General features: G+C 56.9%; 33 protein-coding genes, 2 tRNA genes and 1 riboswitch (2 of these 36 cut by a window edge). Of the genes, 24 read left to right on the forward strand and 11 right to left on the reverse strand.

The genetic code is table 11. The features are described from left to right. The 3 genes from OHL14_RS05005 to OHL14_RS05015 form a co-directional block, all read left to right on the forward strand. Positions 1–769, forward strand: the 3' end of a protein-coding gene (locus OHL14_RS05005) for a xanthine dehydrogenase family protein molybdopterin-binding subunit (RefSeq protein ID WP_263378227.1). It extends 1,538 nt beyond the left edge of the window; only the last 769 of its 2,307 coding nucleotides appear in the window; its start codon lies beyond the left edge, outside the window; its stop codon occupies positions 767–769. 297 nt (positions 770–1,066) lie between these two features. Beyond that, on the forward strand, positions 1,067–7,762 hold the full coding sequence (locus tag OHL14_RS05010) for a protease pro-enzyme activation domain-containing protein (RefSeq protein ID WP_263378228.1): 6,696 nt from the start codon (positions 1,067–1,069) through the stop codon (positions 7,760–7,762). After that, positions 7,759–9,102, forward strand: a complete 1,344-nt coding sequence (locus OHL14_RS05015) for a hypothetical protein (protein WP_263378229.1) — start codon at positions 7,759–7,761, stop codon at positions 9,100–9,102. The genes OHL14_RS05010 and OHL14_RS05015 overlap by 4 nt, the downstream gene beginning before the upstream one ends. Here the strand turns inward: OHL14_RS05015 and OHL14_RS05020 are convergent. Genes OHL14_RS05020 through OHL14_RS05030 form a run of 3 tightly spaced genes read right to left on the reverse strand, consistent with a single transcriptional unit; the run spans position 9,083 to position 16,936 of the window. Continuing rightward, positions 9,083–12,517 carry a hypothetical protein gene (locus tag OHL14_RS05020; RefSeq protein ID WP_263378230.1) on the reverse strand — a complete coding sequence of 1,145 codons (3,435 nt, stop codon included), beginning with the start codon at positions 12,515–12,517 and terminating at the stop codon, positions 9,083–9,085. The two genes, OHL14_RS05015 and OHL14_RS05020, sit on opposite strands and share 20 nt — an antisense overlap. Before the next feature lie 19 nt (positions 12,518–12,536). Continuing rightward, positions 12,537–15,065 carry a hypothetical protein gene (locus tag OHL14_RS05025; protein WP_263378231.1) on the reverse strand — a complete coding sequence of 843 codons (2,529 nt, stop codon included), beginning with the start codon at positions 15,063–15,065 and terminating at the stop codon, positions 12,537–12,539. Then, positions 15,062–16,936 carry a GMC family oxidoreductase gene (locus OHL14_RS05030; protein ID WP_263378232.1) on the reverse strand — a complete coding sequence of 625 codons (1,875 nt, stop codon included), beginning with the start codon at positions 16,934–16,936 and terminating at the stop codon, positions 15,062–15,064. Before OHL14_RS05030 ends, OHL14_RS05025 begins: the two co-directional genes overlap by 4 nt. 215 nt (positions 16,937–17,151) lie before the next feature. Here OHL14_RS05030 and OHL14_RS05035 point away from each other — a divergent pair, with 215 nt between their 5' ends. From OHL14_RS05035 to OHL14_RS05060, 6 genes are all read left to right on the forward strand, one after another. After that, on the forward strand, positions 17,152–18,432 hold the full coding sequence (locus tag OHL14_RS05035; protein ID WP_263378233.1) for a hypothetical protein: 1,281 nt from the start codon (positions 17,152–17,154) through the stop codon (positions 18,430–18,432). A gap of 243 nt (positions 18,433–18,675) precedes the next feature. Further along, the gene (locus tag OHL14_RS05040) at positions 18,676–19,767 is read left to right on the forward strand and encodes a homocysteine S-methyltransferase family protein (protein WP_263378234.1); all 1,092 of its coding nucleotides are present in this window, start codon (positions 18,676–18,678) and stop codon (positions 19,765–19,767) included. After that, positions 19,764–22,472 (forward strand): methionine synthase, encoded by a 2,709-nt coding sequence (gene metH, locus OHL14_RS05045; protein WP_263378235.1) that lies wholly within the window; start codon positions 19,764–19,766, stop codon positions 22,470–22,472. The genes OHL14_RS05040 and metH overlap by 4 nt, the downstream gene beginning before the upstream one ends. A 50-nt stretch (positions 22,473–22,522) precedes the next feature. Then, the gene (locus OHL14_RS05050; protein WP_263378236.1) at positions 22,523–24,328 is read left to right on the forward strand and encodes an amidohydrolase family protein; all 1,806 of its coding nucleotides are present in this window, start codon (positions 22,523–22,525) and stop codon (positions 24,326–24,328) included. Between the two features lie 96 nt (positions 24,329–24,424). Next, positions 24,425–25,099: a hypothetical protein gene (locus OHL14_RS05055; protein WP_263378237.1), complete on the forward strand. Its 675-nt coding sequence runs from the start codon at positions 24,425–24,427 to the stop codon at positions 25,097–25,099. A gap of 41 nt (positions 25,100–25,140) precedes the next feature. Next, positions 25,141–25,245, forward strand: a riboswitch (SAM-I-IV-variant riboswitch). A 54-nt stretch (positions 25,246–25,299) separates the two neighbouring features. Then, complete coding sequence (locus OHL14_RS05060) at positions 25,300–26,358, forward strand: threonine aldolase family protein (protein ID WP_263378238.1); 1,059 nt, start codon at positions 25,300–25,302, stop codon at positions 26,356–26,358. A 383-nt stretch (positions 26,359–26,741) separates the two neighbouring features. On the opposite strand, the gene OHL14_RS05065 is transcribed toward OHL14_RS05060, so the two are convergent. Next, a tRNA-Asp gene (locus OHL14_RS05065) sits at positions 26,742–26,818 on the reverse strand. A 410-nt stretch (positions 26,819–27,228) separates the two neighbouring features. Between OHL14_RS05065 and OHL14_RS05070 the strand changes: the two genes are divergently transcribed. The 11 genes from OHL14_RS05070 (at position 27,229) to OHL14_RS05115 (ending at position 39,210) form a co-directional block, all read left to right on the forward strand. Further along, positions 27,229–28,560 (forward strand): rhamnogalacturonan acetylesterase, encoded by a 1,332-nt coding sequence (locus tag OHL14_RS05070; protein WP_263378239.1) that lies wholly within the window; start codon positions 27,229–27,231, stop codon positions 28,558–28,560. Between the two features lie 112 nt (positions 28,561–28,672). Then, positions 28,673–28,749 (forward strand) — tRNA-Val (locus tag OHL14_RS05075). A gap of 969 nt (positions 28,750–29,718) precedes the next feature. Next, positions 29,719–30,870: an acyltransferase family protein gene (locus tag OHL14_RS05080; RefSeq protein ID WP_263378240.1), complete on the forward strand. Its 1,152-nt coding sequence runs from the start codon at positions 29,719–29,721 to the stop codon at positions 30,868–30,870. A 148-nt stretch (positions 30,871–31,018) separates the two neighbouring features. Beyond that, entirely contained in the window at positions 31,019–32,215 is a 1,197-nt protein-coding gene (locus OHL14_RS05085; protein WP_263378241.1) for a sugar-transfer associated ATP-grasp domain-containing protein, read from the forward strand. A gap of 205 nt (positions 32,216–32,420) precedes the next feature. Beyond that, on the forward strand, positions 32,421–34,187 hold the full coding sequence (locus OHL14_RS05090; protein WP_263378242.1) for an asparagine synthetase B family protein: 1,767 nt from the start codon (positions 32,421–32,423) through the stop codon (positions 34,185–34,187). 199 nt (positions 34,188–34,386) lie between these two features. Beyond that, positions 34,387–34,554 carry a hypothetical protein gene (locus OHL14_RS05095; protein WP_263378243.1) on the forward strand — a complete coding sequence of 56 codons (168 nt, stop codon included), beginning with the start codon at positions 34,387–34,389 and terminating at the stop codon, positions 34,552–34,554. 199 nt (positions 34,555–34,753) lie between these two features. Then, complete coding sequence (locus OHL14_RS05100) at positions 34,754–35,062, forward strand: PqqD family protein (protein WP_263378244.1); 309 nt, start codon at positions 34,754–34,756, stop codon at positions 35,060–35,062. Positions 35,063–35,217: 155 nt separating this feature from the next. Continuing rightward, positions 35,218–36,012: a phosphoenolpyruvate carboxykinase (ATP) gene (locus OHL14_RS05105; protein ID WP_263378245.1), complete on the forward strand. Its 795-nt coding sequence runs from the start codon at positions 35,218–35,220 to the stop codon at positions 36,010–36,012. Between the two features lie 13 nt (positions 36,013–36,025). Further along, entirely contained in the window at positions 36,026–36,517 is a 492-nt protein-coding gene (locus tag OHL14_RS20190; RefSeq protein ID WP_396270920.1) for a lasso peptide biosynthesis B2 protein, read from the forward strand. 155 nt (positions 36,518–36,672) lie between these two features. Then, positions 36,673–37,839 carry a nucleotidyltransferase domain-containing protein gene (locus tag OHL14_RS05110; protein WP_263378246.1) on the forward strand — a complete coding sequence of 389 codons (1,167 nt, stop codon included), beginning with the start codon at positions 36,673–36,675 and terminating at the stop codon, positions 37,837–37,839. Between the two features lie 402 nt (positions 37,840–38,241). Continuing rightward, entirely contained in the window at positions 38,242–39,210 is a 969-nt protein-coding gene (locus OHL14_RS05115) for a glycosyltransferase (RefSeq protein WP_263378247.1), read from the forward strand. Positions 39,211–41,066: 1,856 nt separating this feature from the next. Here OHL14_RS05115 and OHL14_RS05120 read toward each other — a convergent pair. Continuing rightward, positions 41,067–42,152, reverse strand: coding sequence for a glycosyltransferase family 4 protein (locus OHL14_RS05120; RefSeq protein WP_263378248.1), 1,086 nt, complete (start codon positions 42,150–42,152; stop codon positions 41,067–41,069). 60 nt (positions 42,153–42,212) lie between these two features. Beyond that, positions 42,213–43,331 carry a glycosyltransferase family 2 protein gene (locus OHL14_RS05125; RefSeq protein WP_263378249.1) on the reverse strand — a complete coding sequence of 373 codons (1,119 nt, stop codon included), beginning with the start codon at positions 43,329–43,331 and terminating at the stop codon, positions 42,213–42,215. On the opposite strand from OHL14_RS05125, the gene OHL14_RS05130 reads away from it, so the two are divergent. Beyond that, entirely contained in the window at positions 43,289–44,455 is a 1,167-nt protein-coding gene (locus OHL14_RS05130) for an acyltransferase family protein (RefSeq protein WP_263378250.1), read from the forward strand. The two genes, OHL14_RS05125 and OHL14_RS05130, sit on opposite strands and share 43 nt — an antisense overlap. 14 nt (positions 44,456–44,469) lie before the next feature. On the opposite strand, the gene OHL14_RS05135 is transcribed toward OHL14_RS05130, so the two are convergent. From OHL14_RS05135 to OHL14_RS05145, 3 genes are all read right to left on the reverse strand, one after another. Next, positions 44,470–46,476: an acyltransferase family protein gene (locus OHL14_RS05135; RefSeq protein WP_263378251.1), complete on the reverse strand. Its 2,007-nt coding sequence runs from the start codon at positions 46,474–46,476 to the stop codon at positions 44,470–44,472. Between the two features lie 115 nt (positions 46,477–46,591). After that, the gene (locus tag OHL14_RS05140) at positions 46,592–49,075 is read right to left on the reverse strand and encodes a glycosyltransferase (protein ID WP_263378252.1); all 2,484 of its coding nucleotides are present in this window, start codon (positions 49,073–49,075) and stop codon (positions 46,592–46,594) included. 112 nt (positions 49,076–49,187) lie between these two features. Next, entirely contained in the window at positions 49,188–50,054 is an 867-nt protein-coding gene (locus tag OHL14_RS05145) for a glycosyltransferase family 2 protein (protein WP_263378253.1), read from the reverse strand. Between the two features lie 191 nt (positions 50,055–50,245). Between OHL14_RS05145 and OHL14_RS05150 the strand changes: the two genes are divergently transcribed. From OHL14_RS05150 to OHL14_RS05160, 3 genes are all read left to right on the forward strand, one after another. Next, a complete protein-coding gene (locus tag OHL14_RS05150; protein WP_263378254.1) occupies positions 50,246–51,394 on the forward strand; it encodes an acyltransferase family protein in 1,149 nt (382 codons plus the stop codon). A gap of 70 nt (positions 51,395–51,464) precedes the next feature. After that, positions 51,465–52,613 carry an acyltransferase family protein gene (locus OHL14_RS05155; protein WP_263378255.1) on the forward strand — a complete coding sequence of 383 codons (1,149 nt, stop codon included), beginning with the start codon at positions 51,465–51,467 and terminating at the stop codon, positions 52,611–52,613. Then, the gene (locus OHL14_RS05160; RefSeq protein ID WP_263378256.1) at positions 52,613–54,106 is read left to right on the forward strand and encodes a hypothetical protein; all 1,494 of its coding nucleotides are present in this window, start codon (positions 52,613–52,615) and stop codon (positions 54,104–54,106) included. The genes OHL14_RS05155 and OHL14_RS05160 overlap by 1 nt, the downstream gene beginning before the upstream one ends. Positions 54,107–54,434: 328 nt before the next feature. Here the strand turns inward: OHL14_RS05160 and OHL14_RS05165 are convergent, their stop codons facing one another. Together OHL14_RS05165 and OHL14_RS05170 are read right to left on the reverse strand one after the other, a co-directional pair. Then, complete coding sequence (locus tag OHL14_RS05165) at positions 54,435–56,585, reverse strand: GumC family protein (RefSeq protein ID WP_263378440.1); 2,151 nt, start codon at positions 56,583–56,585, stop codon at positions 54,435–54,437. A gap of 206 nt (positions 56,586–56,791) precedes the next feature. Further along, positions 56,792–57,671: the 3' portion of a glycosyltransferase family 4 protein gene (locus tag OHL14_RS05170; protein ID WP_263378257.1), read on the reverse strand. The gene runs 257 nt beyond the window's last position; only the last 880 of its 1,137 coding nucleotides appear in the window; its start codon lies beyond the right edge, outside the window; its stop codon occupies positions 56,792–56,794.

Here is a 57,671-nt window from a genome sequence, read left to right on the forward strand (position 1 = left end):
CGGCAACAGTTCCTATGTGCCGGGGCCGATGTCGGGTGGCTCGACCGCGACTGCTTCGGTGGTGCCGTCGGTGGCTGACGCGGCGAAGGCAGCGATCAAGACGATGCTGCAGATCGCTGCTGCTTCCAAGGATTCCCCCTTCTCTGGCAAGGATGCGGCGACGCTGGCGTTCAGCGGCGGCCGAATCTATGAGAAGGGTAAGGATGCGGCGACCGGCGTGCCCTTCGAAACTGTGCTGAAGTCTGCGAACATGGCGAGCGCGGATGGCGAGGGCAAGTCGGGTGGCCAGGGCTCGGACACGGATGCCAAGAACTACTCGATGCATTCGTTTGGAGCGCAGTTTGTTGAGGTGGAGTGGGACCCAGGGATTGCGAAGCTGCGCGTGAGCCGCGTGGTGAGCGTAATCGATGGCGGCCGGATCATCAATAAAAAGACAGCGACGAACCAGATTGCCGGAGCGGTGGTGATGGGTGTCGGGATGGGGCTGCTGGAGGAGACGATCTACGATCCTCGGAACGGTCACGCCATCAACGACAACTTTGCGGACTATGTGGTACCGACGAGCGCGGATTCGCCGGAGATCGACGTGCATTTCCTGGACATTCCTGACCCACAGATCGGCGAGTATGGAGCGCGCGGGATCGGCGAGATTGGGCTGGCGGGGATCGCTCCGGCGATTACGGCGGCGGTGTATCACGCAACCGGGGTTCGGGTACGGGCGCTGCCCGTGCGGGTTGAAGACCTGCTGACCTCGAAGGTTCTGATTTAGGGGGCGCAGGTAGCCTAAACGTTATATCGCAATACGGTACGTTACTCTCGTTTGCCGCATCGAACGCCCCAATTGGGCTGTTCGGGCGGCAAGCTTTTTTTTGGGGTCGCGGGGAGTTTCTTGATAGCGGAACTACGGTTATAGTCCGAAGAGAATCTCAATTCCTTTGGATGCGAAGCAGGCGACGATGTATCGCCCTTGCTCGGTGTGGGATTGAGCCTGCGGAGTTTTGCCATGCGTATGCTTTCGAGGGTAGCGGTCTGCGCCCTCCTTGGATCTCTCACCCTGTCACTAACGATGTCTGCACAGAGCCTGGCGAAGCCGACGCCTTCGCGCATCGTCAGTGCGATCGACAACAATCGAGTGGTGCAGTTGCCGGGAAACACGGCACCGATGGCGCGGGCGGAGTTCGATAAGGGGGCGGTCGAGGACAGCCTTCCGATGGCTCACATGATGCTGCTGTTGCAGCGCAGTGCGACGCAGGAGAGCGAACTGGAGACGCTGCTGGCGCAGCAGAGCGATCCGAGCTCGGCAAGCTATCATCACTGGCTGACGCCGACAGAGTTTGGGCAGCGGTTCGGGCCGTCGGACGCGGACGTGGCGCAGGTGACGGGCTGGCTCCAGTCACAAGGCCTGACGGTCGACAAGGTGAGTCACGGGCGTGTGACTATCCAGTTCTCCGGCACAGCGGCACAGGTGCAGACGGCGTTCCATACGGCGATTCACCGTTATGTGGTGGAGGGCGAGACGCACTATGCGAATGTGAGCGACCCGCAGATTCCAGAGGCACTGGCACCGGTTGTGGCGGGTGTGACGTCGCTGCATAACTTTCTTCCGAGGCCGATGTCGGTGGAAGGCCAACGGGTGAAGCGGGACGCGAAGAGCGGCCGGTTTGTTGCGGCGGACGGTGAGAGCGGCGGAGCTTCGGCAGAGTTTACGCGAACGAACTCAAGCGGGAACACAAAGGAAGACGTAACGCCGACGGATTTTGCGACGATTTACAACGTGCTTCCGCTGTGGAACAGCGGGATCAACGGCGCAGGACAGACGATTGCGATCGCCGGCGAGAGCGACATCAATCTGTCGGACATTGCGACGTTCCAATCGAGCTTCGGGCTGGCCAACAATGTGCCGAACGTCATTCATAACGGAACAGCGCCGGGGTATACGAGCTCGCAGGAGGAGCAGGAGCTGGACGTAGAATGGTCGGGCGCCGTCGCGCCGGGAGCAACGATTACGCTGGTGGTGAGTGCGAATACGAATACTACGGGTGGATTTCTGCTGTCGTCGGAATACGTGATCGACAACCAGGTGGCGACGATCCTGAGCGAAAGCTACGGCAACTGCGAGCAGACGCTTGGCACCTCGGGTAATGCGACCTTCAATTCTTTGTGGCAGCAGGGCTCGGCGGAGGGGATCTCGATCTTCGGTGCGGCCGGCGATCAGGGTTCGGCAGGATGCGAGAACTCGGGCACTCACACGTTGAACCCGGTGACGACGGGGCTAGCGGTGAACGGCATCGCATCCAGCCCGTACATCACGGCGGTGGGCGGCACGGACTTTCTGTGGCAGGAGAGCCCCGCGGGAACGTACTGGAGCGCGGCGAACGGAACGAATGGAGTTACGGCGCTGGGATATATCCCGGAGATTCCGTGGAACGCGACCTGCGTAAACCCCTACGTGGTGCAGCTCTATGGAGCTGCAAGCGCAGAGGCCAATTGCAATACACTGGCGGGCAATTCGGCGACGAGCAACCTAGTGTTCACAACGGGCGGATCGGGTGGAGTCAGCGCGTGTACAACGTACAGCGGTAATAAGTGTTCCGGGGGCTACACAAAGCCGTCGTGGCAGACGGGCGTGGGCGTGCCAGCGGACGGCAAGCGCGACCTGCCGGACGTGTCTCTGTTTGCAGGCTCGGGCATACCCTATGGAGCGGCGAGCACGTCGTACCTGATCTGTTATTCGGGGAGCTATCCGTGCAGCTATAGCAACAGCACGGACGTGGTGTATCAGGAGATCGGCGGAACATCGGTGTCGTCGCCTGCGATGGCGGGCGTGATGGCGCTGGTGCAGCAGAAAATTGGAAGCGCACAAGGCCTGGCGAACCCCATTCTGTATCAGCTGGCAGCGGCGGAGAGTTCGCTGGCAGCGTGCAACAGCAACACGGTCGGCAGTGGCAACAGCTGCGTGTTTTACGACACGACGACTGGTTCGAACTCGATGGCGTGCAAGAGCGGGTCTCCGAACTGCACCGTGGCGACAACGGGCGATTCACTGGGACTGCTAAGCGGCTACAACGCTGGGACCGGCTATGACCAGGCGACGGGGCTGGGATCCGTGAATGTGGCGAACCTGGTGGCGGCATGGGCAGCGGTACCTTCTGCGCCGATCACGTTCACGATCCCGAATAAGACGTACGGCACGGCTGCGTTTACGGTGAGCGCGACGTCGGCTTCGACAGGAGCGTTTTCCTACTCGATCGTGTCGGGACCAGCGACGATCAGCGGGTCGACGATCACGCTAACCGGGGCGGGAACGGTGGTGGCGAAGGCGTTCCAGGCGGCAGCGACAGGATATGCTGCCGGATCGGCGACCGCGACATTTACTGTGGCGCAGGCGACGCCGACGCTGACCCTGAGCATTCCGAACAAGACGTACGGCGTGGCTCCGTTCACGGTCGCGGCGACCACGAACTCGACAGGAACGCTGACCTACTCGATCCTGTCAGGACCGGCGACGGTCAGTGGATCGACGGTGACGGTAACGGGTGCAGGTACGGTGCAGGTGCAGGTATCGCAGGCGGCCTCGACGAACTACACGGCAGCGACGGCGACGGCAACATTTACGGTGTCGGCGGCAGCTCCGACGATCACGTTCAGCATCGCGAACCAGATCTATGGAGCAGCTCCGTTTACAGTGAGCGCAAGTTCGAACTCGACGGGGGCGTTTACGTACTCGATTGTGTCCGGGCCGGCGACGATCTCGGGTGCGACGATTACGCTGACCGGGACCGGCACCGTAAAGGTGCAGGCGTCCGAGGCGGCGACGACGAACTACACTGCGGGGACGGCGACAGCGACGTTCACGGTGTCAGCAGCGGCCCCAACGATCACATTCAGCATCGCGAACCAGACCTATGGCGCAGCTCCGTTTACGGTCGGCGCGAGTTCTAACTCGGCAGGAACGTTCACCTACACCATCCAATCGGGCCCAGCGACGATCAGTGGGTCGACGGTGACTTTGACCGGTGCGGGTACGGTAACGGTGTTGGCCTCGCAGGCGGCCTCGGGGAACTACGCGGCAGGGTCCGCGACGGCGACGTTCACCGTGGCACAGGCGACCGCAGCGATCACCTTCAACGTGGCGAACCAGACCTATGGCGCAGCTCCATTTACGGTCAGCGCGAGCTCGGCTTCAACCGGGGCGTTTACGTACTCCGTGGTGTCGGGACCGGCGACCATGAGTGGATCGACGGTGACGCTGACCGGTGTGGGTACGGTCGTGCTGCAGGTCTCGCAGGCGGCGACGACGAACTACACGGCGGCGACGAAGAATGCCACTTTCACTGTGACGCAGGGTACACCGACGATCACATTCACTGTGTCGAACCAGACTTACGGGGCGGCTCCGTTTGCAGTGAGCGCGAGTTCGGCTTCGGCGGGAGCGTTTACGTACTCGGTGGTATCTGGGCCCGCTACGATCAGCGGATCGACGGTTACGGTGACGGGGACAGGCACGGTCGTGCTGATGGCGTCCCAGGCGGCAACGACCAACTACGCAGCGGCGACGCAGAACGCCAGCTTCACGGTGTCAGCAGCGACCCCCACGATCTCCTTCGCCATCTCCAACCAGGTCTATGGGGTGGCGCCGTTCAGCGTGAGCGCGAGTTCAAATTCGGGCGGAGCATTTACGTATTCAATCGTGTCCGGACCGGCTACGATTAGCGGATCGACGGTCACGGTGACGGGCGCAGGGACAGTAGTGGTGATGGCTTCGCAGGCAGCGACGACGAACTATACGGCCGCGACGCAGAGTGCCAGCTTTACAGTCTCTGCGGCGACGCCAGCGATCTCGTTTGCGATCTCCAACCAGGTTTACGGAGCGGCACCCTTTACTGTAAGTGCCAGCTCGAACTCGACAGGCGCGTTTACGTACTCGATTGTTTCCGGGCCGGCGACCGTGAGTGGATCGACAGTCACCGTGACCGGTGCGGGAACGGTGGTGGTGAAGGCGTCGCAAGCGGCGACGACAAACTATGCAGCAGGATCAACGAATGCGAGCTTTACGGTATCGACCGCGACGCCGACCATTACCTTCTCCATCCCGAATCAGAGCTATGGTGCGGCGCCGTTCAGCGTGAGCGCCAGCTCGAACTCCAATGGAGCGTTTACGTATGCGATTGTGTCAGGTCCGGCGACCATCAGCGGATCGACGATCACGCTCACCGGTTCTGGCACCGTGACGGTGCAGGCATCGCAGGCGGCCACAGTGAACTATGCGGCTGGAACTGCGAATGCGAGCTTTACGGTGGCGCAGGCGAATGCGCCCACCATTCAGTTTGCGATTGCGAACCAGAGCTACGGCGCGGCACCGTTCAACGTGAGTGCGACATCGAACTCCAGCGGGGCGTTTACGTATTCCATCGTGTCCGGACCGGCGACCATCAGCGGGTCGACCGTAACGGTGACAGGGTCAGGAACGGTAACCGTGCAGGCCGCGCAGGCGGCTTCGGGCACCTATGCAGCCGGAACCGCGAATGCAAGCTTTACGGTGGCGCAGCCGAATGCACCCACGATTCAGTTTGCGATTGCAAACCAGAGCTACGGCGCAGCACCGTTCAGTGTGAGCGCAAGTTCAAACTCGACGGGAGCGTTCACCTACTCCATCGTGTCCGGGCCAGCGACCCTTAGCGGGTCGACCGTAACCGTGAACGGAGCGGGAACAGTCGTCGTGATGGCATCGCAGGCAGCTGCGGGCAGCTATGCGGCGGGGTCAGCGACGGCGAGCTTCACCGTGGCACAGCCGAATGCGCCCACGATTCAGTTTGCGATTGCGAATCAGAGCTACGGCGCAGCGCCGTTCAATGTGAGCGCGACGTCCAACTCAAGCGGAGCGTTTACTTACTCCATCGTGTCCGGGCCGGCGACCATCTCGGGATCGACGGTCACGGTGAACGGATCAGGAACAGTGACGGTGCAGGCCGCGCAGGCGGCCTCTGGCAGCTATACCGCGGGCTCTGTGACAGCCAGCTTTACAGTGGCACAGGCTCCGGCGCCGACGATCTCCTTTGCGATCGCGAATCAGGCTTACGGCGCGGCTCCGTTCAACATCAGCGCAACATCGAACTCGAGCGGAGCATTTACGTACTCCATCGTCTCTGGGCCAGCGACCATCAGCGGCTCGACCGTGACGGTGAGCGGGTCGGGAACGGTAACGGTCCAGGCCTCGCAAGCGGCGACAGCGAGCTACGCGGCGGGATCGGCGACGGCCAGCTTCACAGTGGCTCAAGCTCCGGCACCGACGATCTCCTTTGCGATTGCGAACCAGGCTTATGGCGCGGCTCCGTTCAACGTGAGTGCTACTTCTAACTCAACCGGAGCCTTTACGTATGCGATCGTTTCAGGGCCAGCGACCATCAGCGGCTCGACCGTGACGGTGAATGGCTCAGGCACAGTAACGGTCCAGGCCTCGCAGGCGGCCAGCGCAAGCTATGCTGCGGGATCAGCGACGGCCAGCTTCACGGTCGCGCAGGCACCGTCTCCGACGATCTCGTTTGCGATTGCGAACCAGACGTACGGCGCGGCTCCGTTCAATGTGAGCGCGACGTCGAATTCAACCGGGGCATTTACCTACGCGATCGCGTCAGGACCGGCCACGATTTCGGGATCGACGGTGACGTTGACAGGGACAGGCACGGTGACGGTGACGGCGTCGCAAGCGGCCAGCGCGAATTATGCAGCGGCAACAGCGACCGCGAGCTTTACCGTATCCCAGGCACCTGCCCCGACGATCTCCTTTGCGATTGCGAACCAGAGCGCGGGAGCAGACCCGTTTACGGTAAGCGCAAGTTCGAATTCTACAGGCGCCTTCACCTATACGATCGTGTCGGGACCGGCGACGATCTCGGGGTCGACGATTACGCTGACGGGCGCAGGCACAGTGGTGGTGATGGCCTCGCAGGCTGCCAGCGCAACCTATGCTGCCGGGTCGGCAAACGCCAGCTTCACGGTGACGTCGCTGGCGGCAAGCATCACTTGGACACCTTCAGCGACCTCTCTGTTTGCAGGCAATGCGCTGGGTTCAGGGATACTGGATGCGATGGGTAGCGTTGCCGGCTCATTGACGTATACGGCCACGCTGGGCAATGGAACAGCGACAGCGATCACGTCAAGCTCGACCCTGTTGACGCCCGGCAACTACATGTTGACGGCCACCTTGGTGCCCGCGAGCAGCAGCTATAGCACGGTGTCGCAATCGATTACGCTGACGGTGACGGGCTCGTATATATGGGTGGTGAACCCGTCGGGCTCGGTGACGGAGTTCCATGGCGCAGCGGCGGTCAATCCTGCGGCGACGGTGGGTGGAGGCGTTGGCGCTACGGTGGATGCTGCGGGTGATCTGTGGACCTTGAACGCCGGAGGCGGCAGCCTGGCAGAGTTCAACGCGAGCGGCACAGCCGTGCAGAATGGGCTGACAGGCGGAGGTCTGACGGCGGCGACTGCGCTGGCGATCGACGGCAACGGCACGGTGTGGGTGACGAACGGCAACAGCAGCGTCAGCGTCTTTGCGAAAAATGGCGCTGCGATATCACCGGCCACGGGATACACCGGCGGTGGGCTGAACGCACCGAGCGGTGTGGCGATCGACACGTCCGGCAATGTATGGATTACGAATGCGGGTAACAGCAGTGTGACGGAAATACTCGGCGGAGCAGCCCCGGTGGCACCGACGACGACAGCTGTCCAGAACAAGACCCTTGGAGTACGCCCATGATTGTTCACTCGACAAGACTCGTAGCGGCGGTTGCCGCTGCTTCCCTGCTGACGCTGGTGGGTTGTGGGGGAGCTTCCGTGAACCCTGGCACGACGACGACGCCTCCCATAACCACCACGCCCACCGTGGCGCAGGGGCACGTGTTTAGCGGGTCGCTGGCGGTGAGTGGAGCGACGGTGAAGCTGTACACCGCAAGCGCGACGGGCTATGGCACGGCTTCGACCTCGCTGCTGCAAACGGCCGTGACGACGGCCAGCGATGGTGGCTTTACGCTCTATGGGGACTTCACCTGTCCTACGAATGCGCTCGTCTACGTGACGGCAACAGGTGGGAACCCAGGCATTACGGGATCGCAGACGAACAGCGCACTGGCGATGATGGCAGGGCTAGGGACATGCAGCAGCATTACGAGCTCGACGACGATCCAGGTAAATGAGCTGACGACGGTGGCATCGGTGTGGGCTCTGCAGGCGTTTATGAAGTCTGCGTCGGCGGTGGGGACCTCGTCGACAAACGTGCAGGGACTGACGAATGCGTTTGCGGCGATCAACAAGATTGTGAGCGTGAGTGCAGGCACGCTGCCGGGCGCTGCGCTGCCGACGGGGGCTTCCCTGCCGACGACGAACATCAACACATTGGCGAATATTCTAGCGTCGTGCGTGAACAGCGTTAACCAGACGAGTGGAGCACTCAGCGCCAACTGCGGCACGTTGTTCACCGATACGACGGTCGGCGGCGTGGCGCCGACGGATACGATTCAGGCGGCGGTGAATATGGCCCAGCAGCCGTCGCTGAACCTGGCGGCGTTAAATGCATTGGCGGTCGCTGCGGGCAGTCCGTATACGCCTTCGCTGGGCGCGAGTGCGCCGAGTTCCTGGCAGATCGCGATCAACTATACCGGGGGCGGCCTGAGTTCGCCGAGCGCTATAGCGACCGATGCCAGCGGCAATGTGTGGATTGCGAATACGAGCAGCAGCAGCGTGACGGAGTTGAGCAACAACGGCGCAGCACTTTCAGGAACGACCGGCTTTACAGCAGGCGGCATTAGCGGACCTACGGCGATCACCCTCGACACCAGCAACACGGCGTGGGTGGCAAACGGCGGCAACAATACGCTGACGCATTTGAGCGCGACGGGTGCGACCGGGACTTCGATCACTGGCGGCGGGCTGAGCAAGCCTTCCAGCATTGCTATCGATCCGAACGGCGATGTGTGGGTGAGCAATGCAGGCAATGCGAGCCTGAGCGAATTTACCGCGGCAGGTGTTGCGCTCTCTGGCGCGAGCGGCTTTACCGGCGGCGGACTGAACCAGCCGGGAGCTATTGCGATTCAGCAGTAGGGGCGGTACGTTTGGCGGAGACGAGGTGTTTGGCGAGCCAGGCCTTCACCTCCACATCCTCCGCGACGAACTGACCCAGGCGGCGATAGCTTTCAAACTGCGATTCCGTGAACCATTGGTCGAGGGTGCTGTCGCTGGGGAACGAGGGATGCTGGCGCTTGTAGTTGCGCAGGTCCGCTGGCTCCTTGCCGGTGAGCGTGGACTTGAGATATAGCACGTTGCCGACGACAGGAACGGGCGTCGGGTCTTTAGCCGTAGGCTGGGCTGCGTAGAAGATTTGTCCTGTGGCGTAGGCGCATTTGCTGAAGCCGTCTCTACCAGGGATGATGTGCTTGATGTCGTGCAGCTTCGGCTTGCAGGTCTTCGCATCATTGTCTGGCTGGGCTGATTTGGCCGCGTCTGTCGAGGCCGACGCTTCGGTTGTTGCGGCCTCCGGGCTCTTCTCGGTGCCGTCCTCTGAGTCGGAGAGTCCAAACTTAATCTCTGCGCCGAAGTCGATGCGGCATTTGCGGATGGCCATACCGAGACCTTCGAAGACGAAGTCCGGATCTTCTTCCGCGTCGCAGATGACGATGGTGGTGCAGCGGCGGCGCACCAGCTCATACAGGCCCATGTTTTCGAAGTGGCCACCGTCGGATATGGAGACGTAGCGCGAGTCATCCGACACCTGACCGAAGAGTTCGCCAAGAAGGTACGGCAGACCGAAGGTGGGTGTGGCTCCAAGGACGCGTTTGTCGCGATCGGAGCGCTGATTGCGCGGGTTGGGCAGCCACCAGCCGAGGCGCAAGTTGAAGACGGTGAGCAGAAAAGACATTGCTGGCGAGGAATGAAAACCGTCGTCGGGACTGAGAGCAGCTCCTGAGGCCGCGACGACAGTGGCGAGATGCGGGCCACCGTCCTGATAGGCGTATGTGTTGGTAGGAACGAAGCCATTGAGGTGGATGCGCTTGCTGGTGCCTTCGGTCCAGCCGATGTCGTAGCCGCAGTAGAGCGGGGTGAAGGCGAAGGCGGCGGCCTTGCGTTCCTGCGTGGCGAGGTCGGCACCGAAGGTTAGGTTGAGTGTCGCACCAAAGATAGGAAACGGTCCTTGATAGCGAGGTGGCTGGCCTTCGGGCCACAGGGAGCTGGAGCCGTTACTGAACTTCGTAGGGAGCAGGTCAGAGAGGTGGAGGTGTGTGTCGCTACGCGCGAGGCCAGTGAAGGCATTGGGATACCGATCGGGGTTGGAGGCGCCGCCGTAGCAACGCGCGATGCGATCGCGGTAGAAGGCGTGCAATGAGAACTCGTTGATGTCGACGCGCCAACTGAGGAAGAGAGCCAAGGTGAAGGTGGAGAAGAGCAGGATGGGAAGCGCGATGTTATCGGGAAACAGAGACAGCGCGAACTGGGCGAGCCACGAGAGGCTGAGCATAAGACCCACGAGGAAGATGGGTGGGCCGAGGCTGGTGAGCCAGTCGAGTGGAGACTTTTTGCCGGAGGCGTCCTCGGCCCCGCCGTGCGTTGAGGTGCCCTTGCCGACGAGCAGGCTCGAGATGCTGGTGCCGAGCCAGCCGACAACCGCCGTGCTGAAGACGGCCCAGTGTATGTGGAAGAGCTTGGAAACAACGACGGGCCCCAGCAAGGAGCAGCCGACGATCGCGAGCCATGCAAAGCCCGCTAGAAAGCTAAGGGCACGAACGCGCGCGAGCCACTCTCGACCGGCGTCGCTCATGCAGCGGCCGATGGTGCCGATGGCAAGATCCATCGAGATGAAGACGACGCAGAGAAGCAGGATGGGAGTAAACGTCATCGCTATCCCGATGAGGGTTTCAAAGGAGAAGGCGATAGCGGAGAGCAGCAGCAGAACGCGCGCAACATGCAGCAGCAGAAGCGCTGTCCACACGCCAACGGCCATGGCAGCAGCTACGAAGGAGGCCCGATACCAGCGTGGAAGTTTGCGCGAAGTGCCCCAGAAGAGGCCGAAGATTAGCAGGCCCTGACCACTGAGGAAGGCTACCAGAATCCAGCGGTTGGCGGGCGGACGTCCGGCGGAGTTAAGAGGCGACCAAAGGGGATAGCAGAAGTCGCGGAACCAGAGACGGGTGTTTACGAAAAGATCCGAAGGAGGTTTGGGTGTGTCGGCTTTGCAGCAGGAGTCGCTGGCGCAGGAGGGATTGCACGATGTACCGGTTGTGGGTTTCTGGGGCTCGATAGGTTCTTTGGCGAGGTGGTGTAGCTGCCAGACAAGGCCCGCGATGCCGGGCTCTGGATTATGCGGGATGAAGACGTCTGTGTGTTTGGGCTGAAGTGCAGCAAAGGCGGATCGATACAGAAACGGAGATACGAGGAAGAGCGCGAGGAAGGTGGGCAGCAGAATGTCGAAGAAGACCCCGTTGCTGGTATAGCCGATACGTTTGCTTGAGGCGGCGCCGTCGCTGGATTTGGGCGCGCAGTGCTTCAGAAGATCGCTGGGATCTCCGGCTTGCTCCGTGCAGGGCAGCGCCGCGATCATGTGGAACAGCGCAACGAGGAAGAGCGCAACGATAATGGCTGCGGCTGGGAGCGGACCCGTGACGAGTGGGGACGGCTGCAGGTTGGCGTTGAACTTATGGGGGAAGTTCCAGAGGACAGGGATGTGCGGTAGCAGCAGCACGAAAAGTGTGGCCGCGACCAGCACGATCTGATTGAGAATGGTGTTCCGCAACCAGACGGAGACGGCGACCCAAGTGTCGGCAGCAAGCAGTCCACGTCTGGGGGTCAGGTAGTTGGAGTAGCGCCGCAGCCAGCGGATAGGTTCGGGCCAGTCCGTGCGGGTAGAGTCGCCTGGCAGCGGCTTGAGCTGCTCCTGCACCTTGTCGAGGTTCTCGCAGAGTATCCAGGAAGAGAGGAACTGGTGGATATAGCCGCCGCCTGAGATGGAGGAAAGATAATCGATCTCTCCGAGCTTGTTCTGTGCGGCGAGCCCTTGCAAGATGCCAAGGTTGAAGGTTGCGCTACGAATGCCTCCGCCGGAAAGACAAAGGCCGGTAAGCTTTCGGTCGCAGGCATAACGAAAGACATCGTCGGTAGGTTCGGCGGGGTGGGATGCGTACGTTGGATCGCCAGGACGCCAGCCGTCCATGGCATGCATCTCCTGCTCGAGTAGCCACTTACTTGGGGAGTACTGCACAAGCGAGGAGAAGCGTGCCTGGGCAGCGACGCTGGGCTTGAGATACGTACCGGCAATCTCCTCGATCCTGAGTGTGGAGGGATCGGGCGAGGTGGAGTCGAGGCCGAGAACGGCGCGCCAAGACGATAGCGTAAGTCGATCGGGGAAGGCGCGCTGAATGTGGCCTGCTAGCCCGAGGCAGTAGTGCCAGGATGGGTCGAGCGCAGGGTCTGTGTCTGCCTGCGCCTGCACCGCGGACGGCGTGGATTCAGAGCCTAGATCGGGCATGGAAATCGAGTGTTCCTCTCTAGAAGGTCTTGACGAACTCGATCAGGGCTTTCTTGTCCGAGTCATTGAGGCCAGGTTCATCGGGCAGCAAATCTGTGCCGAAGTAGTGTCCCTTGTTCACGATGAAGTCGGGGCATTTGTTGTACTTCATGAGCGAAGGCTCGACGTTCTTGAAGGTCTCGCGCACCTGCGCGTCGGTGGGGTTGGGTGGTAGGTGCTCGATGTCCTTCTTCAGCTGGTAGATCAGGTAGGCGACGGCGAAGTTGTGCTTGATGCGCTCCCAGCGGTCCGTACTGTCGCTGAGCAGGTTGATATTGGCGAGCAGATCGACGGGCGTGCCTGCGGGGATGGGCCCGAGCTGGATGCCATCGGCGCTAAAGAAGTTGGGAAAGAGCTTGTGCGCGAGATGCGTCATGCTGGCCAGCGGCTCCGGCAAGTAACCGGAGGAGACCCGGAGATAGCTCTGCTGCGTGGTGCGGTCGATAAGGCTGGGGCCGGGACCGCTCAGGAGATAGACGCCGTCCGGGAAGCTGGACTTCTGATCACTATCCTTCATGCGCTTTTCGGGCCACAGCATCTGCTCGATGGAGTCGTTGAAGCTGTTCATGCGGGCTTCGACAGACGGGCTGGATTCGAAGTGGCCGACGGTGTTATTGAGCAGGAAGGGTGCCGTGGACCAGACGCTGATGAGGCTGGGAGGCCGAGTATAACCGCGGCCCCCGTCGGGCATAACGTAGTCGGACACTTTGCTGGTGTAGGGGTCAGTGATGCGGATGGTGCCGACGGAGGGGAGATCTTTGTAGCTCTGCGAAGAGAAGTTGTCCCAGATGTTGCCAGCGAGGGCGTTGGTAGCCAGCGGGCTGCAGGCGTTGGTCTGCAGCAGCGTGACAGGGATGCGGGCATCGGTAGAGAGGAAGTTGTCCTGCAGGAAGTCGTCCTTGAGGACGATGTCGCGCATCTTGGCTTTGTAGTCTTCGGTCTGCGTGAGCTTCCAGTAGCGATTGAAGCAATCGAGGTAGCCTTTGCCGGCGCAGTTGGCGAGGCCTTCTCCGGGAGCCATGGCAGGCAGCTTGCTGGAGTGGCAGCGGGCGCAGCGTTCAGCGAAGACGATCTTGCCGCGAGTGAGAACGGCCTTGTCTTTGGTGAGGTACGCGGAACCGCCGGGAGCGTCGGCAAGATGCTGCGGGTCAGTGCTCTTCAACATGAAGAGAGCAAGGTCGACGGTCTGAAGCTCGTTGGCCTTCCAGTAGCTGGAGTTCTTTTCATTGACGGCGATCTCAATGGGGGTGACCTTCTTGCCGCCGACAAGCGCATTGAAGTGCTGCAGCCACTCTTCGCTGAAGAGCCCGATGTTGAGGTAGACCCGGTTGAGCGCGCCAAGAGCGCCTACGGAGTCCGAGCCATCTTTGAGGACGTGTGGCGTGTTCACCATGTCCGGCGCGGTAAAGAACTTAGCCAGGTAGTTATCGGGCGGGACGAACTGGTTGAACTGCTTGTTATCGAGGTTGCCGCCTGTGAGCTTTTCCTGTCCCCAGTTCAGCGCCATATCAAGGCGAGACTTGAGTCCGTAAACAGCATTCATGGTGCGAGGGTTGTTGATGTTATCGGTGGAGACGAGCGAGGTGTCGAGTGAACCGGGTCGTGAGGTATGGAAGAGCTGGAAGACGAAGCTGGACTTGTCGCCCTCCCAACCGAAGATACGGTCGATCCAGAAGTATTGCGCGCCGACCATGGAGCTGAGATTTTCGAGCTGCGGATTGTTGGGGTCGGTTGGCGGTTTGAGCGGGTTAGGCCCGACGTGGCAGAAGCCGCAGGACATACCGACGCGATAGGGCTTGATCAGGCTGCGATCGTTGTAATAGCTGGCGTCAGTGTAGTAGCGGACGGGATCCCACTTGGCCTTGGCGGCATCATCGAAAGCGGGGTTCGGGAAGAGTCGCAGACCAATGACGCCGGTACCTTCGCCGTAATAGGAGCCTACCTTGACGGTGGTACCGCGAGAGCCGATCTTGATGCCAGGATATTTCTGCTCGTTCTCGAATGGGTCCGCACCGCACTCGGGCTTGCGCTGGTCGAGCCAGAGACCGAAGTGATTGGGGTCGGGGCCTGTCGCTTTGACATAGCAAGGATCGTTTACGAGGCCAAGATAGTCCCAGCGATTATCGCGGCTGGCGGGCAGACCGGGGTGCGAGGAGAGTGTTTTTAGGAAGTCGAGCGTGCCGACACTCTTGACGGAGATTGTGTCCCAGAAGCGATCGTTGCCGCCGGTCCAGACGATCCAGTTATTGCGGCCTTTGACCTCTTCGGGCGAAAGCGCAATGCCGCCGTCCATGTCCTTGAAGTAATCTTCGTCTGCTCCGGGCATACTCTCGGCGCTGCGGCCTGCAAGGAGGGCCTCATCCTTGACGGTGCCTGCTTTGGAGAGTGGGAAGATGACTGCCAGCCCGAGCGCGACGATCAAAAGGACGACAAGGACAAGAAAAACCTTTGCCAGGCGGTAAAGCAGGCCATGCGGGCGGGCTTCAGTGTACATAGGTTGAGGGCTCATGCTTTGCCTCCTGCGCGTTCAGCTGCGCGGGTATCTTCGAGGATGACGTCGCTTGCTTTCTCGGCGATCATGTAGACCGCGCTGACGATGAAGTAGCCGGGGATACGCCGGAACACGGAGGCATCTACAACGCGGAGACCGGTTGTGCCTTGCACACGAAAGCGGCTGTCGAGCACGGCCTTCGGATCGCCGGACAGGCCGATGGGATTGGTGCAGGAGGCGTGGTGGCCCCAGGCCTCGCGCTGGATGAAGTCGGCGATCTCCGCATCGGAGCTAACATCGGGGCCGGGCCAGACCTCGGTCATACCGATGTGCTTGTGAATCTCCTGGTTCATCTCTCGTGCGAACTTGACACCCTGCACGACGGCGTTGAGGTCGTCACCTGAGGTATCGTTGCCCTCACTGAAGTAGTGAAAGTGGATGGATGGCGTGTCGCGCGGATCAGCACTGCGAAGCTTCACTTCGCCCGCGGTGTTGTTGGTGTGGGCTTTGAGAATGGCCCAGGTGAACATATCGCTGTAATGCTTGAGCGCGCCGGAGTAACCCGGGAAGTAGCCCTTGAAGTACGAAGGCAGGCCGAAGACGAAGAGGTCGGGATCAACCTTCGTGGGCACGGAGCGCTTGGTGACGGCGATGCAGGCGCCGTTCGTGGTGTAAATGCCCTTGCCCTGCTGCCATTGGAGGAAGCCCGGATCCGCTGGGCTCTCGGGAGTGGGCGGGGCCCAATTCAGGCCCTTGAGAATGGAGAACGGACGGCCCATCTCCGAGATGATGCCGACCTCATACCTGTCCTGCATGTTCTTGCCTACGGCAGGAAGGTTCACGACGGGCGAGATGCCGAAGCCACGCAGTTCATTAGGGTCGCCGATGCCGGAGAGCATGAGCAGTTGCGGACTATTAAAAGCACCGCCCGACAGAATAATTTCGTGGCGCGCGAGGACAATGGTCTTGACGGGCGTGACAGACTCGTCGGGGTTCCTTGAGGCTCTATAAAGCTTGCTGCCGGAGAGATATTCGACGCCGACGGCGTGGGTACCCTCGAAGACGACCCTCGAAGCGAGCGCGCCGGTGCGGATGGACAGCTTGCCATTCGAGGCTTTCACGGTATCCAGCAGGCGCTCGCGCGTACCGTTGCGGTTGCCTTTGTTTGTTGCGAGCGGCACCATGCCGACGCCTTCGCGGTTCTTGCTGGTGACAGTGCGCCAATCGTTCGAATCGAAGAGCGTTTCAAGATCGACGCGCAGGCAGCCGAGGTGGTTGGCGAGGCTGTTGAGGGCGGAGACAGCCACGATCTTGACGATCTCTTCGTCAGGCAGGATCACTTCGGGGTTCGCCGTCTGCGTGTGCAGCCAGCCGGAGAAGCCGTGCCTGCCGGGGTTGGTGCCTTTGCCTGTGAGGAAACCGACGATGGACTGCTTGAGGCGCTCGAAGACAGGGATGTAGTCGCAGTGTTCGAGACGCTCGAAGTAGCTGCGCATCTTTTCTGCGGACCAGGAAGGATCCCCTGTGAGTTTGGCCAGAGCTTCCCAATCGCTGTTCTGCGGGTAAACAGTGATCATGGCATTGTGTGCCGTGCAGCCACCGAGTGTGCCAGCACGAGGGTAGAGGATGCCGTCCTGCTGAGCGACGTACTTGGAATCGCGCTGCTGCATGGCCGTGCTGTCGTAGTGACGCACGAAGAAATCCCAGCTCATTTCTGGGTCTTCGCTGGCCAGGGTATGGAAGCAAGGCACTTTGTAGAAGTCGGTGTCGCAGTCGCCGCCTGCCTCCAGCACCAGCACGGTGTAGCCCGCAAGGGCGAGGTTGGAGGCGACAGGGCCGCCGCCCGCACCTGAACCGACCACTACGAAGTCGTAGATCTCATCTGTCACAAGATGCCTCGAAAAGTAAGAGTGATCACTTACGGGCCCGATGCATTACGAGGAGAAAGAAGAACTTCAGAAGAAAAAGAAATGCGTATGTGTAATTTCGACAAATGAAAACAGGTAGAGTGATCGGTGTCAAGCATTCATTTACAGCGCCAAACCCCCGGGCCATGCAGTGTTCGTTCGTATTCAGATTTTCTGACTCCGATAAGGATGATGCCATGCTGCGAGTTCGATCTCTTCCCTTCCTTGCCCTGCTCGTCTGCCTGACGGGATGCGTGCCGAATAAGCTTTATCGCCCGAAGAACCTGGCCTTGCAGAACCCACCGACGTTGCCTGGGCAGGTGGGGCCGACGCATTTCAAGCTAGGCATCGTCGAGTTCGACGACATGGGCGAGTCGTGGGAGAAGTGTACGGACCTGTCTGTGCCCACGAACTGTCAGCTCACGCGTGTGCTCGATCTGATCAAGACGGAGAAAGCGCGCACCCGCGACGTCGTCGTGGTGGTCTTTACGCATGGATGGAAGAACAATGCATCGCCAGAGAACGAGCGCGAGAAGAACCTCTATTCGTTCAAGGAACTGATGGAGAAACTGGGCAGGAACGAGCAAAATCGTTTCGGCGAAAATGCGCGCAGCTATATCGGCGTTTATCTGGGATGGCGTGGCGAATCGGTGCGCGGCTTTCTGGACGACACCACCTTCTGGAATCGGCGCGATGCGGCGGAGCGTGTGGGCAGCTCCGATTATGCTGAGGCGATCTTTCGCATTATGGGTGCGACCAAGCTGGGGAGCCAAAACTCGAAGATCGTAGTGGTGGGGCACTCCTTTGGTGCGCGCGTGCTGGAGACAGCGCTGACGAACACCTTCGTGAGCCTGCTGGTGCCGCAGCCGGATGGGAACGGTCAGATGGCACCTCCGACGATTCTTGCGCCAGCAGACCTGATTCTGTATGTGAACTCAGCCAACGACAGCCTGCGCACGAAGTCGATGATCGAGCTGATGAAGCGGTCGCAGTTCACGGTGGACCGAGGGACCGATCACTATGCAGGGCCGCTCTTTCTATCGGTAACCTCAACGGGAGATACGGCCACGGGCGTAGCGTTCCCACTAGGACAGAACCTGGATGCGGCAACGAAGTCGCTGAGCAATGGGTATATTCCGCAGACGATCCCACCCACACCATCGCAGAAGACATTTTTCACGCATACGCCGGGGCATACTCCTTATCTCTATAGCCACCAGGTACAGCCGGTGACGGGGTCGTGTATAAGCTCGACAGCTCTGTTCCGGTTTGTTGCAGGTGGGCAATGCTTCGAGATGACGCCAGTCGCGAACCGCTGGAACGACTCTCCCTACTGGGTAATAACGGTGCCGCCGGCAATCATCAAAAACCATACGGACATCTTCAATCCGTCGTTTTCCACGATGATGATCAAGCTAATGGAGCAGTATGAACTGCTGACCAGTCCTGCACCTACCAAGATGATCCGTAAGCAGTAACATCAGGGCGCTTCATGTTGACAGCCCCGTTATAATGAACAATGCACGCTGCGACTATACGTGGCGATGCCTAGTGGAAGTGTGCGATGGAGAGGGGCTGAATCACCTTAGCCTGACTCTCCGGCGGACGCCGCTTCTTTCGGATTCTCCACCCTCTCGACAGGCATTCGACGGCAGGGTCAGACGACGCAGTGCGGGCGAAACCGCGATTGCGGATGCAGCACTTTGGAAGCACGGTAAGTGATGACGACAGCTCAGCAACATCCTCTACAGGCCATTCTCAAAGAACGCATCGCAATTATCGATGGCGCAATGGGCACGACGATTCGCACGTACGGAATGAAGGAAGCCGACATCCGCGGCGAGCGTTTCAAGAACTCTACGAAGGACATGCTGAACAACGGCGATATCTTTTCGCTGACGCAGCCTGCGATGATTTGCGATATTCATCGCCGCTTTCTGGAGGCGGGTGCGGACATTATCGAGACGAACACCTTTGGCGCGACCAGTATCACCCAGAGCGAGTTCTTTGTGGACGACCCACGTGAGCATGGCGGTCGCAAAGACCCTGAGTTTTATCAAAAGATCATCGACGACAAGATGCTGAGCGGGTTGGCCTGGGAGATCAATGAGACCAGCGCGCGGCAATGCCGCGAGTGGGCCGACCGCGTGGCGAACGACACGGGACGGCAGCGGTTCGTTGCAGGCGCGATTGGGCCGTTGACGGTGTCGTTGTCGAACTCGCCGGACGCCGACGATGCAGGGTTTCGGGTGGTGACGTTTGATCAGGTGAAGCAGGCCTACATTGAGCAGACGCGCGCGCTGATCGCTGGTGGGTCAGACCTGCTGCTCGTGGAGACGATCTTCGACTCTCTGAATGCAAAGGCCGCTCTGGTTGCGATTCGCGAGGTCTTCGACGCGGACAAGATCGAATTGCCCGTGATGATATCGGCGGCTGTTGGACGTGGCGGCGAGACGCTGATCTCGGCGCAAACGACCGAGGCTTTTTGGAATGCGGTGAAGCATGTGAAGCCGCTATCGGTCGGTCTGAACTGCTCTCTCGGGCCGGACCTGATGTACCCGTTCCTGTCGGAGCTTTCGGAGAAGGCAGACGTGGCGATCTCGTGCTATCCGAATGCAGGACTTCCGAATCCACTGTCGGAGACGGGCTTCGATCTCGGGCCTCCAGATATGGCGCGCTACCTCGGCGACTTTGCCAAGGGTGGCTTGATCAATATTGCGGGAGGTTGCTGTGGCAACACACCGGAGCATATCGCTGCGATTGCGAAGGCCCTTGAAGGTAAAGCTCCGCGTGAGCTGAAGGCGGCACGATGATCGAGACTAAGCCTTTACGCCTGTCAGGATCGCAGCCCTTTACGCAACAGCCAGGCGTTTACATCATGCTGGGCGAACGCACGAACGTCGCGGGATCGCCAAAGTTCGCGAAACTGATCAAGGAAGGCAAGTACGAAGAGGCTGTCAGCGTAGCCCGGCAGCAGGTGGAGAACGGCGCGAACGTTATCGATATCTGCATGGATGAGGGCATGATCGATGGTGTTGCCGCGATGACGCGATACCTGCAGCTGCTCGCGAGTGAGCCTGAGGTGGCGAAGGTCCCGTTCATGGTGGACTCCTCCAAATGGGAGGTCATTGAGGCTGGCCTGAAATGCCTGCAGGGCAAAGGCATTGTGAACTCGATCTCTCTGAAGGAAGGCGAGGACAAGTTCCGCGAGAACGCTGCCAAGGTGCTGAAGTATGGAGCGGCGGTTGTGGTCATGGCCTTTGATGAAGACGGACAGGCCGCGACGTACGAGGACAAGATACGCATCTGCGAACGCGGCTATCGCATCCTTGTCGATGAGGTTGGGTTTCCGCCGGAAGACATCATCTTCGATCCGAACATCCTGACCGTTGCGACGGGCATGGAGGAACACAACAACTACGCGATGGACTTCATCAAAGCCACGCGCTGGATCAAAGAAAACCTCCCACACGCGAAGGTGAGCGGCGGTGTTTCGAATATTTCGTTCAGCTTTCGCGGCAACAATAAGGTCCGCGAGGCCATGCACTCCGCATTTCTGTATCACGCGATTGCTGCGGGCATGGACATGGGCATCGTCAACGCCGGCATGCTCGAGGTGTACGAAGAGATTGATCCTGAGTTGAAGGTGCTGGTCGAGGATGTGCTGCTGAATCGCCGCCCGGATGCGACGGAGCGACTGGTCGATTTTGGCGAAGCGCTGAAGGCTGCGGGAACCTCGGGCTCTGCTGAGATAGAGAAGAAGGCCGAAGAATGGCGCAACGGTACGGTCGAAGAGCGGCTTTCGCACGCGCTGGTCAAGGGTATCGACGCCTACATCGAGATCGATGCTGAAGAGGCCCGCGTGAAGTTGGGACGGCCGCTGCTGGTGATCGAGGGTCCGCTGATGGCGGGCATGAGCGTGGTCGGCGACCTGTTCGGCGCAGGCAAGATGTTCCTGCCGCAGGTCGTGAAATCAGCGCGCGTGATGAAGAAGGCTGTAGCTCACCTGACTCCATTTATGGAGGCCGAGAAGGCTGCTGCAGAGGCTGCCGGTGAGGTGGTGAAGGCGCAGGGAAAGATCATTCTCGCAACGGTCAAGGGCGACGTGCATGACATCGGAAAGAACATCGTCGGCGTCGTGCTGGCATGCAACAACTACGACGTGATCGACCTCGGTGTAATGGTGTCCTGCGAGAAGATCCTGGAACGCGCGAAGGCTGAGAAGGCGGACATGATCGGGCTGAGCGGCCTGATTACGCCGTCACTCGATGAGATGGTGCATGTGGCGCGCGAGATGGAGCGGCAGGGTTTCAAGCTGCCGTTGCTGATTGGCGGCGCTACGACCAGCCGCGCTCATACGGCCGTGAAGATCGCGCCACACTATAGCGAGCCGGTAATCCATGTGCTCGATGCCAGCCGCGCCGTGCCTGTTACGACAAGCCTGTTGAGCGAAGATGGCAAGGATGCATTCGTTGCGGAGTATCGCGCAGAGTACGATGCCGTTCGCAAAGCGCATACCGCTCCGAAGCAGAGTGCCGTCTCGCTGGAAGCTGCTCGGGCGCGACGCACGCCGATCACCTGGCGCGCCGAAGATGTGCCGACTCCTGAATTCACGGGTATTCGAGTGCTCGATAACTTTCCGTTGGAGACGCTGCGGGAGTTTATCGACTGGTCACCGTTCTTCCATACCTGGGGGCTGAAAGGGATCTATCCACGCATTCTCGAAGACGAACGACAAGGTGCCGAGGCAAAGAAGATCTTTGCCGATGGCAATGCCCTGCTTGACGTCATCATAGAAAATAAGCTCATCACAGCTCGTGGAGTGTATGGGTTCTTCCCTGCCAATGCGGTGGGTGACGACGTGGAACTGTACACCGACGAGACGCGCACCAAGGTGCTGACGAAGTTTCATTTCCTGCGGCAGCAGGCTAACCGCGAGGGAGCGGAGCCCTGTCGCTCGCTAGTGGACTTCATCGCTCCGAAGGAGACGGGACTCGCCGATCATCTTGGCGCCTTTGCAGTGACGAGTGGCATCCATCTGAAGGAGCTTTGCGAACAGTACAAGGCCGATAACGACGACTACAACGCGATCATGGCGGAGGCTCTTGCGGATCGCCTCGCGGAGGCGTTTGCAGAGTGCCTGCACAAAAAAGTGCGTGATGAATGGGGTTACGGCCGCAGCGAAGGTCTGAGCCCGGCCGAACTCATCCAAGAAGGTTATCGCGGAATTCGACCGGCAGCGGGCTATCCAGCCTGTCCGGATCACACGGAGAAAGGCATTTTGTGGAACCTGCTTGACGTGCATGCAAACACAGGCATGATCATCACCGAGTCGTTTGCGATGTGGCCCGGTTCGAGCGTCAGCGGGTTGTACTTTGCGCACCCTGAATCGCGCTACTTCAGCCTGGGCAAGATCGATCGCGACCAGGTGGTGGATTATCACGAGCGCAAAGGCATGAGCGTCGAAGAGGTCGAGCGTTGGCTTGGGCAGAATCTTAACTACGATCCATCGAACTAGAGTTACTTGTCGCGAGCGCTGTGTGTCGACACCTGATCTACAATCCAACGATGACCCCGTTCAGTCGCTGGCAAAGTAAAAACAAGGTATTCACACGAGCGCTCGTACTTCTTTCGAGCTTTGCAGCCGGCACCGTCGCGACCTCAGCAGCGACTCCGGCACAGAGTGGACTGGCGATCATGGGCGCCACGGTGTTCAGCGCGACCGGGGCTGCGCCACTCAGCGAAACGGTATTGATCAGCAACGGTCGCATCATAGCTGTTGGGTCCGATCTGGCGGTGCCCGCGGGATATCACAGAATCGACGCCTCTGGAGAGGCATTGCTGCCGGGCTTCTTCGACCTGCACACACACTGGACGCCCGGCGGAGTTCCACGTGACACACCGCTAATTGCCAACGCAGATCTAGCAGCAGGAGTTACGACTTCAAATGATTTCAATGCCTCGCCGGAGTCGTTTGAGGCAAGACGGCAATGGCTGTCAACGCTCATTGCGCCGCATGTGAACCTTTGCGGGCGACTGAGCACTCCAGGTGGTCATGGCGCGGACTGGGCCGACACAGAAACGACCAAGTGGGTGAACACACCCGCGGCGGCGCGTGCCGGCGTCGATGCAATCGAAGCCTACAACCCTGACTGCCTGGGCGAGGTGATGACCGATGGCTGGCGTTATGGCACCGCACCCGACATGACCAGCATGAATGAGGATACGATCGCGGCGCTGGTAGACGAGGCACACAAATATCACCTGCCCGTACTCACGCATACAGTGACGGTGACGAAGGGTGCGGAGGCCGGCGAGGCGAAGGTAGACATCATCGCTCATGCCCTGCAGGACCGAGACATTGATGACGCGACTATCGCCGCGATCAAGCAGGGTGGCAGTGCGCTCGCTCCCACGCTTGCCGTGTACGAGCCGAACAAACCCGGCCACAGCGGTGCGCCCTCCGCACAGTCTTTGCGCAAGTGGGATTTTGCGTTGCGCAACACACTCAAGCTCTACAACGCGGGCGTGCCGATCGCGCTTGGTACAGACGCGGGCATGCCCGCAACGTTGCATGGCAAGGCTGCGCTGCGAGAGATGGAGTTGCTGGTGAAGGCTGGCATCCCAGCATCAGCCGCGCTAATTGCAGGCACGGCGAACAGCGCCGGGGCGATGGGAGAACTGGCTGACCGTGGCACGATTGAAGTGGGTAAGCGCGCTGATCTTGTTTTGATTCAAGGCAAGCCGTGGGACGATATCGCCGACGTGGAGAAGATCGATCGTGTCTTCGTTGACGGCAGACTTGTTTCTGGGTCAGGAGCACCGCCCCCCAATGGAGATTTGCCGATGCCTGCGGTGAAGGTGAACGCGCTGATCGATAACTTTGAGCGCGCCGATGGACGCTCCAATTTGAATACCTTGGTGGTTACCAATCCAGATGGTGGGCTCGATCGCAGTCAGGAGATCTTGCAGGTGATTCCACGAAGCGATAGCGACCATGCACTGCTGATGACGGCGAAGATGGCGGTGAAGGAGAACGCGACCGTCAGTGTGATCCTTCCCCTGACAAAGGGTTCTATCGCCCCGGCAGACCTGCGCGCGTATCACGGAGTTCGGTTCGAGCTGCGCGGGGATGGCGACTACGAGGTTGTCTTCAACAGTCTGAAAGGTACATGGGTTGCGGCCGCCTCGGGCTCTGGCTCGTGGAAGACCATTGAGCTTCCTTTCACTGCGTTCCAACATGCAAGCAGAACACTGAAAAATGAAGCTGAGCCGGTCTGGACGGGGAATGACTTGACGGAACTGGAGATCGTCGATCATCGTGCGGCTGGAGCCAGGAGCTGGCTCGAGCTCGACAACGTCACGCTCTATTAACGGCCGCGTCAGAGGTCACAGGTTTGTTGTGGAGAATACGCTGTTGAGCGCTGCGAAGCTTCCTCGTGACAGCGTATTCTTAAGGCGAGGATTTCGATGAATCGTATTGCCCTCCTGGCCACCGCACTCTTCAGCTTCCCTGCCTTCGCGCAGACAAACGCGACATCCGACCACTTCATTCAGGCAAGGCAGGCTGAGGTCGAAAAGATCGCGGAGAGTCTGTATTCCACCCATCTGGATAGCAGATGGACACTACACACCGTTGGCTCGTGCGGATCCTTTACGCACCACGCCTTCGCGAGCTTCGTAACGTCTACGCCTAAGGGAGCGCGATTCGTCGCAATCTACGATCTCGATCACGCAGCAGCGCGATCCGCCGACAGACCATGGGAAGGGGGTGTCCGGCTGCTGCGAGTGAGCGAGTTACCGGGCAATCAGGACGAGGCAGACCTTGTTCAAAATGCCCTGCTTGGTGCCTTCAACCATGCGGTACTGGAAGAGAAGACTACGCGCGGCCGCGAGATGGACCCTGCTGACGAGGCAGTATGCCTGCTCCTCCTTGCAGGTGAGAGTTTGCAGACGACAGACGCTGCGAGGGACCCGGATGCTCTTCGCTCGACCAAGCCTGTAAAGGTCAGCAGCATCCTCATCCCACTCGCGGCCAGTGCTGGCACATCCCGCACGGCATCGGTCTTGTTCAATCCCGACGGCACGATTGCTGCAGCAAGCTTGCTGGTGCGCCGAAAGCCGAGCGAAGTTGCCCCACAGTGATGACGTTGGTTTGTCTATCGGGACCGCATCTCTTACACTTGTAGGTACATCAAGAGTTGAGCGAAAGGCTCAACGCCAACCTGCTCCCGAGCAAGGTGGCGTCCCACGTGGGGAGATGCGGCCGTCCGGCAACCAACGGGATCACGTCGCAGATCACTACAGCTCATGATGCAGATGTTGATTGAGAGGCGTGACCATCGATGACCGATTTTCCCCAGCAATTTGCGAGCGACAACTACTCCGGCATCTGCCCTGAAGCGTGGGCAGCTATGGAAGCAGCCAATCACGGCCATGTGGCGGCGTATGGAGATGATCCATGGACGGCGCGGGCGTCGGATGCGTTCCGTCATCTTTTCGATACCGACTGCGATGTCTTCTTCGCGTTCAACGGCACGGCTGCAAATTCGCTGGCGCTGGCGTCGCTGTGTCAGTCTTACCACGGAGTGATATGCGCGGAATCTGCACATGTGGAAACGGATGAATGTGGTGCGCCAGAGTTCTTCTCCAACGGATCGAAGCTGCTGGTGGCGAAGAGTGAGGATGGCAAACTGTCGCCAGCGTCGATCCGCGATCTCGCCACCAAGCGACAGGATATTCACTATCCGAAGCCTCGCGTGGCGACGATTACGCAATCGACCGAGACGGGACTGGTGTACACACCCGAGGAGGTGCAGGCCGTCTCCACTGCCTGCAAAGGGCACGGGCTGAAACTGCACATGGATGGAGCGCGGTTTGCGAATGCGTGCGCTAGCCTGGGCTGCTCACCTGCCGAAGTGACGTGGAAGAGCGGCGTGGATGTGTTGTGTTTCGGCGGCACGAAAAATGGCATGGCGGTAGGCGAGGCAATTCTGTTTTTCGATCGAGCACTTGCACAGGACTTCGACTATCGCTGCAAGCAGGCAGGTCAGCTCGCGTCGAAGATGCGGTTCCTCGCAGCCCCATGGGTAGGCATGATCGAGAGTGAAGCATGGCTGACCAACGCCGCGCACGCGAACGATTGCGCACTCTACTTCGCCGAGCATGCCAGAGAGATCAAAGGTATTGAGGTCTCCCCCGTAGTTGAGGCGAACGCGGTCTTCGTGACGGCAGCAGAGGAGGTACTGGCAGCTTTGCAGGAACGAGGCTGGAAGTTTTACACCTTCATCGGCGGTGCCGCGCGCTTCATGTTCTCCTGGGATACGAAACGTGAACGCATCGACCAGTTATGCAACGACCTGCGCAGCGCTGTAGCGGAGACACTCACCGCCGCGGTGCGGTAGGCGATGCGACTGCTTGGCTTTTGTCGCCTGAGCCTATCGGCGTCAGGCGACAAAAGCGCTGCTAAATCCCGCAGAACGAAATGCGGCCATTAAATGTTGAAGAACGTATTCAAGAGTTGAAGTGGCTGCCGGTAGCCTCCGAGTTTTTTCCGCAATCAAGACGCACTTTACGAACTGAATCAGACTTTGCACGGTTGCGAGCTGTTCCGTATGCCACGACTGAACGCGTCTGAGACTTAGCGACAGGCTGTCGACGTAAACAGTACGGGCAAGGGCCGCTTACTGCGTGGTGTGAGATGTACGAAAATCGCGTTAGCCCATCCAGAGCGGAGTACGGCTAGAGAGGGACTATTCAGCCATAAACGCCTTATGTTCAGGGTTTATGGCGGGGACGACGGGGCTCGAACCCGCGACCTCTGCCGTGACAGGGCAGCGCTCTAACCAACTGAGCTACGTCCCCAAGCTGTTTTGCAACAACTGGATTTTCGTCACATAGAACGATCCGCTATGTAGCGGACATTTTCATTCTATCTTGTCTTCCGCTCAGACTCAATCCGCGGGGAATACCGCCGGATCAGCCATCGCCTCAACAAGACTAAGTCTATCAGAAGTCGGGCAACATGAGAGAGCTGCCACCTTTCAGCCTGTGCAATTCTTGCATGCCAGGTATCAGATAGCCGCAGAACGGAGGCAGGACAATGCTGTGTTCGTGACTGGGACGGATGAGCGATATCAGAGTGTCACCACTTTATGTTGTGGCATGTGCTCAAAGGGCCTGCAAGCAATGCCGGAGTAGAAACCGACAGAGAAACTATTTCCATAACTACTCATTTTTCCTCTACAATTTTGCGGAAGACTTGCCGAGGAATCATGCTGCATCTACGCTTTCAACTCCCTGCTCGCGGCCTGAGTGCCGAGTTCCTACTGAAGATCGTGCTGCTCTCTGCACCTCTGTGCACAACAGTCACTATGGCAGCGCAGAACACTGCCAGCTACACATGCAGCAAGGCTCGGCACGGTGAGCGCCAGTTGACAGCAGCCACACGTTACGGCGCCAGTTCCGCAGGCTGGGACCTGCAAGCCTCTCCGGGCATCGACTCTTCCGCGTGCAGCAGCGACGCTCCTTTCTTCTTTTCTATCGCAGAGCCCGATGGTAACTATCAGGTGACAGTAGTGCTTGGCGGCAGCCAGCCTGCAGATGTCACCGTAAAGGCCGAATCCCGGCGACTGATGGTCTTCCACGCCGTGTTGGCCGCGAAGGAATCGCACACCTATGTCTTCAACGTCAACGTACGCAGCGCTCCCATCGCCGGCAACCCAGCCAACAGCGTCAAGCTCAAGCCACGCGAGATAGGCGCGCTCGACTGGGATGAAAAGCTGACGCTAGAGTTCAACGGTCGGCATCCGAGTGTGCGCTCGATCGCTATCAAGCGCATCAACCTGCCCACGCTTTATATCGCGGGCGACTCCACCGTTGTCGACCAGGATAAGGAGCCATGGGCGGCGTGGGGGCAGATGCTGCCCGTCTTCCTTAACCGCAACATCGTCGTCTCCAATCAGGCTGAATCCGGAGAGACGATCCGTAGCTTTGTAGGCGAGCGTCGCCTGCCCAAGATCATGTCCACGATCCAGCCCGGCGACTACCTGATGATTCAATTTGGCCACAACGATCAAAAGCCCGGCAACGGCTACGTGCCCGCCGAAACGATGTTCAAGGACATCCTCCACAGCTACATCGATCAGGCGCGGGCCCACGGCGCGACCGTCCTCCTCGTAACGCCGATGAATCGCCGCAACTTCGATGCCGATGGCCACATCAAGCAAACCCTAGGCGACTATCCGCAGGCCCTCCGCGACGTAGCCACACAGGAAAAACTCGGCCTCCTCGATCTAAATGCCATGAGCAAGACCTTGTTCGAGGCCCTCGGCCCTGAAGGAACGCTTCACGCTTTCGTTCACTACCCGGCCAATACCTTCGCAGACCAGAAGGACGAATTGAAGGACGACACGCACTTCAATGCCTACGGAGCATATGAACTCGCTCGCTGCATCGTCCTGGCCATTCAACAACGGCACCTCGTGCTGGAAAAGTATCTGGTGCCGCACATCCCTCCGTTCGACCCAGCACAGCCTGATCCGTTTGAAGGCTTCTCGATGCCTGCAAGCCCATTCCTCTCCAGCGCAACGCCGTATGGCCGATAATTCCAACGTGTGTCGCCTTGGCGCAGGTCACAGCCATTGCGACATACGCTGGAATCGCCTACACTTGTTTTAGACGTTCGGTGTGACAACGGTCAGACCTGCGGTTACGAGTGGGCGGATAGCTCAGTTGGTTAGAGCACCTCGCTTACACCGAGGGTGTCGGGGGTTCGAGTCCCTCTCTGCCCACCACTTTTTTGCGTAGCGCTTTCGCCAGAGAGTGTTCATACAGAGAAAGCCTGAGTCTAGTTACGCCGTCTTATTCCAAAATCTGACAGGCATCGTCTCCCTAGTGATAAAAACTAGTCTGCGCTCTCAATCCTTGACGATCAAGCGAACCGATCTATCCGGTTTGTAAATTACGTGAACTCTGCAAGGGATCTCAGATTTAGAGAGATTCGACTCTGTTTCCAATAGCTTTCGCTGCATCTTGAGTGATTTTTCAGCGGTTTGAGTCGCTCTAGCCCGGGTTGTGGAACGGAGCTTCATTCCTGGACGGTCATTCTGTTTTACGCCAAAAGAAACACGCGCCGATGTATCTTTCTCGCGACCCCTGTCACTGCAATTTAATGCAGCGCGATACACCGTCGAAGAAAAGAGCTTTGAGATGAAATCGTAATTACGTCAGGTGAGTAGGCGATCGTTTCATTGCAAATTTGTAATTTTCTAGAGATTTGTCCGCATCGAACTTATTTTGAGACTCAATCAGATAGAAGAAATCGGACAGCGGCTTTGATCGCTCGGTGGCTGTAATCGCTCTTGGTGGCTGTATAAAACGTTCTCAGCCCCCTCCGAAGTCGGCACAGAAAAGGCAATTCCCTGTCTGCCCAAATCCATCAAAATCAAAGACCAGATTTGCCCATGTAGCAATTCCGACATCTTCACCGGAACGCGGGGACTTGTGATGGGCATCAAGTAGATCGCAGACTGTTGAGCAAAGTTCGTTCGCGGGCAGGTCGGCATTCCATAGCATGCAAGGTCCAGACGTACACTGCGATTTAGGGCACCCACGATCATCGGCTTCGTTCTCTTTACCGAGATGGCCAAGGGCACGGTCTCATGTCATGATGCACTCAATCAGCAAGATATACTGACATCCACATCGCTTCACCTCTATAGAGCTAGCACGGCAGCCATACAACCTGGATAAGGAATAAGAGCATGAGAACAAACAGCGGGGTGATGACTGCCAATAGCGAGCACAACCCCCATGGAGACGGCAGGTACATCCCGATACTGGATGGTTGGAGAGCCGTAGCGATTCTATTGGTGCTCGCCTTCCACGGCATTTACAATTCCGACATCACTGGGTACAAGCACCTGCAACTGGTTAGCCCGTTGGTGGGGCGAGTCGGTGCGATGGGCGTGTTAATCTTTTTCGCCATCAGCGGGTACCTCATTACGCAGCGCCTGCTCGTTGAAACTGTCGCTCGCGGTAAGTTTTCCATCCGAGAGTTCTACATTAAGCGCGTCTTTCGCATTCTGCCTCCACTCGCTGCGTATCTCTTTGTCATAGCCGTCCTCTTTGCTCTCGGAGTCATCCGACTGCAGGCCAGGGACCTAACGGCGCTCGTATTTCTTACCAACTACATTCGAGGCACCTGGTACACCAGCCACTTCTGGTCGCTGTCGGTTGAAGAACACTTCTATCTGGTCTGGCCTGTATGCGCCTTCCTGCTGGGATGGCGCCGAGCCATGTGGGTTGGTTTCGGCGTGATCGCTGCGGTTGCCATCTGGCGTCCGTTGGCATTGCGACAGGTGTCAAACCCTTCGGATGTCGCTGGAGTACTCCAGCACACTGACATGCGCATCGACTACATCATGATGGGCGCAGTGATGGCGCTTCTCATCCATTTCTATCCTGTGGTACTACCTGCCCTGAAGAAGATGGGGTCAATATATGGTTTGACTGCGCTCGTGCTGCTGCTCTGGCTCTCCACTCGAAACGCCTCGGTCGACATGCGGTCAGTGCAAGCGGTTATTTTCACACTCATGGTTTGCGTTTCGGCCCTTGCCGATGCAAAGCTGCCGCGCCTGCTTCTGAGCAACCGACCAATCCTCTTTCTAGGGAAAGTTTCCTACAGCCTGTACATCTGGCAGCAACTCTTTCTCGCGCCCACGACGCTCTCGGGGTGGAACTCGCCAAAGATGCTCCCTTTGAAGTACTTGGCTGCATTCGTTACGGCATACATCAGCTACCGTTTTATGGAGAAGCCGTTCACTCGCTATGGGCGCTCCATCGTGACTCGGCAACAAGCCCAGCGTCAAGCAGAGGCAAACAACACCCAGCACTCTTCATGCAGACGCGACTAGCCTATGCGCTGAAACCGTAGAGAGCTGGTAATATACCAGTTTCAAATAACGTTCTCCGCAAACGCCACCCTTAGAACGGCACACGCAAGCCAAAATTTCCGTTTTGCAGGGAACATGACCCTGAATATGGCATCGTTATTATTAACGTATGAAACTTGATCGAGCCTTGGCGTGGAAACTCTACGCATTCGCGCAGTTCGGGCTCCCGTTCCCGCTGCGGAAGCCACGGACAACGATAGAAAGACTGCGGCTGAGGTCATTGCGTTCTCGATTCGAACGCCGGAAGCATCTTTGGCAGCGAAAATGTCTTTTTATGTTTTTCGCCTGTTCCTATCCCTTCGCGATCGGATTTGAAACATGGCGAAACCTAAGCTTCCTGAAACAATCCCATCCAGAAGCTGGGCTGGGCGAGTGGCTGCGAATGTATTGGTTGGCTCTGGCCAACAACGTTCCACCGGTGGAGTATGTCCTTTACGGATTTATCGACCGAAAGCAGAAGGCCATGGCGAGCCAATACCTCTACTGGATAGACGGGCCGGCAGTTCAGTATCTGAATACCGTGCGTGGCGCCAACAATGAAGACGTTCAGGACAAAGCGCGTTTTGCTTCCATTTGCTCGAAACATGGGTTGGCGCATGTTGAGTATCTGGGTATATTCCGGCGCGGTGAAGCTGGACCCGGTCTGGATGTTCTATCGGCTGAAGAGTTGTGGGTGAAGCCGCTAAGCCTATCGGGAAGCGAGGGCGCAGAGCTCTGGTCCAAGCGATCAGAAGGCTACCAGGCAAGTGGCGGAAGGGTTCTGACGCGAGAGGATCTGTACGAACAACTCAGCAAGGGAGACTTTTTGCTGCAACAACGGCTCAAGAACCACCCCGCGCTGTCTGAGATGACAGACGGACGAATCATGACGCTCCGTGTCATTACTGCCCTTGGAAGAAACGGTGAAGTGGCGCTATTGGGTAATTACCTCTTGTTACCAACAGGTCCTGGCTTGACCACGACGGGGGGGACAGCTGTTTGCCTGCGATGGGAAGACGGGCGCATGTTACGGCGGCTTGGACAGCCAGGTTTGCGACCAGAAGAGCTTGGGGAGACTGGCGATGTCATTCCCTTCTTTGCGGAGGCCGTCGAACTATGTCGAAGGGCGCACGCCACTGCATTTCAGCGGTTTGTGACTTTGGGTTGGGATGTAGTTTTCACATCGGAAGGTCCAGCTTTGCTGGAGACAAACTCAGGATGGGGAACTTTGGAGTTGCAGCAGCTTTGGGGACCCCTCGGCCTTACCTCGCTTCCTTCGCTGATCGAACAGGAATGGGCGAGCGCAACGTCGCGACGATTGGTATAGATCGGCTGCCTGTATACAGTGCCCATGTGAAAGGATTCGAAAAATAAAGATGCGACTGATCGCTGGAATCTTGATGCTGAACGGTGAAGGGATATCTACTGAAACACTCCATCTCATGTGTGACGCCATGCGTGCTCCGGCAGATCGCCCCGCCCACGCTCGCGCTCGCGTAACTGTATGGCAGGAGGGTCCAGTAGGACTCGCCGTGCTGGATTCAGACGGCCATCCCGATTCTCTTTCTAAAGGACATTCCGGATATGTGCTCGCGGGCGATGTGCGATTGGATGAGCGTGCAGCCCTCCAACACGAACTACGAGTAGCGACGTTGAGCAATGCGGAACAAGATGAATCCAACCCAGCTAAGGCGAACGCTGCCTTGACCGTGGGAGCGATCGAACGTTGGGGAGAAGAAGCCCCGCTGAAGCTTCTCGGAGACTTCGCCCTAGCAGGATGGAATCCACAGTCAAGAGAATTAATGCTCGTGCGCGACCCGTTGGGAATCAGACCCATCGTATACGCGTGGCAACCTGGCAAATTCCTCGCCTTTGCTTCCTTTCCAATCGGCGTCCATGCCTCAGGCATGGTGCCCCGAGAGCTCGATACGACAGCTCTGATCCATGCGTTCTTTATGCAAAGACAGCCAGGCGAAACGTATTCAGCAGGAGTCAAGGAACTTATACCGGGACATACACTTCGTGTCCGCTGGTCGGGCTCGGATAGCGTGATCCGACTACGTCGCTACTGGCGACCAGAGTTGGGGAAATATCGGCACAAGAGTCCGGCGGAAGCGGCAGCAGAGCTGCGTCAATTGATTATTTCAGCCGTTGAAAGCCGGGTTGAGAGTACTGAAAAAGGCAGCGTAGCAGCTCATCTCAGTGGCGGCTTGGATTCTTCCGCGCTTGCCGTGATCGCCAGCAGAAAACTTGTGTCCGAGGGGCGAAAACTACTTGGCTACTCCTTTCTGATGGAGCCTCAGGAAGGCGTCCTTCATGATGACGAATCCCCTTACGTGGAGGCGGTCCTCGCGCAGGAACCACAGATTGACTGGATGCCAATATGGCCTCCAGACCCCATCGGATACTTGTATCAACACACCGACATCGATTGGGGACTGAGTCTGTGGGATAGAGATCCTGAGAACAGGGTGTGCGCGGATGCGAGTGCCAAAGGTGCGAACCTCATTCTCTCGGGCTGGGGCGGGGACGAAGGCGCGACCTTCAACGGGCGTGGCGCTTTGGGAGACGCCTTTCTCCGTGGGCGTTGGGGATACTGCCTACGCGAGATCGAGGCTGCTAAGCATTTGCGTGGCTTTTCTCGCAGATCAACGCTGCGAAGCGAGATCTTCGGTCAGGTAACGCCACTTTGGTTGACTCGGATGCTGGGACTGCGAGGTGATATCCGCGAACTCGCCGCATCATGCATGGCGATGTTAGCGAAGGATTCCGTATCGGCCGCGCAAGATCTTCCATGGACCTGGACGGAGATAACACCGAACGTTCGCCAGAATCAACTCAATCTTTTGAGAAGTCACCATCTGGCAGTACGCGCAACAAATTGGGCCTCTATAGGCGCCCGTTACGGCCAAGCCTTTACCTTTCCACTACTGGACAGGCGAGTTGTAGAGTTTGTGCTATCGCTACCCGCTGAGTGGCACATGCGCGAGGCACGCAAGCGAAGGGTCTTTCGGGATGCAATGGAGAACATTCTCCCCGAAAAAATCAGATGGCGCTTCGATAAGATGTCCCCGTTCCCCACAGCAGTCGGCACATTGCTTAAGGAATCACCGGCGATACTGAAGAGCGCAAATCAGCTCGCTAAAGTGCCGTTAGTGCTGAAAATCTTCAACATAGAAGCGGCATGCGCGGCCATCGTTTCGGCACGCAAGTCTGGCGAAGAGGATAGCTCGCTATTTCTGAGCGCAACACGAGCCCTCGATATGGCGCGCTATATCGAGGAGCACTTTGCCAAGTGATTTGATGACGCCGTACCAGTAGAAATCGAGAGTCGAATGGCCCATGACCTGAAAGTTTTCCCCCTATTTTCCCATTTCGGGAAACGAAAACCACTATAGTCACACGTTCAATTGACCGTAGGGAGAGGATGAAATATTTTTCAAATAGGCGGCAAAAGCACGATAAGCCTGCATCGTACTCGACTACAAGGAGATTTACATGAGCCACCCAGCGACCAATTCCCCGCAGGCACGCGCACAAAAGCAGTCTTGGAGTAAGCCAATACTAACCAGCCTCAGCTTGGGCGACGCTGAAGCCACAAAGACGCTTGGTGTCGGCGAAGTTCTCATCTCAGGCATCAACTATCGCCTTGCAGGTGGCTCTTAAGAATTGCGCTGCGGCTTGAAACAAAAAAGCTGCGGCAAATAGTAAATAGTTAACTAAATGTTGCGAACGGCGGGCAATGGCATCTTCTGCATTTCCCGCCTTTCACAGCCCACAACAGTCAAAGAACTCTGCCCTCCCAGTTTGCGCCTTAGTAAAGGCGGGCTAGTGCTTTCGTCTTCATTTGACCAACGGATATTTTATGCCAACAGCAATTTTTAAGGCGGAGCATCTAGAAGGGCTTGTACTTGTTCACTCTGAGCACTGTATTGAGGCACGCATTGGCGAGGAAGTGGTAATGATGGACGCGGAACAGGGATTTTGTTTTGGCCTTGACACGACCGGTTCATTCATATGGGAGCAACTCAAAACACCAATCTCGGTCCCGGCCTTGATCCAGAGCTGCAGCGATCATTTTGATGCCCCCGAAGGCACAATTGAAGAGGACGTCAAACAGCTCCTACTAGAGCTATTGGCAAAGAAGTTAATCATCTCGAGTGTATTTGAGTGAAAGTGCCTCACTCGGCTCCAGGTACGCAGTACGGGCCTTACTATGTATGCGGCTGGAAGCTCGTTTCAGCGACCCCTCTTCCTGAGCTGCTACCGTGGGCTGGCGATGACCGTGAGCCTGACGTAATTGTCGATTACGACGAAATACTTCCGGACGTGAGAGAGACGGCGTTTGAGCTTTTAGAGCACGACACGCTCCGCATCAACTTCGAAGGCAACGTATCAATCGACGTGCCGAAATCAGGCGCGTGCCTTCAAGTTCACATGGCCCAAAGTAGCGACCTTCTCATGGTTCGCAATTATCTCTACGGAACTGGTCTCGCGGCACTTTGTTACCGGCATGGGCTTTTACCCTTGCATGGCTCCGCTGCACGGGTGGGCGATGAAGCAGTCATCTTTTCCGGTGATAGCGGCGCAGGAAAGTCCACGCTGGCAACGGCAATGGCTCGACGGGGACACCGTCTGCTGAGCGATGATGTTTGCCCTTTCGATTTTTGTGGCGTCGGGCCTCGTCCACTGCTTCGTTCTGCGTTCCCACGCGTCAAGTTGTTAGCCGACGCAATCGAAGGTTTCGGCTTCGGGAAAGGGACCGTGTACACGGAGTCCCCACGCGGAACAAAGGGGCACTTCGGGATGGTGTCTGTATACGCGGAGGAAAGCATCTCAAGCCTGCCAGTGTCCGCCATCTATATGCTGGGCGAATCGAAGGATGAGGGAATACGCGCGCGGTCGCTCCAAAACCAAGAGGCCTTCCGGGTAGTCGGGGAACAAATCCACAGATCGGGAGTCGGAGAATTATTGAACCTGCGGGGCCAGACGTTCAGCCAGCTCGTAAAGCTTATCTCCTCTGTTCCGATTTACGTCTTGGAACGCCCCCGAGGCTTCGATCTCCTTGATCGCACAGTTGACTTCATCGAAAGTCAGCACGCAAATGAGGGTCGAATACCGTAAGCTTATTGTTGCTATGAGCTTGCGCCACCGAGTTCGCCTCCTTCCCCTAGCCGCCGAAGCATCCTGGTGGCTAGGCGTAACATGGCTTTTGGTGGATCTTTTTCCAGGGCATCTCTACCTCCGATTGTTACCACCAAAGCGGACCCCGTTACCTTACGAGGCACCCGACTCCCTCCGCCCGGATCCGAGAGTACACAAAATAGCGAACGTGGTAAAGTTCATCTCGAAGCGGCTTCCTGTTCGCTCCGTGTGCATCCATCGCGGCATTGCTGTAGACAGGATGCTGAGGAGCCGCGGTATCCAACGAGTAATGCACTACGGTGTGCTTCGCGAAAACGGTGCTCTCAAAGCACACGTATGGATTACCTCGGCAGGTTTTGGGATAATTGGCACCCACGAAGCTGCACCATATACGGAGGTCGCGCAGTTTGTTGAGGTACCTCAGAGTTCCCTTTCTGTCTTCCTGACCGCTACAGGCATCGAACAGACTGACCCTGGAGAGTGACCAGAACCACGGGTAGCTGAGACAGAGTTGCGGCCGGTAGAGAACGCCGTACACTCAAGAGTCAGGCGAAGACACTAACACCGATTACGCCTGCGAGAAAGAATGGGGCCAAAATTCAGATGTTGTTTCCGGACTTTCCCAGTCACTTCCGACTCATGCTGTTCTCGGCTCGGGTGCCGCTCACGGCATCTGATCAGGAACAAATCCTAAAGACACTTGATGAACCTATCGACTGGGAGGAATTTGTTAGAGTTGTTTGTGTTCATCGGGTCGCTCCTATTGTCCTGGGTGGGCTGAAGTTAGCGGCACCGGAGCGCATCCCGAAGACTGTCCTCCGTACCTTCACCAGGATCACGCAGGCGAACTCCAAGCGTGTGGTGCAAAGCACTCTCGAGACGCAGCGCATCGCAAGGGCTCTTCAGCAGCAGGGCTTCCAAGTGACCGTACTCAAAGGTGCATTGCTCTCCGAACTCATCTACAGTGATCCGTTCCGGCGATATTCGGTAGATCTGGACCTTATGACCTCCGATCAGGACCTTGATCGACAGATCCTCTGTATGAGCGACTTGGGCTACGAGCTCGTAATGCCATCCACAAAGCTCACGCCACGTCGGCTTCGTTCCTACAGTCGCTATCGGAAGGATTTTTCATTCAAGCACAAGCGATCCGGTGTCATGGTCGATCTACATTGGAGACTTTTCAATAACGTCGAACACAAGGCCAACCTCCTAGCTCAGAGTTGCGTTCCGATGAAGGGAAAGCTCTTCGGCGAGGGCTGCTACATGTTGGCCCCCGTGGATCAATTCCTTTATTCCGCTGCACACGGAGTTTCGGATGCTTGGATTTACCTGAAGAGCCTTATTGATTTTGCGGCTTTCCTGCGCCGACTGACGCAGTCGGAACTGGAAGAAGCGATCGTCCGTGCAACGAAGCTGGGCCTACTTCCACAAATAAGTTCAGCCATCCATCTGGCACAAGCTTGGGTCGGAGCTCCGGCGGTGAATGCGCCGTTGCTTCTAACGAGCGACGCTTTCCATCAATCGATGTATCGGCAAGTCGTGGATGAATTGCTCAAGACCGAATTCGCACCAAATCGTCTCGATATCACCTTCGCGACCGAGTTTCGTTTAGAACAACACCTCGTGCCAGGCTTGAAGGGTACCCTCGAGATCATGGGGCGATATATCTTTCGCCCCCGCGTCTGGTCGACTATGGATCTACCAGATACACTTTTTGGCTTCTACGCGATTCTTGGCCTGCTGGTTCCACCCCGTATGAGTAGAGCTGCCCGTTCTGAGGTCTATCGGGGCATCGAAGCCTAACCTTCTGTGTGTCAATCACCTGCTCAAGACCAGACTACAACTAGACGGATTCAAACAACGCCCCGTTCTTGCATCTCCACTTTTGACTAGGTTGTGAGCCAACTCCTTGACTTTGTGGCACATGTCGCTTACCGTAACATTCGAGTGGGGTCAATCTTTGCCTATTTAGAATGGACACCAGGACAGCCAGGCGTGTAGAAAATCAGCTTTTGTTTGAAACGATTTCCCCGCTTGTACCAAGTTGCCTCCGCAAAAGTATAAACTGCGTATCTTCCGGAAAACATCGGTGAATACATGTGATGCGTACAAGCCATGTAGCATTTCTTTACGATTGCTGCGAAGACTGGCTCATCCGCTCCCCGTTTCAAATCTGTCAATCTTGTGACTGCCAACGGAGGATATGTGCCGGTCCTTTCGATCGTTGTACCGCTTTTCAATGATTGGATCTCCTTCGTCACCTTGGTGACGAAGTTGGATGAGTTTGCCGCAACATGCCCGTACAAGGTCTGCATCCTCGGCATCGATGACGGCTCCAGTGAGCCGGTCGAACCCTTCCTGGGTGCGGTGCCCGACTTTGCCTCGCTTGAGTCTCTTGAGATCGTGCATCTTGCAATCAACGTCGGCCACCAGCGGGCTATCGCGACCGGCTTATGTGTCGTCGTCGATGATGCGGCAAGTGACGCTATCGTTGTAATGGATGGCGATGGCGAGGATCCACCCGCAGCCATCGCTTCGCTGCTGGCTGCGGCCTCTAACCCAGGACGTTTCTATGTCGTCGCTCAACGTCGTCGTCGCACAGAAAACCTGACGTTCCGGCTCTCTTATGTTGTGTACAAGGTCATGTTCTCGCTTGTCACCGGCAAGAAGATTAACTTCGGCAACTTCTCCGCGATGTCGATGAGCAATGCTCAGCGACTGGTTCTCGTTTCAGAATTGTGGAACAATCTTCCTGCGGCTGTTCTTCGTTCCCGAATTCCAATCTCCTTCTGCCCCGTGGACCGCGGCTATCGATACGCTGGCCGATCGAAGATGAACTTCGTTTCACTCATCGTTCACGGCATGAGTGGCATCTCGGTCTACGCTGATGCAATCTTCGTCCGACTGCTGGTATTTGCCATTCTGCTGGCCGTTTCTACCGGTGCCGCGATATGCGCCCTCCTCGTGCTGCGACTATTCTTCCCAACCCACGCAACGCCCGGTTGGGCGACTACCGTAAGCTTCGGAATGTTGATCATTCTTTTTCAGGTCGGCTTCACGGCACTCTCGTCGAGTTTGATCCTCCTCAATGGTCGCGTCCAGCGGGAGATCTTACCGATTCACGACTACAAGCCCTATGTCTCCATGAGGCGCCAGGTTTTCAAACGAAGTTAGCAGCCTAGCCATATGACGAGTCCAAGCGCCGCCACTATACGTAAGAAAAGGTAGAGAAGCCCACGCATGAACAACGTTGTGATCAAAAGACTTCAAAGCGTCCTTCCTACTCTCATTTGCATTCTGGCATTGCCTGTTTGCGCAATCTGGGTTCACCCATGGGTTGAGCTCGGCATCGTTGATGACTGGTCCTACATTCAGACTGCCAGAATCCTCGCAAATACCGGCCACATCGCCTACAACGGCTGGGCGACGGCCATGCTTGGATGGCAGCTGTATGTAGGCGCTGCGTTCATCAAACTCCTGGGTTTCTCCTTTACCGCACCTCGACTGGCAACACTCGTAGTTGCCATGGCAACTGCCGGTTTAGTGCATCGTGTCTTTACTCGATTGGGAATCTCGGCTTGGAACGCCGCTGCCGCGACACTTGTCCTTTTGCTGTCTCCGCCCTTTATGGCTGTCACGTTTAGTTTCATGTCAGACATTTACGGGATGCTGGTTTCGATTGGCTGCTGCTACTGTTGTCTCCGGGCGCTGCAGTCCTGCGACCAACATCGTTCTACCCTGTGGGTGTGCACCGCTGCAATATCTACAGCGGTGGGTGGAACAGCACGCCAAATCTCTTGGCTGGGTCTACTTGTGATGGTTCCATGCACAATTTGGCTACTCCGGAAGAATCGTTCTCTCGTATGGAAAGGCACACTAGCTACGCTTGCCGGCATCGCTATGATGACCGCCTCTCTCCGCTGGTTCGATCAGCAGCCGTACATTATCTCCGAGCATCTTATTCCGAGTGCTTGGCCTGGGACACGGTATTTTGTTATCCACTCTGTCCCATACTTCATACGCCTCTCTGTCGGCGAACTACTACTGCTAGCTATGCCGCTGCTTTTAGTGTTCGCGCCTGCTCTTTTCCGCTCTAAGCTGACTAAGATCGTCGCGACTGGCTGGCTCCTTTTCAGCCTCACAGCTTTGCTTTACATACATAAAACACACGGAATCGGCAAGCTGGCGGCTATATCCGTCCCCTATATGTTCAACAATCTTTGGTACACAGGGATGGAATATTTTCCATCGTACCTCGGTAGCCAGCCGGTGCTGCTGACTACCGGTGTGCGTGTAGCTCTCACTATATTTCTGATCTTGGGCGGGGCCGCCTTGATTTCTACGCTGTGGCTGTTCGTGCAAAAGCAAAGTCAATTAGCGAAAGCAAGACCAGACCACCTCTCGCTTGACATGCGAACAGTCAGCATACTGTTGCTACCCTGCGCTATGGCTTCTCTCTTGATCCTGATGCCACGCATGTTGAGCCCAGGCTTGACAGATCGCTATTACATTTTCCCTGAGTTTGTCCTTCTCGCTTTTGCAGCACTGATCCATCAACAGACATTTGGGCGTCAATTCCCTATCGCTGTTTGGGGTCTGATCTTAGCTGTGGCCATTATTGACACAGCGGGACTGCGTGACGCATTTGCTCTATTCCGTGCGCAGGACAAGTTGTTGAGCGAACTTACATCTCAAGGTGTTCGGCGCACTGCCATCGATGGCGGTTCTCAGTACAACGGCTGGACGGAAACTGAAGTCACAGGACATCTGAGCGACCCAAGAATGATCAATCCCCGCTCTACAGCTCTGCCACCTCCGGAGATTACAGAGGATGATCCTTGCCACACTCGCTTCTTACAGCTAACCCCGTCGATCCATTCCCAATACGTTGTGTCTTTCGACCCGACTACCTGCGGAGGTGCGTCACGATTCGCACCTGTTGTCTTCCACACGTTCTTTGGCCCTCATGTCAGAACGCTATACGCCGTCAGAGTTCCCCCGGAAACCAATCAACAGGTTGTCGCAGCATTTCACAATCCCGAGCCATTAGTAACGGCTCGGAGGTATTCAGCGACCACGTTGACCGGCAGGAAACGCTGCAGATATGTGGATCGACGTTGCTCCAGGGCTTCCAAGGACTCGCGATCTGCAAGTAGATTCCGCGCCTCAAGAACACTCCGAGCCAGGGCGAGCACATCTCCTTCGGGAAATGTGAGGCCGCAGCCATCGATCGCCTCAGCTAGGCCACCCTGCTGACTGCCGATCGGAATACATCCACATGCGATCGCCTCAATGGCCACAAGTCCGAATGCCTCGGGAGGCCTTGAGGCCGATGGCATCAGCAGAATTCTGTGCTGATTCATCGTGCGTGCAAGAACAGCTGGAGTTTGTGGACCCCTAAAGTGGATAAATTCCTGCTGCCCGTGTGCTAAAGCTTGCCGACGCAATTCTTCTTCGTCCTCGCCACGACCAACGATGTCAAGGTGGAAGGGCGCACGACCGACATCGGCAAGCTCGCCAGTGTTTAACGCTGCGACCGCGTCGATCGCCACACTGCACCCTTTAGCCGCTGTCAGGCGCCCGACGAAAAGCAGATTATCCGAAACGTCATCGACCGGTAGCCTCTTGAAGACTTTATCGTCATAGGGGTTTTGAATTAGTCCACAAGGTACCCCCTGGGTCTGCCGAAGGTACTCACTGACGGCATACGGCCGAATCTGCTTCAACAGAAACAGCTTGAGTCGGCTGGCCCGGGTCGTGTCGTTCTCTCGAAGCATCGGTGTGTGCATCACGCTGATGAGGGCCTTCGATTGAAAAGGGCCCGGAAGGTGCAGTCTACCAAGCAAACGTCCAAGATACAGCGGCCATGTTAGTCCCAGCGTTATGTGGGACTCTATGACCGCATCCGCCTGACGGAATACTCGATACAGAGTTGAGCGATCAGGCCGGCGGAGGACCGTGTACGGCACATCAAACACGCCTGCATCATCCTGGGTCATGGTCAACACCGTTACTCGGTGACCGAGCAAAGTCAGTTGCTCACAGAGAATCCGAGAAACCGTCTCGACACCGCCGATAGACGGAGCAAACGCATGCGCAACAATTACTAGGTTCATTCGAGCTCCCTGCATCGCTTGCGCCCAGACAGAGCCACCGCTCTCTTTGCCACGAGCTTTTCAACCAGCCAAATTAAGTGGACGAGGGTTTGCAGCATACTTGCGAGCCTCGCGCCAAGCTGACCGAGCCGCTGCGGCAGCTGCCTTGCCGCGAGCGTCTCCACGAAGGATCGCGAAAGCTTCACGAACGATGCCAGGCATATCACGGATTCCGATCAACCGTGCCCATGCCAGAGCAGCAAAACGTTTCCACCCTGGTTTGCGATCACGCAGGAACGAAAGATAGAAGTTGAATGCGGCATTCTCGAGCGCGATCATATTGCGCTGGGCGCGATTGTCCTCATCGAAGCGAACAGCGACGTAGTGATCTACGAGGATTGCAGGATCGTAAACAACCTTCCAGCCTGCACGATCAAGCCTGAAGCAAAAAGCAAGTTCCTGAAAAACCTGCGCACCCTTCCCATGAAGGTCCGTGGCGAAAGGTTGTTTTCCAGCAGCCTTTGTGCGCCAACTCATGTTCACACCTTTCAGATGATCTACCTCGCGCAGAGGTCCGGCGCCAGCGTGGTGGTTGCCAATGAACCTTCCGTAGGGCATGATCCGTCCCACGATTTGCGTAGAGCCGGTAGGAATGTCTCCTCCGGCGCGCAGGATATCCCTGCCGCCAACCGCGCCAATGAGATCGTCCGATAGGAAAAGCTTCTCTATTCGTTCCAGCCATTCAGCCTGCGGTACGGCATCGTCGTCCGTAGCCGAGATGATATCGCCGTTTGCAGCCACACAGCTCGCGTTCATTGCAAACACCTGGCCCGGACGACCCAACATGACCGGTCGCAGCGGCAGTCTTTCTTTCCAAGCCCCAAGTAGTGCAAGAGTCTCACTATCGTCTTCGCGCACTGCGATGACGACCTCATCGGCTCGCCGAGTCTGCGATTCAATCCCTGCGAGGCATCTCTCAAGATAATCGGGCCGCTTATACGTCGGAACGAGTACTGTCATCAACATACTGAAGTAGTTTTCTCCAAACAGAGCACGTACTCGTAACCGGTGCAGATTCACAGTTGCGCCTTCGAACACTTCTGGCTCTCCTCTAGATGATACCCTCAATGGAAAATGAATGAAGATATCAGTCTCGGATGAATATCCCCCACCAGCAAGGCAAGACCGGAGTTTCCCCATCAAAGCCTGACCTTGCTTTGGCGGCCAGGCCGCGCTCTTTCGTAACACTGGATGCGTTGCGTGGCATCGCAGCTATACCGGTGATGTACTCCCATACTGCGCGCGCCTACGGAACCCTGCTCGTATTTCCGCACGCGCATATGGCCGTCGATTTTTTCCTGCTGCTAAGCGGTTTCGTTATGACCTATGTCTATCAACAGCGGTTGGACGCCGGCTGGCGGACGCGAGACTTTCTCCAGGTCCGCGTTCTCAGGCTCTATCCGTTGTATTTTCTGGGCTTGCTGCTCGGAGCGGCTTTCCTTGTGCTGCAGAATCGCTACGGTAAGGTTCATCGTCCGTTGGATCTGCTACTGGAACTCTTTGTGCTTGGCCTGTTCTTCTTGCCCACGCCGCCGATGCCATTGCTACCCCGCGCACCGCTGGCAATGTATCCCTACAACAGTCCCGCATGGTCGCTTTTCTTCGAGATCGTTGCAAATCTCTTCCATGCGCTCTTTATGCGACGCCGTAGTCTGCGCATTCTGATTGGTTTTTGTGTCGTCATGGCGATAACCCAGTTCTTTGAAGCGATGCGCTGGAACGGATTTGACATCGGTTTTAGCCGCCAGGACTACCTACTCGGCATGGGAAGAATGCTCCTTTCGTACCCCTTGGGTGTAGTTCTATATCGCCTTTGGGAGAAAGGCCGAGGCCGCATGTATGCTCCCCCCTGGCTGATCGGCCTGGTATTGGCGGCGCTACTTGCAGTTCCGAACTTTAGGCAAAATGGGCTGTTCGAATGGGTAACGGTCGTGGCCATCTTTCCACTGCTCCTATGGTTTGGAGCAAATTCTCAGCCAACACCAAAGCTCGTGCGTCCAGCACGCTGGCTCGGAGCCTTGAGCTACCCCTTATACATCCTTCACGCCCCACTGTTCGCCTTCTTCGAGCAAATCTGGACTCACCTAAGTCACCGCCCAATGGAAGTGGCAGCACCCTGGCCTGGCCTGCTCTTCCTGGCGCTGGTCATCCCGCTGACGTTCTGGATCGGAGAGAATTATGACCCGGAAGCTCGCAAGTTGCTACAAGCTCGCCTGCCAGTACCCAAGCAAATTAAACGGGTCGAACGGAGCCCCTCACCGTAATCTTTCACCTGGACTCACCGAAGCGGTAGTTTCCCGTCACGTCGCAGCGCCTCCGCAAACTGAGCCGATGTAGCTGGTGTAAAGTGATGCATATCAAATAGGAGCGGGTCACCGTTGTCAGCGAAAATGGGGCAACCGTTGGACGTATGCCATACCGCTTCACCCGTTGCTCCAAAGCGGCCTTCGCAGAGCTCTTCGAAGTAAGAAACAAAAGAGATATGCCAGGAAAAGTCAGCCTTTTGACGCATTTTTGTATCAAGTGACACATTCTCTGAGATCATATGTGTCGATATGTAGTCGGCACTCGAACGCCCTCCTTTTTGATGACGCAAATTCGCGATGATGAGAGTGGGAAGGGGAATGTCGAAGCCAAGGACAGGCCCCAAAAGCATAACGGGTATATTCAGTCGGTGATATAGCTCAATCTCCGGGGTTAGTTTTGTGAGCGAGCTGCCGTCCCACATCGCTGCGATAATCACCGCATCCGGTCTATGAGACGGATACCAGCTATCGTGAAGAAAGTGCCACATCGCGTCGCAATTACTCTGATAACCCGGCAAATCCCTCAATGGCGTCTCATCATACGGCAAGCAACTGGCTGCGGTCGCTTGCTGGATATTTAGTTCGGGAAATGTGCGGATGAGCCCCGGATATAGATGAGCAGCGGTACTATCTCCGAGGAGAAGGTAGTTTTTTTTACCGCTCACGGATTTGAGACATACGTCCTGTCGAAACGCTGAAGGTGAATCGGAGGGCAGCAAGAAGCACTGATGCGCACGCCAGGCAGCATCAGTATCTAGGCTCAGAAACGCGCCGACTCGCGCTATCTCCGGTCGAAGGCGGGACGGTGCACCTTTCGCTCGAACGGCCATTCCGCATATGCAGACCAACATTGTTGCACAAAGGCCATTGATCCAAAAGAGCGTTCGACGATTTGGCTTCCATCGTCCTTTACGAAACGGCGTCTCTACCAACCACCACGACAAAGCCGCAATCAATAAGGAACTCGAAAGTATGCAGAGTTTGGTGTTTCGATGCCACGAGGGGTACGGCGACAGGATCAGCGTCGTATTTTGGAACACATAGATGGGCCAGTGCCATAGATAAAGTGAATATGAGATCAAACCCACAAAGCGGAGGGGAGGAAGAGCGAGAAAGCTTGCGGTCACCGAGTTGCCCACCTGGCCGGCGGCAATGATCAACACAGCGCCTGCGCAAGGCAATACCGCAGCAAACCCTGGAAATGGAGTTGTTGAGCTAAAAAGAACGCCGGCTGAGAGAATGGCAATGAGCCCTGCGGCCGCCGCCAGTTCACGCCCTAGTCGGCTACGAAGCGATCTGATAGGGTACTGTGAAATCAGCACGCCAATCAATAACTCCCAAGCACGAAGTGGAGACCAGAAAAAAGCGGTACTGGGGCTCACATGCACAAACCAGATGGCCAGTGCGAGTGTCAGGCCTGTCAGTGCCCATAAGGTCCCTCTCAACTTGCTCGGCATCGACCGAAAAATAAAATATAGAACTAGCGGCAGCAAGAGGTAAAACTGCTCTTCTACTGCAAGCGACCACGTGTGCAGAAGTGGTTTGGTAGCACTCGGTGCGTCAAAATAGCCACCTTGACCCCAGAAATAAAAATTTGAATATGATCCAAGGGCCGCGAAAGCTGATTTTGAATAATCAATCAGCGAACTTGGCATCAGGTAGTACCAAGCCAGAGCAGTGACGAAGAACAACATAGCCAACAGCGCTGGGAAAATTCGGCGAACGCGTCGCTCATAAAACGCGGCCAGCGAAAAAGCGTCGCGGCGAAACTCAGCAATCATAGAAGCGCCGATTAGGTAGCCAGAGATGACAAAGAAGACATCGACGCCGACATACCCACCGTCGGCGTGCCGAAACTGGAGGTGATTAAGGACCACCAAAAGCACGGCGACCGCTCGCAATCCATCAATATCTCCCCTGTAACGGGGTGCGATGTGCTCGGCGATTGGTGGTGAGATATTTTCCTGATGTGCGTCCAACAATAGTTCCCCTTTAGGAGGCGAAGACACTTTGATAGTACCGTCAGCCGGTGCACAAGACGAAGCGTTACCTACCTATCCACAGAAGAATGGGCTCCTCTAGGAATGCGCACTTTTACCGAAGACGCAAGACACCTAGAGCTAAATCCTTCGCCATTGCGCGCCAGCCCAGCCACGCTGCAGTCGTCCCGATGCTATAACCTCCACTCAAAAGTATCCTTGCGAAGATCGTCACCCTTCTGGGAAGACTCGCTGTTTCGGCGTAGATCGACGCTCGCTCAAAGTTGGTGCTCGCGCATCGACGGAAGAAGGTAGCAGCCCTCCCTGCTTCGCTACGCCAACGTTCGGAACAGGTTTTCTCAACCTCTGCCAGAAACTCCGCAGCCCGAGTCTCTTCAGCAGTACGCGTGCTGTAGTCGTAACGTTTGAGCGCCGGGCTGCCTCCGTTCATGTCCGCACCGAAGGTGTTGCTACTGTGCTGGCGATAATGTGCCAGAGCATTCGGCAGGGTTACCAGCTTGCCAAAACAGGTAGCCATAAACCAGATCCACTGATCGTGTGCCAGTATCTTTCCACCCTCGGGCTTAATCAGCGGACGGTTCAGATTGTCCGTAATCTCCAGCAATTCGCGCCGAAAGACCATCGCGAAACCAAATGAACTGATCAATGGATAATAGCCGAGAGGTGCAAACACCGTTCGACTCGGATAATCGGGGACACGCTTACCGGAAGGAACCCCGTCGCCAAAAAGTTCGGCTGAATGCACAACCAGAAGCACTCTAGGATCGCGAAGCTCCGCTACGCAGAGCTCCAGCTTATTTGGCAGCCAGAGATCGTCTTGATCGCAGAAGCTGATCAGATGGCCAGTGCAGAGCGAGGCGGCACGAAGAAAATTGTTAGCATAGCCCAGCCGCGTCGAGTTCGGTGACACCCGCACGGGAAAACTCACCGTGCGAGCGAATTCCTCAATGATTTGTAGCGTGTCGTCAGTCGATCCGTCATCGGTGATTACCAGCTCTGACGGCTGCAAGCTCTGCGCTGCAAGGCTCTCTAGCTGCTCTAGAATATAGGCCGAGCCGTTGTAGGTGGCCATAGCTATAGAGACCGTAGGCGCAACATCGGCGACCTCTCGCACCGCAACGATCGCGGATGCACTCCTGCCCTTAAACCTCGCGGGAATCGTGCCTGTTACGAGTCGCCGGAAGATTGGGCTACTCCACCAGGACCACGACAAGGAAACCGCGATAAGCGCAATCTCAATGGCGCTTCGTGTCGAAAGAACCGAGGTGGGAGCGAAGCCGGAAGCGAGCAGAACGAGCAGCCCTCCCGGAAGGATTCGCTGCCAACCGGTGATCTTCCCCGCTACCCAGAAGAGCAGAAGTCCATCGGCAACCACTCGAAGCGTCCAGGCCCATGCAGCGCCCATGAGTCCGAAGGAATGCAGTCCCACCCAGAGAATACCCAAGAATGGAATGACCTCAATCGCATGAAACTTTGCAACAAGATCCGGTCGGTTAGTCGCCTGCAAATGCTCGTAAGGGATAAAAGCGAGTCCATTGGCCCACATCCCGACCAGCAAAACGACGCCAACACTGGCGGCGTGTCTAGAGAACTCTGCTCCCACCCAGTAGTGCATGAAAATGGGAAGACACGCGATGCTGATGACGATCAGCGGCGTCATCACTGCAGCCAGAGCGATCACCGAATCGCCCGCTAGCCGCGCTCGCTCCTCATCCGAGCTCTTGGACAAGCGAGGAAATAGGCTCGTTGAAAGCGCTCCCGGGATAATCGAGGCGCGTGTCACCAGGTTAAATGGTACAGAGTAAAACGCCACCGCCTCCGCGCTAAGCACGCTACCGATAAGGACGCGATCCAGCGACGTCAGCACTGGATTGAGCAGGTTGGTCAGGGTGATCCAGCCACCGTACGAAAACAGCGGTTTCACCAGCGCTCGCTCAAAGCGTCCCCCTACGCCAAGTGGCATCACTCGTATCAGAGCCACCGCCATGGGAATCGCAGACACCGTCCGAGACAACAGCACCGCCGGAATAAGTATGTGAAGATTCGGACTCCACCAAACCGCAACGGCAAGTGGAACCAATTGAGTGACGAGCGCACTAGCACTTGAGATCGTATTGAATAGGCCGAACCTCTCGCGGGCCTGCAGTGCGCCTCCAAGCACTCCAATAATGATGGAGACAGGAACGGAAGCGGCCAACCAAGGAAGGCTCGCCATTACCTCTGCCCGCATCCCCTCAGGCATCTTGAAGGTCGACATGAAAATAGGCTTGCCGACAAAGTAGACCGCGAGGCCACCTACGATACCGAAACAGGCGTTCAGCAGGATCGCTGTCCAGAAAACGCTCTCACGTTCACGGTTTTGATCGTCTTCACTGAGGCGAGCGATGTGATACGTTGCGGCGCGTGTGATTCCTGGGTCAAAAAGACCGAAATAACCGAGAAACAGCCAGACAATAGCCAGTACGCCGTAACGCGCATCGCCGATCTTGTGAAGGTAGATCGGTACAGCCACCATCCCGACAGCCATTGGGACGAGCGCCCCCACAAGGTTGTACAGAGTATTCCGTTTGAGGCTCATCTAAGGTTGTCTAGTACCAGGTTCGTATCGATCTCGGTCATTCGCAATCAATCCTTATTATCTCATCTAGCGCAGCCACTCTCGATGCCTTGCAAAGCTTCATCGTTACAGCTCACCGAATCTGGGTTCTTCGCCCGACCAGATAACGGCGCAGCATGGAAGCTGCCAAAGAGACGTTGGCCCAGGCAATGCCCAAGCCACGGAAGCCCGCCTGCCTGAACGAGCTGAGAAGATGGTGCGGGATGGCCGTCGCCACAAAACGGAACGCTTGCAGAGGTTTCTGATCTATATAAAGGTGGCGTTTGAAGGTAATGTAAAGACGATTCGCGTCTGCACCAAGAGCGAACGGTTCATTTACCGCCGGTGCCGTATGAACACAAACAAACTCCGGCATGGGAACTACGGGGAAACCAGAGGCAGCAACCCTATAGGTAAAATCAAACTCTTCATACCCGTATGCCGATACGTATTCGTCATACAGAATCCGATCGGATATCTTACGCGCAATAATGAAGCACTGCGAATGAGCGGTATGCTGCTTCATTTCGGGCGTATAAGCAACCGTGGAAAACCCCAGGAAATCGAGCGCATTCGGTAGAAACGCACGCCCTTGCTCCTCGAGTGACGGAAAGAAAAGAGCCGCGCCCTTGGTCATGGACAACGCAAGCGCCGCGCCCGCAAAGCCGGGATCGAGACGGATGTCGTCGTCACACATCATCGCGTAGTCGGATTGATTCGCGCGAAGCGCATGATTGCGGTTTGCCGAACGCCCTCTGCGCGGTCCCGGCACATGCAGCACATTTGGAAACTCAGCAGCCAGCATACTCGCCGTCGCCTCATCCGTACTGTCGTCGGAAACAACGATCTGTTCAAACGGCTGCCTGCTCGCCAGGAGCGATTGAAGGGTGGGCCGAAGAATATCACACCGGTTACGCGTGATCACAACAGCGGAGATTGTGGGTGCCCGTAAAAGTTTCATGCCTTTTTTGCGCGGCTGGCCGAACGCCTCTTGTTATCGCGGTTGATGCCCTAGCTCACGCCCACGTTTTGCCTGCCACAACCGTTAGCTTACACTGGTCACGCGCTTCTGATTCGACGAAAGCATTCAATGGCCACCGACGCAGACACAAACTCCCAGTCACAAAATCGGCACCATAAAGGCAACTGATCTTGCGGGCTGACCTCACGAACGATACGGTTAATGCCGTCGATGCTCCTGCAAGCAGGGGAGGCGTCGCCATCGCCCCGCCAGAAGGGAAACGGGCAATTCCCTCCCTAGACGGCTTGCGCGCGTTTTCAGTTCTCGCCGTAATCTTGGGACACACCCAATCGGCAGCTCTCGACCGCGTCCCCTTCAATGCAGTCGTGCGCAAAGGCGAACTGGGCGTGAATGTCTTTTTTGTTATTAGCGGCTTCCTCATCACGCATCTGTTGGTAAAAGAACTGAATCGTAGTGGGAAAATCAGTCTGAAGCGCTTTTACTTTCGCCGTTCCTTCCGGATCTTCCCCCCGTTCTACGCCTTCCTTCTCATCGTCATCCTCATGCATCTGCCTGATGTGACGTCTGCGCTGCTGTTCGACGCGGCCAGCTACACCTGGAACTACACTGCAAATGCTGCCTGCTGGATCCTGGGACACTGCTGGTCTCTTGCGGTCGAGGAGCAGTTTTATATGCTTTGGCCGCTCTGCATGGTGTTCTTCGGACGCGTAAAGTCCCTTTGGATAGCGATTGGGGTCGTCCTGCTATCACCCTTCGTTAGAGTCGCCAGCTACTACGCTTTTCCGTCGACGCGCACTCATTTGCCGATCATGACCCACACGCACATGGATCCGATCATGGCAGGCTGCGCCCTTGCCCTGATGATCGACCTGAAGCTGTGGGAGGGACTGCGGAACAAGCTGATGCACCCGCTTTCCGTCGCAGCATCGCTGATATTCCTGCTAGGCGTGGACACCTATGCCAGCAAACGCTATGAAGGCGCCTACTTACTGACCGCTGGCTTCTCCCTGGATAGTCTTGCAATCGCTTCCGTGCTTCTATTTGTGGTGTTCCGTCACCATAGCTGGCTGGGCAGACTGCTGAACATCGCTCCCCTGCGGCATTTGGGCATGATCTCCTACAGCTTGTACTTATGGCAGCAGGTCTTCACCGGGCCCCGCACACACTCCATCCCGATCAACTGGCTATGGATTTTGATTTGTGCAGAGCTGTCCTATCTGCTGATCGAACGCCCTAGTTTCTGGCTCCGTGACCGTACAGAGAAAAAATTTACATCATGGTTGCGGCCGCGCAGATCCGCCACAGACGCCGCAGCATAGCGCCACGCTGAACTCGACACCAGATATCAGCTATCCCCTGGATGTCAGGTGAATGTGCGAAAATAAAAGAGTGAGTTCCATACCGAGCCCACTGCTGGAAACCCAGCAGGCCCCTGAGAGACCAAAGGCACAAGCAAAGCACTATCCGGCTCTGGATGGTCTCCGCGGCATTGCGATTCTGGCCGTCTTCTTCTCACATTTCGGTGGTGGCCACTCGATAGCGAACCCATTGGTTCATGCGTGGTCGGTTATTGCGGACGCGGGCTGGATGGGTGTCGATCTGTTCTTCTGCCTGTCTGGCTTTCTGATTACAGGCATTCTGGTGGACACCAGCAAAGCAGCGCATCGAGTCAAGAATTTCTATGCTCGTCGCGCACTACGCATCTTCCCTTTGTTCTACGGCGTGCTCGTCATTTTCCTATTACTGACTCCCGTGCTCCATCTGCATTGGCAGCGGGCTCACCTGCTCTACTTTCTATATCTTGGGAACATGGTGCCTCTCATCGCGCCAACACTGTTTTCCCCTGGTCCACGCATGGGCCTGACCCATCTCTGGTCCTTAGCGGTCGAGGAACAGTTCTACATGCTCTGGCCGTTCGTAGTCTGGATCATGCCGAATCGTCGCAAGCTGATGCATCTCTCGGTCGTAATCGTAATAGCGGTGCTCTTTCTTCGTCTTGCATTGGTTCTGCACCACGTCGACCCGTTCATTATCTATTCCCTACTTTTTACTCGTGCTGACAGCATGATCTGCGGCGCGATTCTGGCTCTCCTGGTACGCGGTCCTTCTGCACGCGCGCTGCCTGTGCATTTGGTCCTACCGCTGTCGGCTCTTTGTACGCTCGCGCTCTTTCTGGCGTCCCACAGCAGTCTGCACGAATCCCCCCTGATGTCCTCCATCGGCTACTCCGTCATCGCGATCCTTTCCTCATGCCTCGTATATTGCGCGTGGCTCGGAGAACACTGGATCGCTCGCATCGCCAATCACTCTGTGCTTCGCTTTTTCGGACGCTACAGCTATGGTTTGTACATCTATCACGGTTTTTTGATCGCCTTCCTGTTGCCGTGGATTGTTCCCTTTCAACGCGCTTTCAATTCCCCATCTGTGGGAGGCGCCATTTTTCTGATGGTTGCACTCGGTCTCACGGTCACGCTCGCGGTTCTCAGCTATCATTTGTTTGAGGCTCCCCTGCTCGGTCTCAAGAAACGATTTGCCTGATGAGTTCCCTCTCCCTATTTAAGCCGATCGTGGAACTGCCCCCAAAGGTCTTACTTTGGGTGAGCGGCCCTGTTCTTACGGGATTGTTCCTATATATGCTACTAAAGGGATACGGGACCGTTCTGACCGCCCTGCTCCCCTTAGCGTTGCTGGGCTGCCTTCTCGTCTATAACCGGGTCGCGGCTATGTTGGCGACGATAGCGTACCTGTTTCTGGTTGGCGATCTTCGTCGTATCCGGGACTTGGCGTTCCCTCATCCATCACTCGATCCGCTGCTGCTCGTCGGCCCAGCTATCGCGGTCATCCTTGCGCTCCCGGTAATCATCAAAGCGAAATCTCAGGATCCCCTGTCGAAGGCAATGCTGTTTTTGACGCTCGTGATGACCGCTGAGATCTTCAATCCTTCCCAAGGTGGATTGGGAGTCGGCGTCGGAGGCGCCTTCTTCTACCTTGTACCTGTCTTTTGGTTTTGGATTGGCCGAGAATACGGCACAACCGCGGTTCTTGAAGCGTTTCTCTATCGTGTGATTCTTCCGCTTGCCATCGCCGCGGCATTGATGGGCCTTTACCAGAACTTCATCGGCTTTCTCCCCTACCAACAGCTCTGGATCGACGCGAATATCAATACATTCGTGATTCTCAGAATGGGCAATGGGAGTCGCTCCTTCGGCTTTTCTGTTGCACCTTCCGAATATGCCAGCCTTGTCCAGATCGGAGCGATCGGTGTTGTTGCAGCCTACATGGCGGGACGAAAGGCCTGGATTCTTGCACTCCCGATCCTCATTGCAGCATTGATTCTGGCCTCTGGTCGAAGCGTCATCGTAAAGATGGTCTTCGCACTTGCGTTCACCTGGGTAGCTCGCAACAGGAAGGACTTTGGGGCCATGGCCATCATTCGCCTTATCGTCATTATGATGGTCGGGCTTATTGCGGTGTCGGTCATCGCGAGCCGTTTTGCTGGGGGAGCACAAGGTTATGGCCCTCAAAGTGCCACCTCTGCCGCGATAGCCCATGAGGCCGGTGGCCTCGCTAATCCTTTTGACAAGAAAAAATCGACAGTTGGACTTCACTCGCAGTATGTTCTGGGCGGCTTCCTTGAAGGCTTCAAGTACCCTTTCGGGCATGGTTTGGGGTCGACAACTGCAGCAACCGGCAAACTTGGCACCTCAAAAGTAATGTTCACGGAGATTGACCTCTCGGATCTCTTCATCGCACTCGGGCTACCTGGCGGAATCCTCTACTTATATTGCGTATTCCAAGCTCTTCGTTCTGCACTCTTATTCGTAAGGGGAGCCCCTAAAGTGATCAGTTTGCCTACTCTTGCCATCCTTGGTGGTGGAATCGGTATTTGGCTGGTTACTTCGCAGTATTCGACGTCTGCCATGTACCTGTTCATGATCGGTTGTCTAACGCATTCGGAGTCAGGAGCAGTCAAGGTCAAACAGCGAATAGCTGCTCCTACAGTCGAACCCTTGTCCCGAGCGGTCGCTTGATCAGCTAAAGATCCTTATGACTTGCCCGCATGACGTCATAGTTGCGCCTCAAGTAGTAGCTTGAAAGAGGCGTCGGCAAAATAACCTCCAGCAGGCATCCTTGGCTTGAAGTTGACCACTGACTGTTTGTATGTAGAGCAAGGTCTCATTTTGCGAGAAACCCTTCTCCTCGGCACTTCATAGCAAAAATCCAGCGCTAGCGTATTGATAAAAGGAAGGGGCTGCACGAATATCCGGCCACCCCTCCCGTTGCTATTTTAGTTGTTGCCACGATACGAAAAAGAAGATCGAGGGTATACGCTGACCCGTCCAGGCTTCGCTGTTTATCCTAACCTACCTTCTTCTTTGGCTCCTCGGTATAGTAGCCACTCCCATAGCCGTAATACGAGCCATAGCCAATTCCCTTGATCGGCACGTCGTTGAACAGCACGCCCAGAACCTTGGCACGAGTGCGACGGAGTAGCGCCACCGAACGCTGCGCTGCCCGCATCGGCGTTACGTCGAACCGTGCCACGAGAATGACTCCATCCACATACTTGGCAATCGGAAGCGTATCGCTCACCACCAGCAGAGGAGCCGAATCCAGCAGTACGAAATCGTACTCCCGGCGCCACTGCTCCACGTAGCTACGGAACTTGAGCGACCCCAGTGCCTCCGAGGGGAAGGCCACCGTCTGTCCAGCCGTTAGCACCGACAGGTTTTCCAGATCAGGAAGCGGCGTTTGGAAGTTCGGAGTACCGAGCGTCGCACCGCTACTCATCAGCAGGTCGCTCAGACCCACCTTATTGGGAAGGCTGAATTCGTTGTGAAGCCTGGCCCGTCGGAGATCGATATCCACGATAAGAACCCTCGCACCGGACTGCGCCAGGATCACTGCGTAATTGGACGAAAGACTCGTCTTGCCCTCTCCTGCAAAGCTGCTCGTCATCAGAACAACCCTGGGCGGATTATCGATCGAAGCGAGGAAGACAGAGTTTCTCACTGCACGGAAGGCCTCGGCGACCTTCGACAGTGGCTGTTCGTAGGAATACGGGTACGTCTTCGTCGCCGAGGCGATCCTCAGCTTTAGCCCATCGTCGTGAGGAATGGTAGAGAGCGTTGACAGATGCAGCGCCGACTCCAGTTGCTCGACGGTCTGCAGCTTGTCCCCCGTCGCAGCGAAGAGGAATGCCGTCAGCGCACCGGCAAACAGCCCCAAAACAAGTCCACCGAGGAGCAGCAGTGTCTTCTTCGGCTCGACCGGAACGTGCGGTTTGCGTGCGCTGTTGACGACCATCGTGTTTACGGCATTAAGACCCGCGCTCACACCAGCCTGCTGCAACTGATATTGCAGCTTATCGTACAGGTCGCGGCTCGCCGAGCCCTCCGCCAGCAGGACTGCATACTGAGCCTGCTTACTGTTCAAGGCGTACACACGCTGGGTCTGGTCGTCGAATTGCGCCTGAATCAGGTCTTCCGTACTCTTTGCAACCTGATACTCCTGGCGCAGACGGCTCTTGGTGGTATCCACGAGCTTCGTAAGCTGATCGTCGACGTTCTTACGCTGAGCAATCACCTCCGCGAGAGGTGGATAGCTCGGGCCGAACTTCGCTGACAACTCGACGTAGCGGGCATATAGGGTCGCCTGTTGAGTTTGGAGGGCCTGCAGGCCCACGCTGGGATAAAGCGTCGCCAAGGTCGAAGCATTGGCATCCAACGCGGCCCGAAGCTGTGCTTCCTTTGCAATTCGATCGGCCTGGACTTCGCCGAGACGCTGATTCAGCGCCTCAAGACGCTCGATGACAGTATTGCTATTTTTGTCGGTGCTGGTGATGTCGTTTTCGCGCTGAAAATCAGCGAGGCGCTTCTGAGATTGAGATGCTCGGTCCTTCAAAGTGTTCAACTGCTCTTGCAGCCATGTCTGCACCTGCGCCACGGAGCTGTAGCGACTATCGAATCCGTTCCGCAGATAGGCGTAGACGATGTGGTTCGCCAGTGTCGCCGCAACCTCAGGATTCTTGTTCCGTACAGTAACAGCTAGAATCTGGGTTCCCTCGACAGGCTTTACGCTCACCATGCCCGAAACAGAGGCAATCAAGTTCTCCTGGGCCAAAGTCAAAGCAGGTGCTCGGCCATTCAGGCGTTCCTCCTGCTGCTGCTCCATCGCAGAAGCTGGAAACGACATCGCAGACTGCGGCTCACCGGCCAGCTCTCGGAACTGATCGTCCGGCATGGATTGCAACGCAGCAATCGTGACAGCATCACTGCGCAGAATAAGCGTCTCCGTCTGCATGGGATCGCTTACCGAAAACATCGATGCCTGATCCATGAGTCCGAGCGAACTAGCCCTGTTCGGGTCAATACGCAATGATGCGCTGGCCTCGTAAATCGGCGTCGTGAAATGCACATACACTGCGGAGATGGACAGCCCTACGAGAGCGCAAACCAAGATGAGCCATTTGTGCCTACCTAAGGTACGAAAGACATCGCCAAAGGACATCCCTGGGGCGTCGCTGACGATTGCTCCGTCCTTGAAATCTGAAATCTCCTGCTCGTCCTGAATCACGTCACTCCTTCGGTCAAATCTGGTGTTTACAGCGCAATGAGAAGGTATCTATCTCATGATGTTTTGCGACAGCATCGCCTCGCGGCGATCCCGCGAACTCTTGGTTCTAGGGTCCATCCCTCGCTTAGTCACCAATAAGTCTACTCGCCCCCATCAGACCCAGCAAGCGACTGATAAAGCGCGACATATTGCTCTCCTGTTTTTTCCCAGGTCATCTCCTTGGTAACTTCTCGACCTCGTTCTGACATCCGAGAGCGGGCGGGGGTATCTGCAAGAAGTTGGCGAATCGCGGCTGAGAACGCTTTGGCATCTGTCGCGTCTTCTATCAGTATGCAAGCATCCGCAAATGACTCGCCCGTTGCGATTCCAGCTGAAACGATTGCGGGCAAACCGCTTGCCAGCGCCTCCATCACGACAAGCGGATGGGCCTCATAGCGGGACGGAAACACCATCGCGTCGGAGCTCCGCATCAGATCGGCGACACGGGACGTCTTACCAACGAAATGAACCCGGTCGGCAAGCCCTAGTTCGGCGGCAAGTGCGACATAAGGGCTGCCCTCGATGGATGCGGCAACCGCGAGATGTACATCAGGCAGCGTTTGAAGCGCCTGAAGTACCGTCGGAAGATTTTTCCTGGGCGTTTGAATGTCACCCACAAAAAGCAGCAGCGGATAATCATTTGATAGGTTGAATACGCTCCGACAGGGATGCCCTGGATAAAACTCCTCCAGATCGACTCCGTTGTAAATCACCCGAACCGGCTTTTGCGTGACGCCTAACGATTCAACCTCCGAGGCGGTTCGACGCGATACAGCAATAATCTCCTTGGCGCTTCGAAAGGCTGCCCGCTCCCACCGTGCATTCAGTACAGTGTAAAGGCGTTGATACCAACCGCCCGGCTTCAGAGAAAGGAGCCGGAAAGGGAATACAGGACTGCTAAGCCAAGCGGAATGCACAAAGTGAACAGCCACAACATCACATGCCTCCCAGGTGACAAAACCATTGCCCTGAATCACATCA

The organism is Granulicella paludicola (assembly GCF_025685545.1).
Lineage (GTDB): Bacteria > Acidobacteriota > Terriglobia > Terriglobales > Acidobacteriaceae > Granulicella > Granulicella paludicola.

Excerpts from the sequence above, each read along its gene's own strand:
- OHL14_RS05060 (WP_263378238.1), top strand. The coding sequence starts at position 25,300 with ATGACCGATTTTCCCCAGCAATTTGCGAGCGACAACTACTCCGGCATC.
- OHL14_RS05130 (WP_263378250.1), top strand. The coding sequence starts at position 43,289 with ATGAATATCCCCCACCAGCAAGGCAAGACCGGAGTTTCCCCATCAAAG.
- OHL14_RS05055 (WP_263378237.1), top strand. The coding sequence starts at position 24,425 with ATGAATCGTATTGCCCTCCTGGCCACCGCACTCTTCAGCTTCCCTGCC.
- OHL14_RS05035 (WP_263378233.1), top strand. The coding sequence starts at position 17,152 with ATGCTGCGAGTTCGATCTCTTCCCTTCCTTGCCCTGCTCGTCTGCCTG.
- OHL14_RS20190 (WP_396270920.1), top strand. The coding sequence starts at position 36,026 with ATGAGCTTGCGCCACCGAGTTCGCCTCCTTCCCCTAGCCGCCGAAGCA.
- OHL14_RS05095 (WP_263378243.1), top strand. The coding sequence starts at position 34,387 with ATGAGCCACCCAGCGACCAATTCCCCGCAGGCACGCGCACAAAAGCAG.
- OHL14_RS05140 (WP_263378252.1), bottom strand. The coding sequence starts at position 49,075 with ATGAGCCTCAAACGGAATACTCTGTACAACCTTGTGGGGGCGCTCGTC.
- OHL14_RS05125 (WP_263378249.1), bottom strand. The coding sequence starts at position 43,331 with ATGGGGAAACTCCGGTCTTGCCTTGCTGGTGGGGGATATTCATCCGAG.
- OHL14_RS05145 (WP_263378253.1), bottom strand. The coding sequence starts at position 50,054 with ATGAAACTTTTACGGGCACCCACAATCTCCGCTGTTGTGATCACGCGT.
- OHL14_RS05165 (WP_263378440.1), bottom strand. The coding sequence starts at position 56,585 with ATGTCCTTTGGCGATGTCTTTCGTACCTTAGGTAGGCACAAATGGCTC.
- OHL14_RS05160 (WP_263378256.1), top strand. The coding sequence starts at position 52,613 with ATGAGTTCCCTCTCCCTATTTAAGCCGATCGTGGAACTGCCCCCAAAG.
- OHL14_RS05050 (WP_263378236.1), top strand. The coding sequence starts at position 22,523 with ATGACCCCGTTCAGTCGCTGGCAAAGTAAAAACAAGGTATTCACACGA.
- OHL14_RS05015 (WP_263378229.1), top strand. The coding sequence starts at position 7,759 with ATGATTGTTCACTCGACAAGACTCGTAGCGGCGGTTGCCGCTGCTTCC.
- OHL14_RS05010 (WP_263378228.1), top strand. The coding sequence starts at position 1,067 with ATGTCTGCACAGAGCCTGGCGAAGCCGACGCCTTCGCGCATCGTCAGT.
- metH (WP_263378235.1), top strand. The coding sequence starts at position 19,764 with ATGATCGAGACTAAGCCTTTACGCCTGTCAGGATCGCAGCCCTTTACG.
- OHL14_RS05100 (WP_263378244.1), top strand. The coding sequence starts at position 34,754 with ATGCCAACAGCAATTTTTAAGGCGGAGCATCTAGAAGGGCTTGTACTT.
- OHL14_RS05025 (WP_263378231.1), bottom strand. The coding sequence starts at position 15,065 with ATGAGCCCTCAACCTATGTACACTGAAGCCCGCCCGCATGGCCTGCTT.
- OHL14_RS05020 (WP_263378230.1), bottom strand. The coding sequence starts at position 12,517 with ATGCCCGATCTAGGCTCTGAATCCACGCCGTCCGCGGTGCAGGCGCAG.
- OHL14_RS05080 (WP_263378240.1), top strand. The coding sequence starts at position 29,719 with ATGAGAACAAACAGCGGGGTGATGACTGCCAATAGCGAGCACAACCCC.
- OHL14_RS05120 (WP_263378248.1), bottom strand. The coding sequence starts at position 42,152 with ATGAACCTAGTAATTGTTGCGCATGCGTTTGCTCCGTCTATCGGCGGT.
- OHL14_RS05070 (WP_263378239.1), top strand. The coding sequence starts at position 27,229 with ATGCTGCATCTACGCTTTCAACTCCCTGCTCGCGGCCTGAGTGCCGAG.
- OHL14_RS05110 (WP_263378246.1), top strand. The coding sequence starts at position 36,673 with ATGCTGTTCTCGGCTCGGGTGCCGCTCACGGCATCTGATCAGGAACAA.
- OHL14_RS05040 (WP_263378234.1), top strand. The coding sequence starts at position 18,676 with ATGACGACAGCTCAGCAACATCCTCTACAGGCCATTCTCAAAGAACGC.
- OHL14_RS05085 (WP_263378241.1), top strand. The coding sequence starts at position 31,019 with ATGAAACTTGATCGAGCCTTGGCGTGGAAACTCTACGCATTCGCGCAG.